General features: G+C 69.8%; 41 protein-coding genes and 1 tRNA gene (2 of these 42 running past the window's edge). 26 read left to right on the forward strand and 16 right to left on the reverse strand.

Annotated elements, in window-relative coordinates; all coding sequences use genetic code 11:
* Positions 1-660: the 3' portion of an Rne/Rng family ribonuclease gene (locus tag AC1DJH_RS04705; protein WP_478184864.1), read on the forward strand. 2,616 nt of this gene lie to the left of the window's left edge; 660 of the gene's 3,276 nt are visible here — the last part of the coding sequence; the start codon falls outside the window, past its left edge; its stop codon occupies positions 658-660.
* A gap of 48 nt (positions 661-708) precedes the next feature.
* Here AC1DJH_RS04705 and AC1DJH_RS04710 read toward each other — a convergent pair whose 3' ends face one another.
* Positions 709-1,575: a LysR family transcriptional regulator gene (locus AC1DJH_RS04710; protein WP_478184865.1), complete on the reverse strand. Its 867-nt coding sequence runs from the start codon at positions 1,573-1,575 to the stop codon at positions 709-711.
* Positions 1,576-1,683: 108 nt separating this feature from the next.
* On the opposite strand from AC1DJH_RS04710, the gene AC1DJH_RS04715 reads away from it, so the two are divergent.
* Positions 1,684-3,264, forward strand: coding sequence for an MFS transporter (locus tag AC1DJH_RS04715; RefSeq protein WP_478184866.1), 1,581 nt, complete (start codon positions 1,684-1,686; stop codon positions 3,262-3,264).
* Between the two features lie 6 nt (positions 3,265-3,270).
* On the opposite strand, the gene AC1DJH_RS04720 is transcribed toward AC1DJH_RS04715, so the two are convergent.
* From AC1DJH_RS04720 to hemC, 4 genes are read right to left on the reverse strand one after another with little or no spacing between them, the layout of a single operon-like run.
* Complete coding sequence (locus tag AC1DJH_RS04720; protein WP_472116536.1) at positions 3,271-4,554, reverse strand: heme biosynthesis HemY N-terminal domain-containing protein; 1,284 nt, start codon at positions 4,552-4,554, stop codon at positions 3,271-3,273.
* 6 nt (positions 4,555-4,560) lie between these two features.
* Positions 4,561-5,658, reverse strand: coding sequence for a uroporphyrinogen-III C-methyltransferase (locus AC1DJH_RS04725; RefSeq protein ID WP_478184867.1), 1,098 nt, complete (start codon positions 5,656-5,658; stop codon positions 4,561-4,563).
* Positions 5,655-6,428, reverse strand: coding sequence for a uroporphyrinogen-III synthase (locus AC1DJH_RS04730; protein ID WP_478184868.1), 774 nt, complete (start codon positions 6,426-6,428; stop codon positions 5,655-5,657). Before AC1DJH_RS04730 ends, AC1DJH_RS04725 begins: the two co-directional genes overlap by 4 nt.
* A gap of 17 nt (positions 6,429-6,445) precedes the next feature.
* Entirely contained in the window at positions 6,446-7,372 is a 927-nt protein-coding gene (gene hemC / locus AC1DJH_RS04735) for a hydroxymethylbilane synthase (protein ID WP_472116527.1), read from the reverse strand.
* An 85-nt stretch (positions 7,373-7,457) separates the two neighbouring features.
* Between hemC and ppc the strand changes: the two genes are divergently transcribed.
* From ppc to AC1DJH_RS04760, 5 genes are all read left to right on the forward strand, one after another.
* Complete coding sequence (gene ppc / locus AC1DJH_RS04740) at positions 7,458-10,301, forward strand: phosphoenolpyruvate carboxylase (RefSeq protein ID WP_478184869.1); 2,844 nt, start codon at positions 7,458-7,460, stop codon at positions 10,299-10,301.
* Positions 10,302-10,467: 166 nt separating this feature from the next.
* On the forward strand, positions 10,468-10,686 hold the full coding sequence (locus tag AC1DJH_RS04745) for a hypothetical protein (RefSeq protein WP_435435236.1): 219 nt from the start codon (positions 10,468-10,470) through the stop codon (positions 10,684-10,686).
* Positions 10,683-18,905 carry a glycoside hydrolase family 94 protein gene (locus AC1DJH_RS04750; protein ID WP_478184870.1) on the forward strand — a complete coding sequence of 2,741 codons (8,223 nt, stop codon included), beginning with the start codon at positions 10,683-10,685 and terminating at the stop codon, positions 18,903-18,905. The genes AC1DJH_RS04745 and AC1DJH_RS04750 overlap by 4 nt, the downstream gene beginning before the upstream one ends.
* 95 nt (positions 18,906-19,000) lie before the next feature.
* Positions 19,001-19,531, forward strand: coding sequence for a hypothetical protein (locus AC1DJH_RS04755; RefSeq protein WP_478184871.1), 531 nt, complete (start codon positions 19,001-19,003; stop codon positions 19,529-19,531).
* Positions 19,532-19,708: 177 nt separating this feature from the next.
* Positions 19,709-20,971 carry an MFS transporter gene (locus AC1DJH_RS04760; RefSeq protein WP_478184872.1) on the forward strand — a complete coding sequence of 421 codons (1,263 nt, stop codon included), beginning with the start codon at positions 19,709-19,711 and terminating at the stop codon, positions 20,969-20,971.
* Positions 20,972-20,986: 15 nt separating this feature from the next.
* Here AC1DJH_RS04760 and AC1DJH_RS04765 read toward each other — a convergent pair whose 3' ends face one another.
* Positions 20,987-21,910 carry a LysR family transcriptional regulator gene (locus AC1DJH_RS04765; RefSeq protein ID WP_478184993.1) on the reverse strand — a complete coding sequence of 308 codons (924 nt, stop codon included), beginning with the start codon at positions 21,908-21,910 and terminating at the stop codon, positions 20,987-20,989.
* 49 nt (positions 21,911-21,959) lie between these two features.
* On the opposite strand from AC1DJH_RS04765, the gene AC1DJH_RS04770 reads away from it, so the two are divergent.
* Positions 21,960-22,496 carry an N-acetyltransferase family protein gene (locus AC1DJH_RS04770; protein WP_478184873.1) on the forward strand — a complete coding sequence of 179 codons (537 nt, stop codon included), beginning with the start codon at positions 21,960-21,962 and terminating at the stop codon, positions 22,494-22,496.
* Here the strand turns inward: AC1DJH_RS04770 and AC1DJH_RS04775 are convergent.
* Both AC1DJH_RS04775 and AC1DJH_RS04780 read right to left on the reverse strand, forming a co-directional pair.
* Positions 22,490-22,882: a tautomerase family protein gene (locus tag AC1DJH_RS04775; RefSeq protein ID WP_478184874.1), complete on the reverse strand. Its 393-nt coding sequence runs from the start codon at positions 22,880-22,882 to the stop codon at positions 22,490-22,492. The two genes, AC1DJH_RS04770 and AC1DJH_RS04775, sit on opposite strands and share 7 nt — an antisense overlap.
* A gap of 26 nt (positions 22,883-22,908) precedes the next feature.
* On the reverse strand, positions 22,909-23,850 hold the full coding sequence (locus AC1DJH_RS04780; RefSeq protein WP_478184875.1) for a nitrilase family protein: 942 nt from the start codon (positions 23,848-23,850) through the stop codon (positions 22,909-22,911).
* A gap of 114 nt (positions 23,851-23,964) precedes the next feature.
* Between AC1DJH_RS04780 and AC1DJH_RS04785 the strand changes: the two genes are divergently transcribed.
* A complete protein-coding gene (locus tag AC1DJH_RS04785) occupies positions 23,965-24,465 on the forward strand; it encodes a winged helix-turn-helix transcriptional regulator (protein ID WP_478184876.1) in 501 nt (166 codons plus the stop codon).
* Here AC1DJH_RS04785 and AC1DJH_RS04790 read toward each other — a convergent pair.
* From AC1DJH_RS04790 to AC1DJH_RS04810, 5 genes are all read right to left on the reverse strand, one after another.
* Positions 24,462-26,819, reverse strand: coding sequence for a hypothetical protein (locus AC1DJH_RS04790; protein WP_478184877.1), 2,358 nt, complete (start codon positions 26,817-26,819; stop codon positions 24,462-24,464). The genes AC1DJH_RS04785 and AC1DJH_RS04790 overlap by 4 nt on opposite strands.
* A gap of 9 nt (positions 26,820-26,828) precedes the next feature.
* Positions 26,829-26,901: transfer RNA gene (locus AC1DJH_RS04795), tRNA-Ser, on the reverse strand.
* A 51-nt stretch (positions 26,902-26,952) separates the two neighbouring features.
* Positions 26,953-28,233, reverse strand: coding sequence for an AI-2E family transporter (locus tag AC1DJH_RS04800; RefSeq protein ID WP_478184878.1), 1,281 nt, complete (start codon positions 28,231-28,233; stop codon positions 26,953-26,955).
* Positions 28,230-28,988 carry a LytR/AlgR family response regulator transcription factor gene (locus AC1DJH_RS04805; protein WP_478184879.1) on the reverse strand — a complete coding sequence of 253 codons (759 nt, stop codon included), beginning with the start codon at positions 28,986-28,988 and terminating at the stop codon, positions 28,230-28,232. The genes AC1DJH_RS04800 and AC1DJH_RS04805 overlap by 4 nt, the downstream gene beginning before the upstream one ends.
* Positions 28,985-30,064: a sensor histidine kinase gene (locus tag AC1DJH_RS04810; RefSeq protein ID WP_478184994.1), complete on the reverse strand. Its 1,080-nt coding sequence runs from the start codon at positions 30,062-30,064 to the stop codon at positions 28,985-28,987. The genes AC1DJH_RS04805 and AC1DJH_RS04810 overlap by 4 nt, the downstream gene beginning before the upstream one ends.
* 56 nt (positions 30,065-30,120) lie before the next feature.
* On the opposite strand from AC1DJH_RS04810, the gene argH reads away from it, so the two are divergent.
* The 5 genes from argH to AC1DJH_RS04835 all read left to right on the forward strand — a co-directional run bounded on the left by argH (position 30,121) and on the right by AC1DJH_RS04835 (position 39,085).
* Positions 30,121-31,518 carry an argininosuccinate lyase gene (argH, locus tag AC1DJH_RS04815; protein WP_472116494.1) on the forward strand — a complete coding sequence of 466 codons (1,398 nt, stop codon included), beginning with the start codon at positions 30,121-30,123 and terminating at the stop codon, positions 31,516-31,518.
* Positions 31,519-31,540: 22 nt separating this feature from the next.
* Positions 31,541-33,010, forward strand: a complete 1,470-nt coding sequence (locus AC1DJH_RS04820; RefSeq protein ID WP_478184880.1) for a rhomboid family intramembrane serine protease — start codon at positions 31,541-31,543, stop codon at positions 33,008-33,010.
* 211 nt (positions 33,011-33,221) lie between these two features.
* Positions 33,222-34,454 carry an efflux RND transporter periplasmic adaptor subunit gene (locus tag AC1DJH_RS04825; protein ID WP_478184881.1) on the forward strand — a complete coding sequence of 411 codons (1,233 nt, stop codon included), beginning with the start codon at positions 33,222-33,224 and terminating at the stop codon, positions 34,452-34,454.
* A gap of 12 nt (positions 34,455-34,466) precedes the next feature.
* The gene (locus AC1DJH_RS04830) at positions 34,467-37,637 is read left to right on the forward strand and encodes an efflux RND transporter permease subunit (protein WP_478184882.1); all 3,171 of its coding nucleotides are present in this window, start codon (positions 34,467-34,469) and stop codon (positions 37,635-37,637) included.
* Entirely contained in the window at positions 37,637-39,085 is a 1,449-nt protein-coding gene (locus tag AC1DJH_RS04835) for an efflux transporter outer membrane subunit (protein WP_478184883.1), read from the forward strand. Before AC1DJH_RS04830 ends, AC1DJH_RS04835 begins: the two co-directional genes overlap by 1 nt.
* Here AC1DJH_RS04835 and AC1DJH_RS04840 read toward each other — a convergent pair.
* Both AC1DJH_RS04840 and AC1DJH_RS04845 read right to left on the reverse strand, forming a co-directional pair.
* On the reverse strand, positions 39,082-40,419 hold the full coding sequence (locus AC1DJH_RS04840) for a hypothetical protein (RefSeq protein WP_478184884.1): 1,338 nt from the start codon (positions 40,417-40,419) through the stop codon (positions 39,082-39,084). The genes AC1DJH_RS04835 and AC1DJH_RS04840 overlap by 4 nt on opposite strands.
* A 35-nt stretch (positions 40,420-40,454) precedes the next feature.
* On the reverse strand, positions 40,455-40,994 hold the full coding sequence (locus AC1DJH_RS04845; protein WP_435483019.1) for a hypothetical protein: 540 nt from the start codon (positions 40,992-40,994) through the stop codon (positions 40,455-40,457).
* A 160-nt stretch (positions 40,995-41,154) separates the two neighbouring features.
* On the opposite strand from AC1DJH_RS04845, the gene AC1DJH_RS04850 reads away from it, so the two are divergent.
* From AC1DJH_RS04850 to AC1DJH_RS04885, 8 genes are all read left to right on the forward strand, one after another.
* Positions 41,155-41,730, forward strand: coding sequence for an RNA polymerase sigma factor (locus AC1DJH_RS04850; RefSeq protein ID WP_435435218.1), 576 nt, complete (start codon positions 41,155-41,157; stop codon positions 41,728-41,730).
* A gap of 25 nt (positions 41,731-41,755) precedes the next feature.
* Positions 41,756-42,517: an anti-sigma factor gene (locus AC1DJH_RS04855; protein WP_478184885.1), complete on the forward strand. Its 762-nt coding sequence runs from the start codon at positions 41,756-41,758 to the stop codon at positions 42,515-42,517.
* A 95-nt stretch (positions 42,518-42,612) separates the two neighbouring features.
* Positions 42,613-43,350, forward strand: a complete 738-nt coding sequence (locus tag AC1DJH_RS04860) for an SGNH/GDSL hydrolase family protein (protein ID WP_472116472.1) — start codon at positions 42,613-42,615, stop codon at positions 43,348-43,350.
* A gap of 305 nt (positions 43,351-43,655) precedes the next feature.
* Positions 43,656-45,914: a type VI secretion system Vgr family protein gene (locus AC1DJH_RS04865; protein WP_478184886.1), complete on the forward strand. Its 2,259-nt coding sequence runs from the start codon at positions 43,656-43,658 to the stop codon at positions 45,912-45,914.
* Positions 45,914-47,035 carry a DUF2169 family type VI secretion system accessory protein gene (locus tag AC1DJH_RS04870; RefSeq protein WP_478184887.1) on the forward strand — a complete coding sequence of 374 codons (1,122 nt, stop codon included), beginning with the start codon at positions 45,914-45,916 and terminating at the stop codon, positions 47,033-47,035. Before AC1DJH_RS04865 ends, AC1DJH_RS04870 begins: the two co-directional genes overlap by 1 nt.
* A 2-nt stretch (positions 47,036-47,037) precedes the next feature.
* A complete protein-coding gene (locus tag AC1DJH_RS04875) occupies positions 47,038-47,379 on the forward strand; it encodes a PAAR-like domain-containing protein (RefSeq protein WP_478184995.1) in 342 nt (113 codons plus the stop codon).
* Complete coding sequence (locus tag AC1DJH_RS04880; RefSeq protein ID WP_478184888.1) at positions 47,379-48,455, forward strand: hypothetical protein; 1,077 nt, start codon at positions 47,379-47,381, stop codon at positions 48,453-48,455. The genes AC1DJH_RS04875 and AC1DJH_RS04880 overlap by 1 nt, the downstream gene beginning before the upstream one ends.
* Positions 48,452-48,712 (forward strand): hypothetical protein, encoded by a 261-nt coding sequence (locus AC1DJH_RS04885; RefSeq protein WP_472116462.1) that lies wholly within the window; start codon positions 48,452-48,454, stop codon positions 48,710-48,712. Before AC1DJH_RS04880 ends, AC1DJH_RS04885 begins: the two co-directional genes overlap by 4 nt.
* Before the next feature lie 9 nt (positions 48,713-48,721).
* Here AC1DJH_RS04885 and opgC read toward each other — a convergent pair whose 3' ends face one another.
* On the reverse strand, positions 48,722-49,864 hold the full coding sequence (gene opgC / locus AC1DJH_RS04890) for an OpgC domain-containing protein (protein WP_478184889.1): 1,143 nt from the start codon (positions 49,862-49,864) through the stop codon (positions 48,722-48,724).
* Between the two features lie 172 nt (positions 49,865-50,036).
* Between opgC and AC1DJH_RS04895 the strand changes: the two genes are divergently transcribed.
* The 4 genes in view from AC1DJH_RS04895 to AC1DJH_RS04910 are tightly spaced (at most 50 nt apart) and all read left to right on the forward strand, a layout consistent with a single transcriptional unit that may run on beyond the window.
* The gene (locus AC1DJH_RS04895) at positions 50,037-56,063 is read left to right on the forward strand and encodes an alpha-2-macroglobulin family protein (protein WP_478184890.1); all 6,027 of its coding nucleotides are present in this window, start codon (positions 50,037-50,039) and stop codon (positions 56,061-56,063) included.
* A 50-nt stretch (positions 56,064-56,113) separates the two neighbouring features.
* Positions 56,114-56,764, forward strand: a complete 651-nt coding sequence (locus tag AC1DJH_RS04900; protein ID WP_478184891.1) for a hypothetical protein — start codon at positions 56,114-56,116, stop codon at positions 56,762-56,764.
* A 12-nt stretch (positions 56,765-56,776) separates the two neighbouring features.
* Positions 56,777-57,175, forward strand: coding sequence for a VOC family protein (locus tag AC1DJH_RS04905; protein ID WP_478184892.1), 399 nt, complete (start codon positions 56,777-56,779; stop codon positions 57,173-57,175).
* Positions 57,172-57,671, forward strand: partial view of a hypothetical protein gene (locus tag AC1DJH_RS04910; RefSeq protein WP_478184893.1) — the 5' portion only. It continues 70 nt past the right edge of the window; 500 of the gene's 570 nt are visible here — the first part of the coding sequence; its start codon is at positions 57,172-57,174; the stop codon falls past the right edge of the window. Before AC1DJH_RS04905 ends, AC1DJH_RS04910 begins: the two co-directional genes overlap by 4 nt.

Consider the following 57,671-nt stretch of genomic DNA (forward strand, 5'->3'; position numbering starts at 1 on the left):
GGCGACGAGCGCCGCGGCCGTTCGCGTGACCGTTACGGCCGTGACCGCCGCGAACGCGGTCCGCGCGACGAGAGCGAAGCCGGCGCGGCCAACGCACCGGTCGCGGAAGGCGTGCTCGGCGTCATCGCGGCGGAAGCCGTCGAAACGCAGCAAGCACCGGCCGCCCGCCAGGAGCCCGTGCCGCAGGTGTCGGAACGTTCCGAAGCGGCTGCCGTCGCAGCGCCGCAAGAGCGCGAACCCGCACCGCAGCAGCCTCGCGCCGAACGCCCTGCACCCGCACCGGTGCAAGCGCCTGTTGCAGCGCCGATCGCGGTCGAAAGCGCCAAGGCACCTGCCGCCGCGCCCGCAGCCGCTCCCTCGGTCGCCAATGGCCGTGCGCTGCCGAAGGTCCAGTCCTTCGAACTGCCGCTGGGCGAACTCGCACAGATCGCGGAGAGCTCGGGCCTGCAATGGGTCAACTCGGACGCCGAGCGCATCGCTCAGGCGCGCGCCGCGATTGCCGCCGAGCCCAAGCCGGTGCATGTGCCGCGCGAACGTCCGCCCGTGGTGACGCTCGACGAAGGCCCGCTGGTGCTGGTGGAAACCCGCCGCGACCTCGGCGCGATGTCGCTGCCGTTCGAGCAACCCGCCGCCGGCGCGGAGCAGCAACGCACGCTCTGAGCAGCACACGCTCGCCACTGAAAAACGGCGCCACTCGGCGCCGTTTTTTTATGCCTTGCCGTGGGCCGGCAGGTCCGGCATTTCCAGGATCAGCTGGCCGAAGCGGCAGGCGCATTCCGTCTTGCCGGCTTCGCTCCAGATCAGCGAGAAATCCACGCTCGGCAAGCTCGGCAGGCCGTGGCGGCCGTCGACGATCTTCATCCAGGGCTCCACCTCCTCGCGCGTGAGCACCGTCACGGCCAGCCCCGCCAGCACGGCGGCGCGAATGCCGTGCTGGCTGGCCGAAGTGAAGACCACATGCCAGTCTGCTGCGGCGGCGTCCAGCGCCGCAGCCGCCACCTCCCGGTGGACGCAGGGCTTCGGAAAAAAGGCCAGCGGCAGCGATGCACCGGCAGGCACCTCGAAAGTCCCGGCCGCTGCCCACACCAGCTGCGTGCGCCGAATTCGCGTGCCTTCCGTGCAACCGGGCGGCGACATCACCACCGCCAGGTCGAGCTCGCCCGTGCGGATCATCGCGCGCAGGTCGAGGTGCATGCTCACGCTCACCTCCATGCGCGTGGCAGGGAATGCGCGGGCGAACTGCGAGAGCAGGGGCGCGAGCCGGTCGCCCATGAAGTTGTCAGGTACGCCGAAGCGCACCACGCCCGAGATCGGCGACGGCTGAAAGCGCAGCGTCATGGCGTCGAGCGTGTCGAGGATCTGCCGCGCATAGCGAAGAAAGTCTTCGCCGTCCTCGGTCACGGTCAGGCGGCGCGTCGTGCGATGCAGCAGCGGCCGGCCCACCTGCGCCTCGAGCTTGCGGATCTGGTGGCTGATGGCGGACTGCGTGAGGTGCAGCTTCTCCGCGGCGCGCGTGAAGCCACCGGTTTCCTTGACGGCCACCAAGGCGCGCAGAAGCGAGGGGTCGAAGTCCATGGCGATAGATAGATGATGTTTCCTAATGAATTCTAGGAAATCAAATCATTTCCATCATGAAGAGGGTTTCCACAGAATCGCCCAAAACAGATTCTGAAAGCCCTTCCCATGTCTTTGTCCCCCGCCGGCAAGAGCCGCATCGCGCTCGCCGCGATCTGCCTCATCGCCCTGATGTTCGGCCTGGAAATCTCCAGCGTGCCGGTCATTCTTCCCACCCTCGAAACCGCATTGCACGCCGACTTCAGCGACATGCAATGGGTCATGAACGCCTACACCGTCGCCTGCACCACGGTGCTGATGGCCGCCGGCACGCTGGCCGACCGCTACGGCCGCAAGCGTGTGCTGGTCGCGTCCGTGGCGCTGTTCGGCCTGACCTCGCTCGCCTGCGGGCTGGCTCAGAGCGCGCAGGTGCTGATCGCCAGCCGCTTCCTCCAGGGCCTGGCGGGCGGCACCATGCTGATCTGCCAGCTCGCCGTGCTTTCGCACCGGTTCCCCGGCGGCACGGCGCGCAGCCGGGCCTTCGCCATATGGGGCGTCGTCTTCGGCATGGGGCTGGGCTTCGGGCCGATCGTCGGCGGCGCGATCGCGGCCCTGACCGATTGGCCCTGGGTGTTCCTGGTTCACCTGCCGCTGGCGGCGGTCGCACTGGCCCTGGTGCTGGGCAGCGTGAAGGAGTCCAGCGACCCCGACGCGCAGAAGCTCGACCTTGCCGGCATGGTCACGCTGTCGCTCGCGGTGCTGGGCCTCACGTACTTCATCACCCAGGGCCCGGCACTCGGCTTTGCCAGCCCGACGTCCATCGGCGTGCTGGCCGCGTCGGCTGCGAGCTTCGCCCTCTTCGTGTGGGTGGAGAAGACCCACCCGCACCCGATGTTCGATTTCTCGGTCTTTCGCATCCGCAACTTCTCGGGCTCGCTCGTCGGCTCCATCGGCATGAACTTCAGCTTCTGGCCGTTCATGATCTACCTGCCGATCTACTTCCAGGGCGCGCTCGGCTACGACGCGGTCACGACGGGCGCCGCGCTGCTGGCCTACACGCTGCCCACGCTCGTGCTGCCGCCGCTGGCGGAGCGGCTGTCGCTGCGCTATCGGCCCGGCGTAGTGATTCCCCTGGGCCTGTTCGTCATCGGGCTCGGCTTCATGGCCATGCGCCACGGCGCCGGCATGGCCAGCGCGAGCTGGATGACGCTGCTGCCCGGCTGCCTGCTGGCCGGCATCGGGCTGGGCCTGACCAACACGCCCGTGACCAACACCACCACCGGCTCGGTGCCGGGTGCGCGCGCGGGCATGGCCTCGGGCATGGACATGAGCGCGCGGCTGATCACGCTGGCCGTCAACATCGCGCTGATGGGCTTCGTCCTGCTCGAAGGCATTCATGCACATCTGCGCGGCGCGTTGTCCACGTCGTTCGATGCACAGCAACTGCAGGCGCTGGCGCAGAAGATTGCGGCGGGCAACTTCGCCGCGCTCGCCGAAGCTCTTCCGGCGCTGTCGCAGGCGGACCCGTCCGGCGCCATCGTGCATGCGGCGCTGGTGCACAGCTTCGGGTGGGTGATGCTCTACGGGGGTGTCGGCGTCTGGGTGCTGGCCGGCCTCAGCTGGTGGATCTTCGGCAGCGGCAAGCCGTCGGTGACGCAGCCATCGCAGCCATCGGGCGAAAAGACCCGAGGGCCCGCCGCGTGCCCCTGAAGCCGCTCAGCTGTGCTCGACCTGCGCCGCGCGCTTCCAGGCCTCGGCGGCCTGCGCGGTGTCGTCGCGGTCTTCAGCCAGCTGGGCCAGTGCCAGCCAGGCGCGGCGGTAGAGCTCGGTGTCCTGCAGGCCCAGGCCGGCTTGCGTCAGCAACTGCTGGGCCTTGCCCCACAGCTGGCGCTTCATGCACGCCATGCCCGCGAGGTACTGCAGGTTGGGGTCGCGCGGATTGTTGCGTTGCGCGCTCTCGATGCGGGCGAGCCAGTCGGCGTCCACCGAATCGAGCCCCGCCTCGAGCGCGCGCGCCAGCTTCACGCGCAGGGCGTCGCCCAGGCCGCGCGGGTTGGCCACCATGCGCTCCCATGCCGGCAGCAGCCAGCCGCGCGCCAGCGCGAGGTCGCCACGCAGCGCGACCATGCGTTGCGCGGCATGGATCGCCACCTCGGGCATCCCGCGCTCGTTGGCGTCGAGCTCGGTCCAGGCACGCTGCAGCTGCGCCGGGTCGTGCGCGCCCGACAGCAGCTCGGTTGCGAGGCCGCGCACGATGCTTTGTGCGGCAGCTTCAGAGAACGCACGGTGCTTGGCCAGCAGGCGCGCGGTTTCGAGGGCTTCGAGCGTGCGCCGGTCCTGGCGCGCCGCCTTGAGCCGCAGCCGCAAGGCCAGCGTGCGGCGCTGCGCGCCCTGCGGCAGTTCCTCGAGCCGTGCCAGCGCCGCGGCGGCGTCGCGGTCTTCGAGCGCCCAGCGGGCGGCGCGCAACTGCACGCCTTCGCGCGTCTCGGGGCTGACGAGCACGGCGCGGTCGGCGCTTTCGTTCAGGGCCTGCTGCAGATGGGCGTCGCGCGCCGGCTTGTCCTGCAGGGCCTGCGCACTCTCGGCCGCCAGCAGGTGCGACAGCACCCGCACCTGCTGCGCCTGCGGCAGGCTGGCGCCGAGCGCGGCCAGGGTCTTTTCCTGCGTGAGCGCGGCTTGCGCCGCCTTGCGTGCGCGCGAGAAGCGGCCCGAAACGAGCTGCACCATCGCATCGAGCAATGCCGCGTGCAGCGTGCGCTCCTTCTGCTGCAGCCGCCATTGGCGGGCCTGCTTGGGCAGCGAGAACAACGCCGCCAGCGCGCGCAGCGCCGTGTGCAGCAGCACGAAGGCCACCAGCAGGATCACCAGCACCAAGTTCAGCGACAGATCGACGCGCCAGGGCGGCCAGAACACGGTGATCGTGCCCTGGTTGTTGCCTGCGAACAGGGCGACTGCCGCGGCGACGGCGAACAGGGCGAGGAGCCAGATTGCTGCGCGCATTCGTGGTCAGCGTCCTGCGGCGGCGGTGGTCAGCGCGGCGAGCGTATCTTCGATGCGCACCGCCTCGGTCGTCTTCACCTGCGCCTGCAGCTGCTGCAGCAGCGTGGCGGCGGCCTGGGTGCGGCGCGATGCGGGGTCGAAATAGCGGTTGAGCGATGCCGTTACCTGAGACAGCTCGCTGCGCGTGGCGTCCATCTGCCGCGACAGCAGCGACAGCCGCGCATTGAGCAGCTTGAGCTTGAGGTTCTCGCGGAGGAAGTACGACTGTTCGGGCGCCAGCAGGATGGCCTCGGGGCTCTGGATGCGGCCCACGCGCACCAGCGAGCGCGCCTCGCCGCGGATGGTCAGCAACACGCGGCGCCACCAGGGCGCATCGGCGGGAATGGGCTCGGCCTGCCAAGCATTGGTGCCGGTGCCACGCACGGCCACCGCGTTGAGCGTGGGCAGGTCGTCCACGCCGCGCATGAGTTCGTCGAGCTTTTGCAGCGCCTCGGCGTTGTCGGTGCTGGCGCTGCTGCGCAGGCGGTCGGCGTCGCGCTGCATGGCGCGCTGCAGCGGTGCCAGCCGGGGCTGGGCGGCGCGCGAGATGCGCACATCGCCGGCTTTCAGCGCGGCCAGCAGCGGCTCGACGCTGCCCGTGACCTGCGCCTGCTGCAGTGCCAGGCGCACGGCCGACTCGATGTCGACCACCAGGTTCTCGTCGCGCGAACGCGAGAGGCTTTGAATGAGTTCCTCGAGCTGCGAGCGCTGCAGCGCGACTTCGGCCACGCGCGTCTCGACCAGCGCCACGCGGGCCGAGGCGTCGCGCACCGTGTCGCTGGCCTGGCGTGCCAGCGTGCGGGCTTCCATCGACTGGGTCAGGGCATCGGCGCTCTGGCGCGCCAGCTGCTCCTTCATGCCGCTGACCCGCTGCCACAGCGCGATGGCCATCAGCAGGGCCACCACGGCCACGAGTGCGATCAGGCCGAGCCCGAGGCGCGACAGCAGCAAGGCGGCGGCGGCCTTGGCGGCCGGGGTCTGGTGCGGTGCCACGGTGGCCGGTACCGGCGCGTTGGCGGCGGTGGCGGAAGAAGAAAGATCGTCTGACGGGGACGCGGCGCTCATGCGAGGGATTCTATCGACGCGACCAGTGCATCCTGCAGCGGTGTGCATACACGCAACGCCCCGAAACCCGCGGCCCGCGCGGCTTCGCCGATGCGTGCGTGGGTGGCGACGGCGCTGGCGGCATGCCAGTCGGTGCCGGGCATCGCGCGCTGCAGATTGCCTATGGCCTCGGAGCTGCTGAACAGCCAGATCGCACGGCCTTCGGCGCCGTCGACGGCGAGCCGGCGTTGCGCGTCGTCCAGCAACGGCGGCAGCCGGCGGTAGGCGACCACGGTGTCGCGCAGGCCGCCCGCGGCCTCGATTTCGTTCGCGAGCCAGTCTCGCCCGGTCGGGCGCCCGGCTTCGTCGCCGCCACGCACGATCAGCACGCGCACGCCCGCCGACACCTGGGCCTGCACGCGCTCCCACAGCGCCTCGGAGTCGAAGCGCGTGGCCTCGGGTGGCGGTGCGTCGATGGATTCGGGCGGCACGCCGGCGCGAAGCAAGGCACGCGTGGTGCCCGGGCCCGTGGCCCAGAAGCGGCAGCCCGCCAATGAAACAGCGGCGTCCCTGTGCTGGAAGAAATGCTCGACGGCGGTGGCGCTCACGAACATCAGCGCCGCATGGTCGGCGAGATGGCGCCATGCACTGCGCAAGGGCTCGGCATCCGCAACCGGCGCGATCGCGATGAGCGGCAAGGCCACCGCATCCACCCCAGCCGCGCGCAGGTCGCTGACCCATTGCTGCGCCTCGCGTGCCGGCCGCGTGACGATGACGGGGCGGGCGGTCATGCGATGACCACGGCGGTTCAGCGCGCCCCGGCGTCGCGCAGCAGCACGGCGGCGCGCTCGCCGAGTGCATCGGCCTGGGCGAAGTCGCCGGCCGGTGACAGCGCGTGCACCCTCACCAGCGGTGCGACGCCTTCGGGGTCGCCCCAGGCCGCATCGATGCGCAGCGCGCCATCTGGCTGCCAGCGTGCGTGCGCCGCGAGCGGCATCGAGCAGCTGCCGCCCATCGCGCGGCTCACCGCGCGCTCGGCCGAGGTGGACAGCCAGTCGCCCTGGTGGGCCAGCGAGCGCAGCAGTTCGATGAGCTCGGTGCGGTCCGCGCGCACCTCGACGCCCAATGCGCCCTGCCCCGCGGCGGGCAGCATGGTGTCGGGGTCGAAGGCCACGCGGATGCGGCTCTCCAGGCCCAGCCGCTTGAGCCCGGCCGCGGCCAGCACGATGGCGTCGTACTGCCCTTCGTCGAGCTTGCGCAGCCGGGTGTCGAGGTTGCCGCGCAGCGGTTCGATGCGCAGGTCGGGCCGCAGCGCGCGCAGCAGCACCACGCGGCGCAGGCTGGAGGTGCCGACCACCGCGCCCTGCGGCAGTTCGTCGATGCCGGCATAGCGGTTGGAGACCAGCGCGTCGCGCGGGTCTTCGCGTTCCAGCACGCAGGCCAGCGCGAAGCCTTCGGGCAGGTCCATCGGCACGTCCTTGAGCGAATGGACCGCGATGTCGGCGCGCCCTTCTTCGAGCGCGAGTTCCAGCTCTTTCACGAACAGCCCCTTGCCGCCCACCTTGCTGAGCGAGCGGTCGAGGATCTGGTCGCCGGTGGTCGTCAGGCCCAGCAGGCTGACCGTGTGGCCTCGTTCTTGCAAAAGCGCCTGCACGTGTTCGGCCTGCCAAAGGGCCAGCCGGCTTTCGCGCGTGGCAATCACGATATTGCTCAAGACCGTTCCCGAAAAGTACATGTTTCCAAACCGTTGGAATGCTAGCATGTTGCGCCGCAGCAACGCAGACGGCGCATCCATTCAAGAAGTCCAGGACAAACATCGAATGAAAGCCAGCAAGACCCCTGCCCCCCCCAAGCGCCGCCAGGCCGAAGACCAGCCACTGATCGACGACATCCGGCTGTTGGGCCGGATCCTCGGCGATGTGATCCGGGAGCAGGAGGGCGACGAGACCTATGCGCTGGTCGAAAAGATCCGCACGCTGTCGGTGGCGTTCCGACGCGATGCAGACCATGCCGCCGACCGTGCGCTGAAGAACCTGCTCAAGGGCCTGAGCGCTGCGGAAACGGTGCGCGTGATCCGCGCCTTCACCTACTTCAGCCACCTGGCCAACCTGGCGGAAGACCGCCACCTGATCCGCCGCCGCACCGAGGCCGAACGCGCCGGTGAAAACGCCGACGGCGACCTGCAGACCGCGCTGGCGCGCATCCGCAAGGCGGGCGTGAAGCCCGACGACATCGTCGCCTCGCTGGCCCGCAGCTACGTGTCGCCCGTGCTCACCGCGCACCCGACCGAAGTGCAGCGCAAGAGCATCCTGGACGCCGAGCGCGTCATCGCGCAACTGCTGACCGTGCGCGACGAGATCCGGCTGCGCCAGGGCGCCTATGCCGGCGGAAAGGACGCACTCACCCCGATCGAGTTCGCCGACAACGAAACGCAGATGCGCACGCGCGTCACGCAGATCTGGCAGACGCGCCTTTTGCGCTTCTCCAAGCTCACCGTGGCCGACGAGATCGAGAACGCGCTGAGCTACTACGAGGCCACCTTCCTGCGCGAGATTCCGCGCGTGTACGCCGACCTCGAGAAGGCCCTTGCGCAAGGCGGCCAAACGCCGTCGGTCGCGCCCTTCCTGCGCATGGGCCAGTGGATCGGCGGCGACCGCGACGGCAACCCCAACGTCACCGCCGAAACGCTCGAATACGCCCTGGGCCGCCAGTGCGAACTGGCGCTGCGCCACTACCTCACCGAAGTGCACTACCTGGGCGGCGAGCTGTCGCTCTCGGCCACGCTGGTCGACGTGTCGGTCGAGATGCAGGCGCTGGCCGAGCGCTCGCCCGACACCAGCGAGCACCGCAAGGACGAGCCCTACCGCCGCGCGCTCACCGGCGTGTATTCGCGCCTCGCCGCCACGCTGCGCGAGCTCACCGGCGGCGAGGCCGCGCGCCATGCCGTCGCGCCCCAGAACCCGTACGCCAGGGCCGAAGACTTCCTGGCCGACCTGCGCACTGTGGCCGAGTCGCTCGAGGAAAAGCACGGCAACGTGCTCGCCGCGCCGCGCCTGCTGCCGCTGATCCGCGCGGTCGAAGTGTTCGGCTTCCACCTGGCCACGGTCGACCTGCGCCAGAGCTCCGACAAGCACGAAGCCGTGATCGCCGAGCTGCTGGCCACCGCGCGCATCGAACCCTCGTACGCATCGCTGGCCGAAGACGCCAAGCAGACGCTGCTGCTGCGGCTGCTCGACGACGCCCGCCCGCTGCGCGTGCCCGACGCCGACTACTCCCCGCTCGCCAAGAGCGAGCTCGCCATCTTCGCCGCCGCGCGCGCCTCGCGTGCGCGCTACGGCGCGGCGGCCATTCGCCACTACATCATCAGCCACACCGAAACGGTGAGCGACCTGCTCGAGGCGCTGCTGCTGCAGAAGGAAGTGGGCCTGCTGCGCGGCGCGATGGACAGCAACGCGACCTGCGACCTCATCGTGGTGCCGCTGTTCGAGACCATCGAAGACCTGCGCAATGCCGCGCCCATCATGCGCGCCTTCTATGCGCTGCCGAACATCCAGGCGCTCATCGAACGCTCGGGCGGCGAGCAGGACGTGATGCTTGGCTACAGCGACAGCAACAAGGACGGCGGCATCTTCACCAGCAACTGGGAGCTGTACCGCGCGGGCATTGCGCTGGTGGCGCTGTTCGACGAGCTCAACAAGAAAAAGGCCAACTCCATTCGCCTGCGCATGTTCCATGGCCGCGGCGGCACCGTGGGACGCGGCGGCGGCCCGAGCTACCAGGCCATCCTGGCGCAGCCGCCCGGCACGGTGCGCGGGCAGATCCGCCTGACCGAGCAGGGCGAGGTCATCGGCTCCAAGTACGCCAACCGCGAGATCGGCCGGCGCAACCTCGAGACGCTGGTGGCCGCCACGCTCGAAGCCACGCTGCTGCCGCAGGGCAAGTCGGCGCCGGCCGCGTTCCTCTCGGCCGCGGGCGAGCTGTCGACCGCGAGCATGGCCGCGTACCGCAAGCTGGTGTACGAGACACCGGGCTTCGGCGACTATTTCTTCGGCTCCACGCCGATCCGCGAGATCGCCGAACTCAACATCGGCTCGCGCCCCGCGTCGCGCAACCCCAGCCACAAGATCGACGACCTGCGCGCCGTGCCCTGGAGCTTCAGCTGGGGCCAGTGCCGACTGACCATTCCGGGCTGGTTCGGCTTCGGCTCGGGCGTGGAGCAGTTCCTGGCCGCCGCAGGCACCGCCGCAGGCAAGAAGGAACGCGTGGCGCTGCTGCAGCGCATGTACGAGCAGTGGCCCTTCTTTCGCACGCTGCTGTCGAACATGGACATGGTGCTGGCCAAGAGCGACCTCGCGCTGGCCTCGCGCTATGCCGAGCTGGTGACCGACCGCAAGCTGCGCCAGAAGGTGTTCTCGATGATCGACGCCGAATGGCACCGCACGTCGGACGCGCTCACGCTCATCACCGGCGCCAAGCAGCGTCTGGAAGGCAATGCCGAGATGCAGCGCTCGGTGCGCCACCGCTTTCCGTACATCGACCCGCTGCACCACCTGCAGGTCGAACTGATGCGCCGCTACCGCGCGGGCGACGGCGGCGAGCGGCTGCAGCGCGGCATTCATATTTCCATCAACGGGGTGGCCGCGGGGCTTCGCAACACGGGTTGACCTGCGTCAACTCCAGCCGCTAAAGGACGCCTTGTGCGTCCTTTCCTACATGTTCTGTCCGCAATGAGGAACCCGTAAGGTCAATTAAAAGGGTACGGTCGGACACGTTCACCACAGTTCTCGCAATCGCGCGGCAGCTCGAAGTTGTTACAAGGAGCCCGTTGCCATGCCAGTCCCGCAGTCACTGACCCATTCGCAGATCGATTTCGTCGGTAACGACGTCGAGGCGCTCGCCTCGCACATGCGCCACTGCGCACGCGCCCACGGGCGATGGTTCTCGCTGCGAAGCCACATGCAACGGGTGCGCGCACTTGCGGCGGGCCGCATCGTCACGATGGCCTGCGTGGCCATGGTGCTGGGCATCGGCCTGTTCGCCATCGCTTGAGCGCCGCAGCCGCCGTCGACCGCCTCCAGGGGCTGAGTTCTTACGCCCGGGCGCTGCTTCTGGGTCCCCATGACCCCGTAGCCCCTCCGGTTCGCGCCGAGTTGTTCGGCATCCAGCGCTTCGAGCAGCACGGGCACAGCCTCGCCCGTGCCCAGGTGGTCGAGAAAGACGACACGCACCACGCACGCGAAGGCGCGCCCTTCTTCCCGCGGGTGGACGAGAACCTCGAGTCGCTGCGCAACGCCTTCGACTACATCGCGCTGATCTCGCTCAGCGGGCGCTATGTGTCGCCCGCGGCCGAGTGGCTGCTCGACAACTTCCACCTGGTGGAGGCACAGCTCCAGCAGATTCACGACGGTGTGCCGCGCAGCTACTACGCGCGCCTGCCCAAGCTGGTGGCACCGCCGCTGGCGGGCCTGCCGCGCGTGTACGGCATTGCCTGGGCCTACGTGGCCCACACCGACAGCGTGCTCAACAAGACGCTGTTCACCGCCTTCCTGAACGCCTACCAGGACGTCGACGAGCTCACGCTGGGCGAACTGTGGGCCCTGCCCACCACCCTGCGCGTGGTGCTGCTGGAAAACCTGCGCCGCGTGGCGGAGAGCATTGCCGAGAACAAGGTGGCGCGCGAAATCGCGCACGCCGCCTGGGACGCCGCGCCGCACCTGTCGTCGCAAGACCTCGACGTGCTCTACCGCGCGCTGCAGAGCCACGGCCTGCAGGGCAGCTATCTCACGCAGCTGTGGCAGCGCCTGCCCGTGGAGCACGGCGACGACATGCCCGCGCTGGTGCGCTGGACCGAGCAGCACTGTCCCAACGGCCCGGCGCTGATCGGCGACGCGCAGAACGCGCAGGCCGCGGCCAACCTCACGGTCGGCAACATCATCACCACGCTGCGCATGATCGGCCAGGTCGAATGGAGCGACCTGATCGAGCCCGTGAGCCGTTCGCTGCGCGTGCTGCGCGAACTGCCCAGCTTCGCCAACGAGAGCGAACTCACACGCCAGCAGATCACGCACGCCATGGAGCAGGTGGCGCGCACCAGCGAACGGCCCGAGCGCGAAGTGGCGCAGGCCGTGGTGCAGCTGGCCTCCGGCGCGCCCGCCGATGAAGCCGGCGCCGAAACCGATCGCCCCGACGGCACCGCCGGCTACTACCTCTTCGGCCAGGGCCGCACCGCGCTCGTCGCGGCGCTGCAGGCCAGGCAGGGCGCGGTCCGTGCGGGCCGCACCGTGCGCGCGACGCCCGTGCGCCAGGTCCGCAGCCACCGCGGCTGGCGCCTGCCGGTCTACATCGGCTCCGTGGCGCTGGGCACCGCGCTGCTGCTGGCCGCCGTGGTGCACGGCCTGCTGCACCGCGGCGACTGGACCACCGTGCTCGCGATGGCCCTGCTCGCATGGCCCGCGTCGGAAGCCCTGCTCTCGCTGGCGCAACGCATCATGGCCGAGTCGGTGCGCGTGCAGGCGCTGCCGCGGCTGGACTTTGCGAACGGCATCCCCGAGCGGCACCGCGCGCTGGTGGTCATGCCCACGCTGCTGGCTTCGGTGGCAAACAACGCGCAGCTGGTGCACCGGCTCGAACTGCACTGGCTCGCCAACCGCGAAGAGCATGCGCAGTTCGCGCTGCTGACCGACTGGGCCGACGCCGCGCAGGCCTCGCTGCCCGCCGACGGGCCGCTGCTCGACGATGCGCTGCTGCGCATCGCCGCGCTCAACGCGAAGTACCCGGTGGCACCGGGTGCCGCGCCGCGCTTCTTGCTGCTGCACCGCCCGCGCAGCTGGAGCGACACCGAGCAGCGCTGGATGGGCTGGGAACGCAAGCGCGGCAAGCTCGAAATGCTGGTGCGCCTGCTCGCGTCCGGCGATGGCAGCGGCTTCTTGCCGCTGGCAGACGGCCTGCGCCTGGCCGCCGGCCGCACGCCCTATGTGTTGACGCTCGACAGCGACACCGGCCTGCCGCCCGGCGTCCTGCGCGACCTGGTGGCCATTGCCGCGCACCCGCTCAACGCACCCGAGATCGACCTGCAAAGCCGGCGCGTGGTCGCCGGCTTCGGCATCCTGCAGCCGCGCATCGTCACGCCGTTTCCGATGCAGAACGAGCGCTCGTTCTTCCATTGGGTGTTCGCCGGGCAGTGCGGGCTCGACCCCTACGGCAGCGGCGCGTCCGACATCTACCAGGACGTGTTCGGCAGCGGATCTTTCACCGGCAAGGGCCTGCTGAACGTGCGTGCGCTGCACGCCACGCTCGACCGGCGCCTGCCCGACGGCGCGGTGCTCAGCCACGACCTGCTCGAAGGCACCGTGGCGCGCTGCGCGATGGTGAGCGACGTGGTGCTGGTCGAAGACCATCCGCACCACGCCGGCGTGTCGGCCTCGCGCGTGCACCGCTGGGTGCGCGGCGACTGGCAGCTGCTGCCGCTGATGTGGCGCGCGCGCCGCTTCGGCCTCGACGCGCTGGGCCTGTGGAAGATGGCCGACAACCTGCGCCGCTCGCTGGTGGCACCGGCTTCCTTCGCGCTGCTGGTGCTGGTGATCTTCACGCAGGCCATGCCGCTGGGCTGGGCGCTGGCGGCCGTGGCCTCGGCCCTCACGCTCGGGCCCATGCTCGGCGCGCTGGCCGGGCTGGTGCCCACGCGGCGCGCCATCGAGCTGCGCCACTTCTTCGACGTGGGCGCGGTCGAGCTGCTGCGCGCCATGGCCGGCGCGGCCTGGCAGTTCGTGCAGCTCGCGGCGCAGTCGCGGCTGCTGCTCGACGCCTGGTTTCGCGCGACGTGGCGGCTGGTCGTTAGCCGACGCCACCTGCTCGAATGGACCACCGCGGCGCAGGCGCAGGCGCAATCGAGCCAGCGCCTGCTGCCCTTCCTGCGCAACGCCGCCGCCAGCAGCGTGCTGTGCCTGGCGCTCGCCGTGGCGGCGCACTGGAGCGCGTACCCGGTCATCGGCGCGCTGCTGTTCGTGCTGTGGGCGCTGGCACCGGTCGCGGCCTGGTGGAGCAGCCGCGTCGAGGCAAAGCTGCCCGAGCCGCTGAGCACCGCGCAGCGCACCTACCTGGAAACCGTTGCGCACGACACCTGGCGCTTCTTCGAGCACGTGGTGGGCCCCGACGACAACCACCTGCCGCCCGACAACCTGCAGCTGGAGCCGCAGCCCACCATTGCGCACCGCACCTCGCCGACCAACATCGGCATGTACCTGCTGGCGACCTGCTGCGCACGCGAGTTCGGCTGGATCGGCACCGACGCATTGCTCGCGCGCATCACGGCCACGCTCGACAGCGTGGACCGCATGCAGAAGCACCAGGGCCACCTGTTCAACTGGTACGACACGCAGACACTGAAGCCGCTGCCGCCCGACTACGTGTCCAGCGTGGACAGCGGCAACTTCGCGGGCCACCTGGTGGCCGTGGCGCAGGCCTGCCGCGCCTTCGCCGCACAGGGGTGCGAGCCGCACGAGGCACCCGCGCTCGAAACCCTGGCGCAACGCTGCGACGCGCTGCACGACGGCATGGACTTCAGCGGCCTGTACGACCCCAAGCGCCACCTGTTCCACATCGGCCTGCGGGTCGAGGAGAACGTGCTCGACGCCAGCTACTACGACCTGCTGGCCTCCGAGTCGCGCCTGCTGAGCTTCCTGGCCATCGCCAAGGGCGACGTGCCGCGCCGCCACTGGATGGCGCTGGGCCGGCCCTTTCTGCTGGTCGGCTTCGAGCCCAGTCTGAAGTCGTGGTCGGGCTCGATGTTCGAGTACGTGATGCCCGCGCTGGTGATGTCCGAGCCCACCAACGGACTGCTGCAGGTGGCCAACACCGCCGCCATCGCCGAGCAGCAGGCCTTCGGCCGCGCGCAGAACCTGCCGTGGGGCGTTTCCGAATCGGCCTACTTCGCGCAGGACCACTCGCTGGCCTACCAGTACTCGCCCTTCGGCGTGCCGCGCCTCGCGCTGCGGCGCACGCCGCCCACCGACCGCGTGGTGGCGCCCTATGCCAGCGCCATGGCCGCGCCGTTCGGCCCCGTGGCGGCGGTGGCCAACCTGGAGCGGCTCGAAGCGCTCGGCGCGCGCGGCGAGTTCGGCTTCCACGACGCGGTGGACTTCACCGCGTCGCGCCAGATCGAGGGCCAGGAATTCACCGTGGTGCGCAACTTCATGGCGCACCACCAGGGCATGTCGCTGGTGGCGCTGTGCAACGTGCTGTGCGCCGACGCGCCGCGCCGCTGGTTCGCCAGTGCCGCGCTGGTGCAGGCGCACGAGACGCTGCTGCACGAGCGCACGCCGCGCCAGATCATCGGCAGCGCCGACCCGCGCACGCCGCCCGAGCCCAGCCAGGCCGAGCTGGCGCCGCTGTTCCAGCCCCGCACGGTCGACCCGATGGCGGCCGGCTTCCAGCCCACGCACCTGCTGTCGAACGGCCGCTACACCGTGGCCCTGCGCGCCAACGGCGCCGGCGTGAGCCGCTGGCATTCGTTCAACGTGACGCGCTGGCGCGACGACCCGCTGCGCGACAGCTACGGCACCTTCTTCTTCGTGCGCGACGTCAAGGCCGAAGGCGAGGCCCAGGCCTTCACCTCGCTCACCGCCCTGCCCGCGCCGGGCGCCGACTGGCGATACCGCACCCGCTTCCTGGCCGACCAGGTGCAGTTCGACGCCACCGGCCCCGGCCTGCAGGTGCGCACCACGGTGCTCATCAGCCCCGAGGACGACACCGAGCTGCGCAACATCACGCTGCACAACTCGGGCGAACAGACGCGCACGCTGGAGCTGGTGTCGTACTTCGAGCCGGTGCTGTCGAACCCCAAGGCCGACGAGGCACACCCGGCCTTCGCCAACCTGTTCGTGGAGTCGCGCTGGGAACCCGCATGGCGCGCGCTGCTGCTGTCGCGCAAGCCGCGCCTGCACGGCGACGCGGTGGTGGCCGCCGCGCACTTCCTGGCCTCCGCGGACGCCACCGTGCTGTCGATCGACTGCATGACCGACCGGCGCGCCTTCATCGGGCGCAACCGCACGCTGGCCGACCCCGCGCTCGACGCCCAGCCGCTCACCGCCCGGGGCAAGCAGGTCAACGGGCTCGACCCCATCGCCTGCCTGCGCGTGCGGCTGTCGATTGCGCCGGGCACCACCGCACGGCTGAGCTTTGCCACGGCGGCCGACGACGACATCGAGGCGCTGATGCCCGGCATCGACCGCTACATGCAGCCGATGCACGTGGAGCGCGCCACCCGCATGGCCGCCACGCTGGCGCAGGTGCGCCTGCGCGACCTGAGCATCGCGCCCGCGCAGAACCTGGCGCTGCAGGACCTGACGACCATCCTCACGTACACCACGCCGCGCGTCATGAGCGACCGCGGGCTCATCGACCTGCGGCAGATCTGGCGCTTCGGCATCTCGGGCGACAAGCCCATCGTGCTGGTGCACATCCACTCGATGAACGGCATGGGGCTGATCAACACGCTGCTGCGCGCCCAGCCCTGGTGGGGCTTCGGCGGCGTGGCATGCGACCTGGTGGTGCTCAACAGCGAGCCCAACTCGTACCTGATGCCGCTGCAGCGCGAAATCGAAGTGCTGCGCGCACGCGTCACGCAGCAGACGCAGAACAGCTTTCCGCGCAACGACACGGCCGGCTTCTACCTGCTGCGCGACCAGGACGTGGTGCCCTCGGAGAAGGCGGCGCTCTCCAGCCTGGCGCGCGCGGTGTTCACGGCCGACGGGCGCCCGCTCGAAGTGCAGGTGGCTGCGCTGCACGAGGCACGCAACGACGCCGCGCCGGCCGCCGACGAGACGGCCGCGCCGAGGGGCGTTCCCTCGCTGCCGCGGGGCGTTCCCCTGCTGCCGCATGCCGCCGCGACGCCGCCGAACAGCGCACCCGAAGGCGACTTCGACGCAGACACCGGCGAGTACCGCTTCGAGGTCGGCATGGACCGGCGCACGCCGCGGCCCTGGATCAACGTCATCGCCAACGCGGCTTTCGGGTTCCAGTTGTCCGAATGGGGCACCGGCTTCACCTGGGCCGGCAACAGCCGCATGCACCAGGTCACGCCGTGGTCCAACGACCCGGTGCAGGACCCGGCCTTCGAGCACTACCTGCTGCAGGACCTGGCGTCGCGCGAGATGCTGCCGCTGACCCCCGCGGGCGGCACCACCGCCGGCGCGCGCCACCGCGTGCGCCACGGCCAGGGCTACACCGTGTTCGACCACCAGGCGGGCGCGCTCGCGCTGGAAACCACCTTCTTCGCGGACCGCGACGAGGCCGTCAAGCTGGTGCATGTGCGCGTGCACAACCAGGGCGCGGGCGCGCGCCGCCTGCGCGCACTGGCCATGGCGGAATGGCAGCTCGGCGACGCGCGCGGCACGCGGCGCACCGTGCGCTGCTGGAAGCCGGAAGACCAGCCGGCCGTGTTCGGCGAACAGCGCGAATCGGGCGCGGGCTTCGGCGGAACCACGGCCTTCCTGCTGCTGACGGGCCTGCAGGGCGCCACCATCGGCGCCACGCAATGGACCTGCGACCGCAATGAATTCTTCGGCGGCCGCGGCGGCGTCGAGGTGCCCGACACGCTCGCGCGCCGCGCCGGCAGCGGGCTGGACGCCTGCGCGGCCATCGGCGGCGAGTTCGTCGTGGCGGCCGGCGACACCGCCAGCTTCACCTTCATGCTGGGCCACGCGGACAGCGCCGAGGCCGCGCTGGACCTCGCGCAGCGCTGGCGCCAGCGCGACGTGCCCGCGGCGCTGGCGCAGGTGCGCGGCTTCTGGGACGAGCTGCTCGGCCGCCTGCAGGTGCGCACGCCCGACCCGCTGTTCGACGCGCTGGTCAACCGCTGGCTCGTGTACCAGACGCTGGCCTGCCGGCTCTGGTCGAAGGCCGGCTTCTACCAGGCCGGCGGCGCCTTCGGCTTTCGCGACCAGTTGCAGGACGCGATGGCTTTCGCCCTCACCGACCCGGCCCGGCTGCGCGATCAGATCCTGGTCAATGCCGCGCGGCAGTTCCCTGAAGGCGACGTGCAGCACTGGTGGCACATGCCCGGCGGCGCCGGCGTGCGCACGCATTTCTCCGACGACCTGCTGTGGCTGCCGTATGCCGTGGCGCACTACGTCGAGGTGACGGGCGACGCCTCGCTGCTCGACGAGATGGCCGGCTTCATCGAAGGCCCGGCCATTCCCGACGGCGCGGAGGACGCCTACTACGCGCCGCAGCGCAGCGGCCAGATGGCCAACGTGTTCGAGCACGGCGCGCGCGCCATCGACCGCAGCCTGAAGACCGGCGTGCACGGCCTGCCGCTGATGGGCACCGGCGACTGGAACGACGGCATGAACCGCGTGGGCAACGAAGGCCGCGGCGAATCGGTGTGGCTCGCCTGGTTCCTGTGCAGCGTGGTCGCGCAGTTCGCGCCGCTGGCGCAGGCGCGCGGCGAACACGAACGCGTGGCGCGCTGGACGGCCGCGCGCGCCGGCTGGATCGCCGCGCTGCACGACGCCGGCTGGGACGGCGAATGGTTCCGCCGCGCCTTCTTCGACAACGGCGCGCCGCTGGGCTCGTCGACCAACGACGAATGCCGCATCGACCTGATCGCGCAGGCGTGGTCGGTGCTGTCCGGCGCCTCGGACGATGCCCACACCGGTCCGGCGATGGCGTCGGTGAAGAAGCTGCTGCACGACGAACCGGCCGGGCTGCTGCGGCTGCTGACGCCGCCGTTCGCCAACTCGACCAACAACCCCGGCTACATCCAGGCCTACCCGCCCGGCGTGCGCGAGAACGGCGGGCAGTACTCGCACGGCGCGGTGTGGGCGCTGATGGCCCAGGCGCTGCAGGGCGACCACGACGCGGCGTGGCAGAGCTTCGAAGGGCTGAGCCCCGCGCACCGGGCCCGGCACCCCGAGCGCGGGCCGGTCTACGAGCTGGAGCCCTACGTGATGGCGGGCGACGTCTACGGCGCCGCGCCCTATGTGGGCCGCGGCGGCTGGAGCTGGTACACCGGCTCGGCCGCGTGGCTGCATCGCGCGGCGGTCGAGACCCTGCTGGGCCTGGCCGTGAAGGGCCGCCAGCTCTCGCTGACGCCCCGCGTGCCCGCGCACTGGCCGGGCTTCGAGATCGCGCTTCGGCTCGGCGCGCGCCAGCTCACGCTGCAGTGGGGCAGCACGGAAGGCGCCGCCGCGCCGACGCACCACCTGGGGGTGGGCGAGTGCATCGACTGGCAGGCGCTGCCGGCCGATGCGGTGCTGCGGGTGGGATGAGCGGTGCGGCCCGCGGTGAGCGGGCTGGCCCTAGACTCGCAACCCCACCCGCCCCAGCAAGCCCGCACCGCAGCGCGGAGCGCGAACCTCCATTCATGAGCACCAAGATCCAGTTCCGCCGCAAGGTCATCGTCATCGTCCTGCTGTGCGTGGCCGTCGGCGGCGGCGTCGTGCGGCACTACGCCACGCCCGGCACCACCACGCGCGACATCGCCACGCTGCTGATGGTGCTGTGGGTGCCGATCATCGGCAACGTCATCGCATGGCTCGTCAGCAAGCGCCCTCGCCGTGCGCCGCGCGCGGCGGCCGTCGCGCCGCCGAGCTTCGACACGGCCGGCGCCTTCACGCCGCACGCGCGCGTGGCGCTCACCTTCCGCAAGCCGGGCCTGCCCTCGCAGGACCTGCCGATCGCCCCGGGCGAATACCGCTGCGCGCTGGTGGTCGACAAGGAGGGCTTCTCGGCGCGCTGGGTGGTGCCGCCGGGCGAGGCGCTGGAGCGCGGCAAGCCCGCCGTGCTCGACGTCGAGTTCCTCTCGCCGGCGGTGGCACAGCCGAAGTTTGCGCAGGGCGCGCAATTTCGCGTGCTGATCGGCGAGGCGTTCATCGCCGACGGCCGGGTGCTCTGACGGCCATCGCCACCAAAACCGACGGAAAAGGGGAACAAAGCCCCGATTGTTCGCAGCAGGGAAACTGACTACTGCTGGCGGACCCCTTTGTCGCCAAGGCGACGGCTCGCACACTCCAATGCCCTTTCACCGGCATCGGCGTGCACATGCATCGCCGGCGCGCTTCAGGACAGTCCCATGATGAATTCACCCAGCAGCAACCCGTGCGCCGACGACCTGGCGGTGGCCTCGCCGGACGCCCCGGCGATGGTCACGCCGTCGTCGGCCACGCGCTCGGCCTGGCTCGCCGTCGGCTCCATCGCCGTCGGCACCTTCGCGATGGTCTCCACCGAGTTCATGCCCATCGGCCTGCTGACCGACATCGCGCGCGGGCTCAACGTGTCCGACGGCACGGCCGGGCTGATGGTCACCATGCCCGGCGTGCTGGCGGCCTTTGCCGGGCCGGCGCTCATCGTGGCGTCGGGGCGGCTCGACCGGCGCACCGTGCTGATCGCGCTCACCACCTTGCTCATCGCGTCGAACGTGCTGGCCGCGTTCGCGCCCAACTTCGCCACCATGCTGGTCGCGCGCCTGCTGCTGGGCCTGTGCGTGGGCGGCTTCTGGACCTTTGCCCCGGCGGCCGCCACGCAACTGGTGCCGCACGCCTCGCAGGCGCGCGCCATGTCGTACGTGCTGGCCGGCGTGTCGGCCGCCACCGTGCTGGGGGTGCCGGCCGGCTCGTTCCTGGGCACGCTGTTCGGCTGGCGCGCGTCGTTCGCCGTGACCGGCGCGCTGGCCGCGGTGGTGCTGCTGGTGCAGCTGTGGCTGCTGCCCGCAATGCCGCCGGCGCGCGCCATCGGCGCACGCGACCTGCTCACGCCGCTCACGCGCCGCATGGCGCAGGTCGGCCTGCTCGCGGTGCTGTTCTTCATTGCCGGCCACTTCGCGGCCTACACCTACCTGAAGCCGCTGCTGCAGCAGGTCTTCGGGCTCGCGCCGAACGCGGTGTCCACGCTGCTGCTGGTCTACGGCGCGGTGGGCTTCGTGGGCACCTTCCTCGGCGGCAGCCTGGTGGCGCGCAGCGTGCGCGGCACCACCCTGCTGGCGGCGCTGATGCTGGCCACGGCGCTGCTGCTGTCCACGCTGATCGGCACCGGCTTCGTGCCGGGTGCGGTGGTGGTGGTGATCTGGGGCGTGGCCTTCGGGCTGATCCCGGTGGCGCTGACCGGCTGGATGATGGAAGCCGTGCCCGATGCCCCCGAAGCCGGCCAGGCCCTGCTGGTGAGCGGCTTCCAGGTGGCGATTGCGTCCGGCGCGCTGATCGGCGGCGTCACGGTCGACAGCTTCGGCATCTCCAGCACGATGGTGCTCAGCGGCGTGCTGGTGCTGATTGCCGCGCTGATCGTCGGCACGTTGGGCCGTGCGCGGGGCGGCGCACCGGTGGGCGTGATTCCGGAATAACGGGCCAGCGGATCGCTAACGGCGGCCGTGCTTGCCGGCCGCCACGATCGCGTCGAGCACCACGCGCAAGGCCTTGTTGACCGGCTTGTCGCGCCGGATCACCACCGCCAGCGTGCGGTGCATGCGCGGGTTCAGGCGGCTGGTCTTCAGCCCGGGGTGGGCGCCGCGGCCCGCCATCGACATGCAGGGCACGATGGCGCAGCCGAGCCCCGCCGCGACCATCTCCTTCATCGCCTCGACGCTGCCCAGTTCCATCACGGGCTGCGGTTGAAGGCCCTCGGCGGCAAACCAGCGGTCGACCAGCTTGCGCGTGTTGGCTGCGGGCTCGAACAGCACCAGCGGCACGCCGGCCAGGTCGCCCGGCGCGACCCTGGCCTTGAGCGGTGCGCGCTCCAGCGAGCTGATGGCCACGAACTCATCGTCCAGCACCGGCATCGCCGTCAACGAACGCCCCGCCGCGGGCAGCGTGACCAGTGCGAGGTCGAGACTGTTCTCTTCCACCTTGCGCGCCTGGTCCTCGGTGTTGCCGGTGCTCACCACCACCCCGAGCCCCGGAAACTGCTCGCGCAACGTGCGCAGCACCGCGGGCAGGAAGTGCAGACAGGCCGTCGCGCCCGTGCCCAGCCGCACCCGGCCTGTGACGCCGCTCGCATGGTCGGCCAGCGCATCGATGGCGTTCTCCACCGCGCTGTCGATGTGCGGCACATGGCGCAGCAACTCCATGCCCGCGGGCGTGGCCTTGGCGCGCTTGCCGACCCGTTCGATCAGCCGCACTGCAAGCCGCCGCTCCAGCTGGCGCACCTGCAGGCTCACGGCCGGCTGCGAGAGCCCGAGCCGGTCGGCCGCGGCCGAGAAGCTGCCCGTTTCGATGACCAGTCCGAAGGAGCGCAACTGGTCGAGGTTGAGTGTCTTTTCCAAAGTATTTCTTATGCGGCGAATAGGTGAACGAAGCTTCACTTATCGAAGGTGGATGGTCAAGATCGAGGCCATGTCATCACCAAGCCTCCAGCCTCTGGCCTCCACCGGCGTCGAGATCGCCGACGCCGAGCCCCGCCACATGGCCGCCGTGCAGGCCATCTACAGCCACTACGTGCTGCACGACCTGTGCTCCTTCGAGGAACAGGTGCCCACGGTCGAGCAGATGCAGGCGCGCCGCGACGAAGTGACGGCGCGCGGCCTGCCCTACCTTGTGGCAACGAGAAACGGCGAGGTGGTCGGCTACGCCTATGCCACCGCGTACCGTGCCCGTTCCGCCTACCGGCACACGGTGGAAGACTCGGTCTATGTCGCGCAGGGCATGCACGGCCACGGCATCGGCCGGGCGCTGCTGCAGGGCGTGATCCGGCGCTGCACCGACAGCGGCTTCACGCAGATGGTGGCGTGCGTGGGCAACAGCGCCAACGCGGGCTCGCAGGGGCTGCACCGCAGCCTGGGGTTCGAACGGGTCGGCGTGCTGCGCGACGTGGGCTTCAAGTTCGGGCAGTGGGTGGACACGGTGCTGATGCAGCGCGCGCTGGCTCAGTGAGCCTCGTTGTCCGTCCACTCGGGGCTGTAGCCCCCGAGCGTCGGGTGGTACATCTCGTCGCCCGAATGCTGCGTGAACTCGACATTGAGCCGGTCTTCGCGCAGGCCGAGGATGTCGATGCAGTCGCGGCACAGCGCCTTGGCCACTTCGAGCCGCAGCTCGGCGGAGCGGCCGCGGCGGATGTCGCACATCAGCACCGACACCGCTTCGGGCTCGCCGTCGACCATGCGCCATACACCGCCCTCGCCCGTTTCGCGGATGGCGATGCTGATGCGGCGGATGTCCACGCTCATCAGCCGTGCGTAGGTTTCGCTGAGCTGCTTCGCGAGGCGTTTCTTGTCGGCCACCGGGTGCGGGCCGTTCACGTCGAGTTGAAGGTAGGGCATGTCGCAAGACTCCTGGTGTGGCTGCGCTATCTGGGAAGGGCCTGGCCGCCACGGTAACCCAGCATCGCGTCGTACAGGTCGGTGCGCCGGTCGCGGTGCAGGTCGTTGAACTGGTTCCAGATCGGCGCGCTGCGCGCGGCGCCGAGGTCGATATCGGCGTAGAGGATGGTGTCTTCGTCGGGCCCGGCGATGCGCCCCACGGGCCAGCCATTGGTGCCGGCAATCAACGAGTTGCCCATGAAGCCCGCGCCGCGTTCCTGCCCCACGCGGTCCGCCGTGGCGATGAACACGTTGTTCTGGTGCGCGGCCGCGATCGTCAGGTAGGCCGGCATGCAGGTGCCGCTGGCGTCGTACAGCGGCGGCGGCGTCCACACCCAGCCGGTCGGTATGCAGATGATGTCGGCGCCCAGCTGCGCGACGATGCGCGACGCCTCGGGAAACCAGATGTCCCAGCACACGAGCAGGCCGATGCGGCCGATCTTCGTTTCGAACACCGGGTAGCCCTCGTTGCCCGGCGTGAACCAGAGCTTCTCGTTGTTCCAGAGGTGTGTCTTGCGGTAGCGGCCGATGTAGCCCTCGGGACCGACGAGCACGGCGGTGTCGAACAGCTGCGGGCCATCCTGCTCGACCAGGCAGCCGACGATGTAGACCTTGTGCTGCGCCGCGAACGACGCCCAGCCTTGCACGGTCGGCCCGCCGGGCACCGGCTGCGAATGCGCATAGGCCTCCTCCCGGGCGCTGAAGCAGTAGCCGCTGGTGGCGAGTTCGGGCAGCACGATGAGCATGGCGCCGCCCTCGACGGCGGCCGCCAGGCGTTGCTGCACGGCCTGCGCATTGCGCTCGAGGTTCTCCACGCCGACCTGCGGGTCGAACTGCACGACGGCCACGCGCACGGGGCTGGCGCGCAGGCCCGGGATGGCGTCGGGGCTGGTGGCGACGGTGGATGGCTGGGACACGGGTGGCTTCATGGAGATCGGGCTTTCAGGTTTCAATTTAAAACCAGATCGATGCTAGCCATTTCAGTTTTACTTTGCAACCAAACTGGTATTCACGGTCTACACTCGCCCATCGAAGGAAAAGCCATGGCCCAGAGAAAAAGCCTGAAGAACGACGCGTGCCCGATGGCCCGCGCGCTCGACATCGTCGGCGACCAGTGGTCGCTGCTCATCGTGCGTGATGCCTTCGACGGCATGAAGCGCTTCGGCGAGTTCCAGCAGAGCCTGGGCATGGCGAAGAACATCCTGGCGGAGCGGCTGAAATGGCTGGTGCAGGAAGGCGTGCTCGACGTGGTGCCCGCGGCGGAAGGCTCGCTGTACCAGGCGTACGTGCTGTCGGCCAAGGGCAAGGCCCTGTTCCCGGTGGTGGTCGGGCTGCGCCAATGGGGCGAGGCGCACCTGTACGCCAAGGGCGAACCGCATTCGGTGCTGGTGGAGCGCGACAGCGGCAAGCCGGTGCCGAAGATCGTGCTGCGCACGCGCGACGGGCAGCCGCTGGATGCGGACCTGACCTTCGTGAAGAAGCTGCCGGCAAAGGCCGCGGCCCGGCCAGCCGCCAAGGCGGCCTCGAAGGCCAGTCCCCGCTAACGCGCCGCCAGGACGTCCGGCATCAGCCAGTGCGTGTCCTGGCTCCAGCCGACGAAGGGCGGTGCCTGCTGGCCGTGTCCCTGCGCGGCCACCGCCAGGCCTGTCAGCGCCGGCGCAAAGACGCGCCGAAAGTCTGGGCCCTGCGCTTCCAGGTGCGCCGCCGCCCAAGCGAGGAACGCACCGACCTCCTGCACACCGCACTGCGAGAGAAAGAAAACCATCTGCCGCCAGGCATAGGCCGAGTTCCTGATCTGGACCCGCCGCGCATGGCGGTGGTCGACGCGAATCTGCAACTGCGCGCACACCTGCGTGAAGCACCGGCGCGCCATGTCGGGCAACTGCGCCGCAAGGCGCTCGCCCAGCCCGAGCTCGGCGAACAGCACGGCGAGGTTGTGGGTGGTGAGAATCTGCGCCTGCTCGATCACCATGCCGTTGCGCGCCGTGCCCCCACCGCCCGGTTGCACGCCCGCGCGCGCCGCACACAAGCGGGCCAGCGCATCGGGCTTGTCACCCGCGTCCTCGCGCGGCACGGGCATGGCGGCGAGCGCAGCGCAGTCGATGCCGTAGTACCTCGCGTACAGCTTGCCCTGCAGGAGGCCCGCCGACACTTTCGCCGCCGCCAGGAACCTGGGTGAGAAACGGCCCATGAAGATGTCGGCCGCCACCTCTTCGACCAGCGGCAGTTTCAAATCGGCTGCTTCGCCCAGGGTGCGCAGCTCCTGCAGCAGCTTGTTCGGAACGATGGCTTGAGGGAACGCGACCAGCGCCAGCTGCGATGCCTCGGTCAATGCCTGCAGCGCGGCACGGCGCGCCGCCTGGTCGTTCGCGCGGAAGCGCGCGATGGCGGCAACCCACGGCAGCTCTTCGAACCGCACCTGTTTCTGCAGGTCGACGAGCAGCAGCGAGCGCCTGCGCCGGAACGCGCGGTCAACGGCGGCTTGGAGCCGGCGCAGCATCGGGTCGGGCACGTCCGCAGCGCGCAACGCGGCGCTCCACAGGGGCAGCACCCTGGCCAGTACCTCGCCCGAAGGGATGGTGCCGCGTTCGATCAATTCGGCCGCCGTTCCCTTGCGGGCGCGGCCGACCTTGCGCTGCAGCGTGGGCGGCAACCGCGTCCCCTCGCGCAAGCCGCTTGCGGCAGCTTCGCTCGCATCGATGGGCCGGATGACGGGCTCGATGTCCTCCAGCCCTTCATGGGACGGGAAGGCTTCGAGCCGCACGGCAACCTGCCGCGCGATCTGCTCGAAGGTGGCGGCGCTGGCATGGCTGCGCTGCTGCTGCCGCCAGGCCGCGCGCCCGGCCGACGCCGGCGGCCCGCGCTTCGCGATGCAGCGCGCAAGGACGAGGCGCATGCGCCCCACCTGCTTGCCCGTCAACGACTCGGGTGCGTCGACGCAAAGCTGCAGGCCCGCGCGCAGCGTGGCGAAGCTGTCGCCGTCGCGCTCGGGCCGCGCGCACCGCGTGTGTGCGGCCCGCGCCTGCCGGCACTGCGCGAGCAGCGCCGACGCGCGCTCGCGCCAGCCCGGCGGATAGTGCGCGCAGGGCCAGCCCCCGGTGACGGTGAATTTGCCGCTCTCGGTGCGCAGCCAGGCGCCGTCGGCCGTGCGAAGCGCAACAGGCGCCTCACCGGTCACGGTGTCGAGCAGCAGCGCGACCATCCGGTCGTAAAGCGGTGCCCAGACGTCGACGGCTTCCTTCTGCGCCAGGACCTGCGCATTGGGCTTCACTGCGCGCAAGCGCTTCGTGGCCGTTGCCACATCGTCCACCCACAGTTGCGCACCGAAGCTGGGTGCCTCCGGCAGTTCGGCCGGATAGAAGCGCAGCTTCGAGAACCAGGGAGAGAGTTGCTCGACCAGCGCCCACGCGGCGTCGGCCTGTCCGGCCTGCACGAGCCAGGCCACCACGAGCAACGCGCCCTCTTCCGGCACCTCGATGTCGAAGCAGCCGGACGCCAGCAACGCATGGAGCTTCTCGAGCCCCGTGTCCGTCAGAAAGAACGTGTTCAGCGCGAGCCGCGCTTGCGCGTCGGACGCGCCGGGCGCCAGTTCGTCCCGCCATGCGCGCTCATGCGGCTTGAGCGGTCCGCCCGCCAGGAGCGCGCCGGTGGCAAAGCCGCCGGTCACCACCTCGAGCGTGGCCCAGGCGGGTGTGTCTTTCACCGGCGTGCGCGAGCCCGTGCGGATCGAGCCGTCGCCGCGACCAAGAATCACAGCGGCCCATTGGCGCAGCCGCTTCGCGGCGCCCGCACGCACCGATGCGTCGGGATGCCCGCTCGCGGCCAGCGCACGGGCCAGCTGGAAGCCCGCGTAGCCACCGGGCGAATCGGTCGAGGTCGAGTCGTCGTCCATGGCCATGCGAATGAGTGGGTCCGGGGGCTGGGGTTGAACCAGCGCCTTCTCGGGTCAGCCGAGTGTTCTGCCACTGAACTACCCCGGAACAGAAAAAGAATTCAGGCGGGGCGCATTTCTATCACGCGCCCGGCACGAGCTACTCGCCCAGCAGCTCCCCGATCGGCTGCAGGTCTTCAACCCGGTCGCAGATCGCCTTGATCACCATGGTGATCGGAATGCCCAGCAGCAGGCCCCAGATGCCCCACAGCCAGCCCCAGAAGATCACGCCCACGAACACCGCCACCGGGTTCATGCGGCTGGTGCGGCTGGTGAGCCAGGGCATCAGCAGGTTGCCGATGAGCGTGTGGATGGCCAGCGACACGCCGCCCACCACCACGCCCATCTGCAGGCTGTTGAACTGCAGGAAGGCCACCAGCCCCGCGGCCACCAGCACGATGACCGAGCCGATGTACGGAATGAGGTTGGTCACGGCCGCAATGATTCCCCACACGGCCGCGTTCTCCACCCCGATGACCCAGAACGCCAGCCCCGTCGCCACGCCCACGACGACGCTCACCAGAATCTGGACCAGCAGGTAGCGCTCGATGTTGCGGGTGATGTCGTCCAGCACGTGCACCGTGACCTTCTTCTTCTGCAGGCTCGACCCGGTGATCTTGATGAGCTTGCGCCGGAAGGTGTCGCCCGAACACAGCGCGAAGTACGTGAGGAAGGCCACCAGCGTGAGCTGACCCATGGCGCTGAGCAGGCCGACGGTGCCGGTGAGCAGGTAGTCGCGCACGTTGAAGCCGGGCCGCTCGATGATGACGCGCGCCACGCCGCGGCGCGAGGCCACGCGGGCGGAGTTTTCCTCGGCCGCCTTCTCTAGCTGCGCAGCCGCCTGCTGCACGCTTTCGAGCGGCGTGGCGCTGGCGCCCTTGTCGCGGCGCATCGCCAGCCCGAGCTTCTGCGCGGCCACGGGCAGCGCATCGAGCAGCTGCAAGGCATTGCCCGACAGCGAATAGCCGGTCCAGCCGAGTCCGCCGAACAGGCCCACCAGGATGACCGCCGCGCCGATCCAGCGCGGCGTGCGCCAGCGATGCAGCAGGTCGACCAGCGGTGACAGCGCATAGGTCAGCAGCAGGCTCAGCATCAGCGGAATGAACACGGCCTGGCCCCACTGCAGCGCGAACACGCTGGCCAGCACGGCGAGCACCACCAGCGAGGCGCTGCGCACATCGACCGGCATGTGCAGCAGCATGCGTTCACGCTCGGGGCTGGGCGGCTCAGGCGCCAGCACCTCGGGTTCGGGCACAGGCAGGGGCACGGGGGCGGGTTCTTCCGCGGCGGCCTGGTGCGGTTCGCCAGCCGGCGGCTCGCCTCCCTCGGCGTGGAGCTGCGGCACGTCGGCGGAGCTGCCGTCTTTCTTGTCGTCGGTCATCGCGCGTCCTTCAGCACTTCGCGCACGGCGGCGAGCTGCCGGCGCGACACGGCCACAGGTTCGGGAATGGCGTCGAGCCGCAGGGCCCAGCCCTCCGCATCTTCGCCGTCGTCGTACTTCTCCAGCGCACGGATGGCCGAACGCGCGACCAGCGCGTTGCGGTGCACGCGCAGGAAGCGGTGCGGGTAGCGCTCCTCGAACTCGTTGAGCGAGCCGTCCAGGATGTGGCTGCGCGTGGCGGTGCGCACGGTGAGGTATTTGTATTCGGACTTGAGGTAGAGCACCTCGGACAGCGGCACACGCTCGGCGCGGCCGCGGTCCTGGATGAGCACGGTTTCCGGCGCGGCAGGCACGGCCGGCGGTACCTGCAGCGCGCGGCGCTCCTTCAGGAAGCGCTCGGCCTTCTGCAGCGCCTGCTGCAGCCGCTCGGCGCGCACGGGCTTGGTGAGGTAGTCGACCGCATCGAGCTCGAAGGCCGTCACCGCGTGCGCGGCATGCGCGGTGACGAACACCACCGCCGGTGCGTCGGCGCGGTGGCGCAGCGCGCGCGCCACCTCGATGCCGTCGACACCGGGCATGTGCACGTCGAGCAGCACCAGGTCGAGCGCCATGCTGGCCAGGTGCTGCTGGGCCTCGGCGCCCTGCGAGGCCTCGGCCACCACCTCGGCGGCGGGCGAGGTGCAGTCGCGCAACAGGGTGCGCAGGCGGGAACGCGCCAGGGCTTCGTCGTCAACGATCAGTGTCTTGAGGATCATGGTTCAGCGGGGATGGCGATGCGCACCCGGTAGTTTTTCTGGTCCATGCCGGCGCTGAACTGCATCTGCATGTCGTGCAACAGGCGCAGCCGGTCGCGCACATTGGCCAGCGCGATGCCGTGGCCGCGCGGCAGCGGCTCGTCGGCCCAGCGCAGCGGCGGCAGGCTGTTGACCACCTCGATCACCACCATGCTGCCGCGCCGCTCGGTGCGAATGCGCAGCTTGGCGCCCTCGGGGCTGGGTTCCACGCCGTGCTTGATGGCGTTCTCCACCAGCGGCTGCAGCAGCAGCGGCGGCAGGCGCGCGCTGCTCGCGGCGGCGTCCAGGTCCCAGCGAATGCGCAGGCGGCTGCCGAAGCGCACCTGCTCGATGGCCAGGTAGCGCTCGGCCAGCGCGATCTCGTCGGCCAGCGTGCCCGACTCGCCCGGGTCGGCCAGCGCCTGGCGGAACAGCTCGGCCAGGTCTTCGAGCATGGTCTCGGCCTTGGCCGGCTCCTCGCGAACCAGCGCAATGGCGCTGTTGAGCGTGTTGAACAGGAAGTGCGGGCGGATGCGCGACTGCAGTTCCTCGAGCCGGGCCGTGGTCGCCGCAGGCGTCTGGCCGCGGGCACGCAGGACCATCGCGGCCATCACCAGCCCCGCGAACAGGGCGCCGGCCAGCGCGCTGGCCAGCCATGGCGCGCTGGCGAGCACGCCCGTGAGGCGCAGCAGGCCGCAGCCGTACAGCGCCGCCAACGCGCCCAGCACGGCACCGGCGGTGTATTGCCATTGCTTGGGCAGGTGCCGCAAGGGCTTCTTGAGCCCGCAGGCCGCCACCAGCCACAGCAGCGTCGCGGGCAAGGCCCCGCCGGTGACGGTGGCCGTCTGCACCAGCCAATCGCCGGGACCGGACACGCCGAAAAGCGTGGCAATCGCAACCACCGCCTCGACGAACACGACGGTGCGCAGCACCACCCCGATCTGGCAGGCGTCGAAGATGGAAGGCTCGGCGCGCAAGGACGCACGCGTCTTTTCCGAAGACGGCGAGGACGGGGGGGTGGGCATGGCGTTGGCCGATAAAATCGCCGGGTTGCGCATCGCAGACATCTGATCCATCGGGTGACCAACCCATTATTGCCTCCTGGACGGCTCCCATGACCCAAAACCAACTCGACAAGAAATCCGAAGCCTGGTCGGCCCTGTTCTCCGAACCCATGAGCGACCTCGTGAAGCGCTACACCTCCAGCGTCTTCTTCGACAAGCGCCTGTGGCAGGCCGACATCGAGGGCTCGCTGGCGCATGCCGGCATGCTCGCCGCGCAGGGGATCATCGGCGTGCAGGACCACGCCTCGATCGAACGCGGGATGGCGCAGATTCGCGCCGAAATCGAATCCGGCGCCTTCGAATGGAAGCTCGACCTCGAAGACGTGCACCTGAACATCGAGGCCCGCCTGACCCAGCTGGTCGGCGACGCCGGCAAGCGCCTGCACACCGGGCGCAGCCGCAACGACCAGGTCGCCACCGACGTGCGGCTGTGGCTGCGCGGAGAAATCGACCTCATCGGCGACCTGCTGGTCGAGCTGCAGAAGGCCCTGGTGGACATCGCCGAGAAGAACGTCGAGGTGATCCTGCCCGGCTTCACCCACCTGCAGGTAGCGCAGCCCGTGAGCTTCGGCCACCACATGCTGGCCTATGTGGAAATGTTCAGCCGCGACGCCGAGCGCATGGGCGAAGTGCGCCGCCGCGTGAACCGCCTGCCGCTGGGCGCCGCCGCGCTGGCAGGCACCAGCTACCCGCTGGACCGCGAGCTGGTGGCAAGGACGCTGAACATGGACGGCGTGTGCCAGAACAGCCTGGACGCCGTGAGCGACCGCGACTTCGCCATCGAATTCACCGCCGCGGCAAGCCTGTGCATGGTGCACATCAGCCGCATGAGCGAAGAACTCATTCTGTGGATGAGCCAGAACTTCGGCTTCATCCAGATCGCCGACCGCTTCACGACCGGCTCGTCGATCATGCCGCAGAAGAAGAACCCCGACGTGCCCGAGCTGGCGCGCGGCAAGACCGGCCGCGTGGTCGGCCACCTGATGGCGCTGATCACGCTCATGAAGGGCCAGCCGCTGGCCTACAACAAGGACAACCAGGAAGACAAGGAGCCGCTGTTCGACACCGTCGACACGCTCAAGGACACCCTGCGCATCTTTGCCGAGATGATCGGCGGCATCACCGTGAAGCCCGAGGCCATGGAGGCCGCCGCGCTGCGCGGCTACGCCACCGCCACCGACCTGGCCGACTACCTCGTGAAGAAGGGCCTGCCCTTCCGCGACGCGCACGAAACCGTGGCGCACGCCGTGAAGGCCGCCACCTCGCACAAGGTCGACCTGGCGGAGCTGCCGCTGGCCGTGCTGCAGCAGTTCAACCCGAGCATCGAGAAGGACGTGTACGACGTGCTGAGCCTGCGCGGCTCGCTGAATGCACGCAACATCCTGGGCGGCACCGCCCCGGCCCAGGTGAAGGCGCAAGTGGCCCGCCACCGCGCGCGCCTGGGCTGAACGCCTCGACGGCAGCCGCACCGTGTTCTATGCCATCCCGCTCGAAAACAGACCGAGCTGGCGCAACCCGCCGTGGATGACGGTGCTGCTGATCCTCCTGAACATGATCGTGTTCTGGGGGCCGCAGCGCAGCGAAGACAACGGGCGCGAGCGTGCCGCCCATTACTACGTGAACAGCGTGCTGCCCCAGCTGGAGCTGCCGCCGTTCGTGGAATGGCTCGAAAAGACCGACCCGAAGCGCGGCAAGGCGGCCCGTCGCATGCTGCCGCACGAGGAGGCCTACCCCAGGCTGCTCGAAGGCCTCCAGAACGACGGCAAGTTCCTGCGCAAGCTGCAGGCCGACGAAGTCGTCACGCCCGCGAACCCGCAGTACACCGAATGGAAGCGCGACCGCCGCCAGTACGAGGCCATGCTGCCCGCGCCCTTCACCGAGCGCTGGTCGCAGAGCTACGCCGCCGATGCCGAGTTCAAGCCCTGGACCTGGATCACCGCCGCCTTCCTGCACGGCAGCACCGGCCACCTGCTGGGCAACATGCTGTTCCTCTTCCTGTTCGGCTTTTCGGTCGAACTGGCGCTGGGACGCGGCACCTACCTGGCGTTCTACCTGCTGGGCGCCGTCGGCGCCTCGCTGCTGGCCGGCTGGGCCTATGCCGGCAAGGGCACCTACGGCCTGGGCGCCTCGGGCGCCATCTCGGCGCTGATGGGCATGTACGCGGTGATGTACCGCCTGAAGCGCATCCGCTTCTTCTACCAGCTGTTCTTCTATTTCAACTACGTCACCGCACCGGCCCTGCTGCTGCTGCCGGCATGGATCGTCAACGAGCTGATGCAGCACTGGCTGGGCGGCCAGGGCATCGCCTACATGGCCCACCTGGGCGGCCTGCTGACCGGCGCGGCGCTGATGGCCGGCGCCCTGATGCTGCGCCGCGTGCAAGCCCCCGAGACCGCCGCCGCCCCCGAGCCCGACCGCTTCGACGCGCACGTGGCCGCGGCCCAGAAGTACGGCGCGGCGATGAATTTCGACAAGGCCTGCGCCGAGTGGCGCGCCGCCGCCGCGCTGCGCCCCGGCGACACCGGCACGCTGCGCGCCTGGTTCCACACGGCCCGCCTGCAACCCGCGAGCGACGACTTCCACCACGCCGCGCGCCGCATCTTCCGCCTGCCGGCGACCGAGCCGGACACGCTCGCGCTGCAGCACGCCAGCTACAAGACCTACCTCGACCAGGCCAAGCCCGGCGCGCGCCTGAAGCCCGACGACATGGCCCGCCTGGCGCGCCGCTTTTCGCGCATCCGCCAGTTCGACGACGCCGACCGGCTGTGCGCCATCCTGCTGAAGACCGCGCCCGAGCATCCCGAGCTGGCCGACACGCTCTCGGTGTGCGCCAACGGCCTGCTGCATGCGGGCCAGCGCGACAAGGCCGTCGGGCTGCTGCCGCACCTGCTGCGGCTCGCGCCCAACGACATGGTCACGCGCGCGCTTCAACGCGCCTGAAGGCCATACGCCAACGAGCAGACACGCAGACGGGCAGACGGCTGCGGCCGTCATGTCACGGGGCTGTCACGCGATCTCCACGCCATGGCACTGCAATTGCAGTAAACAGCGTGTAAAGCCGCCCCCCGCCCCCCGCGCCTCGTTGAACTTGAGGGCGCCCACTCGCTCCATCCGGGGCAATCCCCGCTTCCCTACCTCCAGAACCTGTCTGATGCCTGACCAAACCCACTCCCGCTTCGCCCTGCTGTTCACGGCCATGGCCATCGCCGCGCTCGCAGCTTGCTCGCGCACCAGCGTGGAGACGCCAGGGACGGCCAAAGCCGCCGCCGCACCAAAAAAGGAGGTCGGCACCGTCACCCTGAAGCACGAATCGCTGGCCCTGAGCACCGAACTGCCCGGGCGCACCATGGCCCCGGTGATCGCCGAGATCCGGCCCCAGGTCGGCGGCATCCTGAAGGAGCGGCTCTTTACAGAAGGCTCGCAGGTCAAGGCCGGCCAGGTGCTCTACCAGCTCGACCCGGCGCCGCTGCAGGCGGCCTACGCCAGCGCGCAGGCCAGCGTGCGCAAGGCCGATTCGGCCCTGGCCACCTCGCGCACCGTGGCCCGCCGCAACGCCGAGCTGGTGAAGATCGACGCCATCAGCCGCCAGGTGTTCGACGAGTCGCAGGCCGCCGAGCAGCAGGCCGAAGCCGACCTCGCCGTGGCGCGCGCCGCCGAGCAGACCGCGCGCATCCAACTGGGCTACACGCGCATCACCTCGCCGATCACGGGCTGGGCCGAGCTGTCGAGCGTCACGCCCGGCGCACTGGTCACGGCCAACCAGGCCGCGGTGATGACCACCGTGCAGCAGCTCGACCCCATCCACGTGCACGTCACGCAGTCGAGCAGCGAGCTGCTGCGCCTGAAGCGCGAACTCGCCAGCGGCCGCCTGCAGCGCGCGAGCGACGCGGAAGCCCGCATCCAGCTGGTGCTGGAAGACGGCAGCAAGTACCCGCACCCCGGCCGCCTGACGTTCAGCGGCGTCACCGTCGATGCCGGCACCGGCAGCGTCACGCTGCGCGCGGTGGTGCCCAACCCCGACAGGCTGCTGATGCCCGGCATGTACGTGCGCGCCGTGCTGCAGGAAGGCGTGAACGCCACCGCCCTGCTGGTGCCGCAACAGGCCGTGACGCGCGCGCCCGACGGCAGCGCCTCCACGCTGGTGATCGACGGGGAGAGCAAGGTCGCCAAGCGCGCCATCCACGTCGGGCGCGCGGTCGGCACGCGCTGGCAGGTGCTCGACGGCCTGGCCGCGGGCGACCGCGTGATGACCGAAGGCTCGCAGCGCGTGAAGGTGGGCGACAAGGTGAAGGTGGTCGACCTGGGCGGCAAGGCCGCGCCCGGCCCCGTGGCCAGCGCGCAACCCGACGCGGCCGACGCCGCCACCTCCCCCGTGACGCGCTGAGGACCGACCCACATGGCGCAGTTCTTCATCGACCGTCCCATCTTCGCGTGGGTGCTTTCCATCGTCGTCATGCTCGCGGGGCTGATGGCCATCCGCACGCTGCCGCTGGAGCAGTACCCCGACATCGCGCCGCCGCGCGTGTCCATCAACGCCACCTACACGGGCGCTTCCGCCAAGACGGTGGAAGACTCGGTGACGCAGGTCATCGAGCAGCAGCTCAAGGGGCTGGACAACCTGCTGTACATGCAGTCGACCAGCAACTCGTCGGGCGTGGCGCGGCTGTCGCTCACCTTCAATGCGGGCACCAGCATCGACGTGGCCCAGATGCAGGTGCAGAACAAGCTGCAGCAGGCCATGTCGCGCCTGCCGCAGCAGGTGCAGAGCCGCGGCGTCACCGTGACCAAGGGCGGCAACGACTTCCTGATGATCGTGTCGATGTACTCCGGCGACGGCAGCGCCTCGGCGGTGGACGTGGGCGACTACATCTCCAGCAACCTGGTGGACATCATCAGCCGCATCGACGGCGTGGGCGAGGTGCAGACGCTGGGCACCGGCTACGCCATGCGCCTGTGGCTGGACCCCGACAAGCTGCGCAAGTACGCGCTGATGCCCTCGGACGTGAACAGCGCCATCACCGCGCAGAACGCGCAGGTCTCGGCCGGCCAGCTGGGCGCGCTGCCGGCCAATGCGCAGCAGCAGCTCACCGCCACCATCACCGCGCGCAGCAAGCTGAAGACGGCGGAGCAGTTCGAGAACGTGGTGCTGCGCGTCGCCCCCGACGGCGCCGTGGTGCGCCTGAAGGACGTGGCCCGCGTGGAGCTGGGCGCGGAAAACCTCACGGTGCGCTCGCTGCTCGACGGCCGGCCCGGCGCGGGCCTGGGCGTTGTGCTGGCCGACGGTGCCAACGCGGTGCAGGTGGCCGAGGCCGTGAAGGCCAAGGTCGAGGAGCTCAAGCCCCTGTTCCCGAACCAGCTGCAGACCTTCGTGAGCTACGACACCACGCCTTTCGTGAGCGCATCCATCGACGAGGTGGTCAAGGCGCTGCTGGAGGCCATGCTGCTGGTGGTGCTCGTGATGTACGTGTTCCTGCAGAACATGCGCGCCACGCTGATCCCGGCGATTGCGGTGCCGGTGGTGCTGCTGGGCACCTTCGGCGTGCTGTCCATCGCGGGCTACTCGATCAACACGCTCACCATGTTCGGCATGGTGCTGGCCATCGGCCTGCTGGTGGACGACGCCATCGTGGTGGTGGAGAACGTCGAGCGCGTGATGCACGAAGAGGGCCTGTCGCCCAAGGAGGCCACGCGCAAGTCGATGGCCGAGATCACGCCGGCGCTGGTCGGCATTGCGCTGGTGCTGTCGGCGGTGTTCATCCCGATGGCCTTCTTCGGCGGCTCCACGGGCGTGATCTACCGCCAGTTCTCGATCACCATCGTCTCGGCGATGGCGCTGTCGGTGTTCGTGGCGCTCACGCTCACGCCGGCGCTGTGCGCCACGCTGCTCAAGCCGGTGAAGAAGGGTGAGCATGCGGTGCCGCGCCGCGGCCTGCTGGGCCGGGTCGACCGCTTCTTCGCGGCCTTCAACCGCGGCTTCGACCGGAGCGCCGACCGCTACGAAGGCATCGTGGGCGGCATCGTGCGGCGCGGCAAGCGCAGCATGGTGGTGTACCTGCTGATCGCGGGCGTGATGGCGCTGCTGTTCCTGCGGCTGCCCACCTCCTTCCTGCCCGACGAAGACCAGGCCTTCCTGCAGGTGCAGGTGAGCTTGCCGCCGGGCGCGTCGAATGCACGGCTGCAGCCGGTGGTCGAGCAGGTGCAGCAATATTTCAGCAAGCAGGCCGAGGTGCTGAGCGTGAACGTCATCACCGGGCAGAACGGCGACCAGAGCTCGGCGCGCGCCTTCGTCAAGCTCAAGGACTGGGGCGAGCGCACGGGCACCGGCCAGTCGGCGGCCGAACTGACGCGGCGCGCCAACAAGGAGCTGTCGACCATCCGCGATGCGCGCGTGTTCGTGCTGCTGCCGCCAGCGGTGCGCGGGCTGGGCGCCAATGCGGGCTTCAACTTTCACCTGAAGGACATCAACGGCCTGGGCCACGACGCGCTGGTGAAGGCGCGCGACCAGGCCGTCGAACTGCTGGGCAAGCGCCCCGAGGTGGTCAACGTGCGCAGCAACAACCTGGACGACACACCCGAGTTCGCGGTGGACATCGACGACGCGCGCGCCGGCGCACTGAGCCTGGCCACGTCGGACATCGACAGCACGCTGTCGAGCGCCATGGGCGGCACCTACATCAACGACTTTCTCGACAAGGGCCGCGTGAAGCGCGTGTACATGCAGGGCGACACCGACTTCCGCATGCTGCCCGCCGACATCGACCGCTGGAGCGTGCGCAACAGCCTGGGCCAGATGGTGCCGTTCCCCGCGTTCTCCAGCTCGCGCTGGAGCTACGGCTCGCCGCAGCTGCAGCGCTACAACGGCAGCCCGAGCTACGAGTTCGTGGGCGACGCGGCCGCCGGCGTGAGTTCCGGCGACGCCATGGCCGCGGTGGACGAGGTGATGAAGCAGATGCCGCCGGGCATCGGCTACGAATGGACCGGCGCTTCGTTCCAGGAACGCCTGTCGGGCGCGCAGGCGCCCATGCTCTACGCCATTTCGATCCTGTTCGTGTTCCTGTGCCTGGCCGCGCTGTACGAGAGCTGGTCGGTGCCGTTCTCGGTGATCTTGGTGGTGCCGCTGGGCATCGTGGGGGCGCTGCTGTTCACGAGCTTGCGCGGACTGAGCAACGACGTGTACTTCCAGGTCGGCCTGCTGACCACGGTGGGGCTGTCGTCGAAGAACGCGATTCTGATCGTGGAGTTCGCCAAGCAGCTGCAGGAGCAGGGCAAGGGCGTGGTCGAGGCCACGCTGCAGGCGGTGCGCCTGCGGCTGCGCCCCATCCTGATGACCTCGCTGGCCTTCGGCTTCGGCGTGCTGCCGCTGGCGCTGGGCACCGGCGCGGGCGCGGGCGGGCGCCAGTCGATCGGCACCGCGGTGCTGGGCGGCATGGTGGTGGGCACGGCGCTGGGCATCTTCTTCGTGCCGCTGTTCTTTGCGCTGATCCGGGGCTGGTTGGAGGGGCGGCGCAAGCCGCAGCCGAAGCCCGAGTCCCCTGCAGGCACCACAGCCGAACAGGGAGGCCACTGATGAAGCGCGCCTTCCCCCCTCGCTCGGTCGCGCTCGCGGCCTTGGCATGCGCCGTGCTCGCGGGCTGCGTGAACCTCGCACCTGAATATGCGGCGCCGGCCTTGCCCGTACCGCAGGCCCTGCCCTCCTCTGGCGTGGACGGCGTAGACGGCGCAGTAGCCCCGACGCCGATCGACGTCGGCTGGCGCAGCTTCTTCGTCGAGCCGAAGCTGCGGGGCACGATCGAACTCGCGCTGGCCAACAACCGCGACCTGCGCGTGGCCGCGCTCAACATCGAGCGCGCGCGGGCCCAGTACGGCATTGCGCGCGCCGGCCTGTTCCCCACGGTGGACGCCGGCGCGGGCGGCAGCCGCTCGCGCACGCCGGGCAGCCTGTCGAACAGCGGCGAGCCGCGCATCGCCTCGCAGTACAGCGCCGACCTGGGCCTGACGAACTACGAGATCGACCTGTTCGGGCGCGTGCGCAACCTGAGCGAGGCGGCGCTGCAGAGCTACTTCCAGACCGAAGCCACGCAACGCAGCACGCAGATCAGCCTGGTCGCTTCGGTGGCCACCGCGTGGCTGCAACTGGCCGCCGACGAACAGCGCCTGCAGCTGGCGCGCAACACGCTGGACAGCCAGCGCAAGTCCTTCGACCTGATCGAGCGCAGCCACCGGCTGGGCGCGCAGTCGGGCCTGGCGCTCGCGCAGGCGCAGAGCACGGTCGACGCGGCGCGCGCCGACGCGGCGGCCTTCGACAGCCAGGTCGAGCAGGCGCGCAATGCGCTCACGCTGCTGGTCGGCGCCACACCGCCGGCCGAGTTGCTGCCGGTGCCGCCCGCGTCCGACACGGCGGAACCCGCCGCGGCTGCGCAACTGCTGGTGCCGCCGCCCGGCCTGCCTTCGAGCGTGCTGCAGCAGCGCCCCGACGTGCTGGCCGCCGAGCACGCCCTGCGCGCGAGCAACGCCGACATCGGTGCCGCGCGCGCCGCGTTCTTTCCGCGCATCGCGCTCACCGCGTCGGCGGGCACGGCGAGCAGCACGCTGTCGGGCCTGTTCTCGGGCGGCAGCAAGGCCTGGAGCTTCGCGCCTTCGGTCAGCGTGCCGATCTTCGACGGCGGTGCCAACCGCGCGAACCTGCGCGTGGCGCAGGCGCAGCAGAAGATCGAGATCGCCACCTACGAAAAGGCGGTGCAGACGGCCTTCCGCGAAGTGGCCGATGCACTGGCCGAGCGGCGCACGCTGGCCGAACGGCTGGCCGCGCAGCGCTCGCTGCTGGGCGCCACCTCGCGCAGCTTCGCGCTGTCGCAGTCGCTGTTTCGCAGTGGCGCGAGCAACTACCTCGACGTGCTCGACGCGCAGCGCGCGTACTACGCCGCGCAGCAGACGCTCATCAGCCTGCAGCTCACCGAGCAGACCAACCGGCTGTCGATCTACAAGGCGCTGGGCGGGGGCTGGAAGGAAAGCTAGGCGGAGGGCGCCGTGGTTGCAGCGTCGGCGGCCGGTGCCGGGCGCAGCAGCCAGCGCACTTCCTGCGTCTGCTCGCTGGTCGGGTAGCGCGCCTCCATCGTGGCCAGGATGGGCTGCGCCATGTCGGCGCGGCCCAGGCCCTGCACCAGCGCGCGGGCGGCCAGCTCGTAGGCCTGCGGAATGGTCTCGTGGCCGCGAAAGCGCTTGTCGAAGCCCGAGATCAGCGCCAGCGTGGCGTGCGCATCGCCGCCGCGCCACTCGGCGCGCGCCATGGCAATCACCAGGGCCGCATCGTCGAGCGCGAAGGCCTTGTCCTTTTCCTTGCAGGCCTTGAAGACCTTGAGCGCTTCGGACGACAGGTCGCGCCGCATCAGCAGCGCAATGAAGCGCCGCGCGTGGTCGAGCATGGTGGCGCTCTTGTCGGGCATGAGCGCCAGCACGCGGTGGTAGCGGCGCTGCGCCGCCAGGTCGTCCGACGCGGCCGTGCGCTGCGCCTCGTAGGCGGTGCCCAGCGCGGCGGGCAGGTCGCCCTCGGTGACGAGTTGCGCCACCTCGGCGTCGATGCGCTGCGCGGCGATCTGCTCGGGCGTGCGGCGGTCCACGGGGCCGCCGCCGTCGAGCTCGCTGCCCGCCACGGCGTCGAAGCCGAAGGCCTCGTGGTGCTGGAACATCACGTAGCCCAGCAGGCTGGCCATCACCCAGCCGAAGTAGATGAAGGCGAAGTTGACGATCGGCAGCACGATGCGCCCGTCGAACATCGGCAGCACCAGCTGCAGCGCCACCTGCGCGCCCGTGCTCAGCAGGAACAGGAAGAAGCACAGCAGCGCGTACGGCCAGCCGATGGTGCGCATCGCGTCCATCACGTGGCCCGGGTTCATGGCCTGGAAGAAGCTGCCCGACTGCACCAGCACGATCACCGCCGCCGGGAAGGTGAACGACATGACAAAGAGGCCGACCGAGCCCAGGATGGGCGCGTAGTACGCGAGCCAGCCGATCAGCAGCGCCTGCACCAGCGAGATGGCGAACAGCTTCCACGGCAGGTAGGTCCATTCGTCGCTGGACTCGCGGCCGAAGTCGGCCGAGTCGCGGATGCCGCGCGCGCCCAGCGCAATGACCTTGAAGCCGTAGCGGCTGGCCGCCAGCATGATGCCGATCTCGATCAGCGCCAGCGCCAGCATGTCGGGCAGGAAGAACACGCCCTCGAACAGCAGGCTGCAGAACGACAGCACCAGCCCGTAGGCCAGCGGCCGCATCTGGAACGGAAAGGCGAAGAAGCTGTTCAGGCGGTGCCAGAACGGCGGAGGCGGCGGGAGCGAGTCCCGGGTGGCGAGCATGGCGGCGCCTGCTTTCTGTGTGGGTTCTTGAAGAGCTACTTGCGGAAGAAGTCGCTCTGGCTCATGGCGCCGCGCCCGCCCAGGCGCACCACGGTGCTGTCCTCGGCGTGCACCAGGCGCATCTGGCCGAGTTCGCGCTCCAGGCGCTGGTTGAAGCTGGTCTTGAGCTGGAGGGCCGATTCGCCCATCTTCAGCACGCTGGTGCCCTTGACCAGGGCGCTCTTGCGGTCGGGAGCGACTTCGACGGAGTCGATGTGATAGTCGTAGTCCACCGACAGGATGTTGCCGGTGCGCTCGCCGACCAGCGCCAGGTTTTCGAAGGTCTTGTGCACCCCGCGGCAGGCGCTGTCGCGGTCGTGGGTGTTTTCCTCGGTGCGCCCCATCACTGTGGTCCTGGTCTCTATCACGACCTTGCGGCTGAGCTGCTTGCACAGCCGGTCGGCGTCACGCTCGACCACGGCGCGCGCCTCGCTCCGGTAGTAGTCGCGCACCATCGGCTCGTCGAGCTTGCGGCCGCCGACAAAGAAATACCAGGCGCCCACGCAGAGCGCCAAGACGATCGCAATTTGCTTCATTCCTTCTCCGCCCGCGCTGTGCGCCCCACTCGTTTTGCGGCGGAGTATACGTTTACAACTTGTGTTCACAAATGTTTGGACGGGTCGTCGGACGCCCTGAATCCGACCAGCGGCAACGCCCGTATATCTGGCATGCGCACCGATGCCCGACAATCCGCGGATGACTGCACCCAGCCCCGACGCCGAACTGATGGCGCTGATCGACAGGATCGGCCATCGCGACGAAGCCGCCCTGCGACAGCTCTACGACCGCACCTCGCCCAAGCTCATGGGGCTGGCGATGCGTGTCGTGCGGCAACGCGAATGGGCCGAGGACGTGATCCAGGAGGCTTTTCTGACGGTCTGGCGAGTCGCCGGCGACTATCGCTCGTCGCTCAGCCCGCCGCTGGCCTGGCTGGGGCTGATCGTGCGCAGCCGGGCCCTCGACCTGTTGCGCCGGCGCACCGCCGACCGGGCGCAGCTGACCCAGGAATTCGACGAGCTCATGGCCGACCAGATGGAGTCGGATGCGCCCAACCCGGTCGACACGGCCGACGCGAGCGAGCAGGCCTGGGCGCTGCATCAGTGCCTGGCCCAGCTCGAGGGCAAGCAGCGAGAAGTGGTGAGCCTGGCCTACCTGCGCGAAATGAGCCACGGCGAACTGGCCGAGCAGCTCAAGCTGCCGCTGGGCACGGTCAAGACATGGATCCGGCGCGGGCTGGAAAAACTTCGCGTCTGCATGGGGCGCTTCGCTTGAGCGCGACGAAGAAGACAGGCCTGCCATGAAACTCACCGCCCACCCCGAACTGCTCGAACTCCTCGCCGCCAGCCACGCGCTCGGCACCCTGCGCGGCGGCGCCCGCCGCCGCTTCGAAGCCCTGGCCCGCGAACAGGCGCCGGTGCGCGCCGCCGCGCTGGTCTGGCAAGGACGGCTCGCCAGCATGACCGAGCTGCAACCCTCGGTCGTGCCCGACCCCGCCGTGTGGACCCGCATCCGCAACATGATCGACGCCGAGCAGGCCAAGGCCGCCATCGAGCGCCAGCGCGACGCGGCCCATGCCCGCGACGCCGCCAGGCCGCAGCCCGGCGGCTGGCTGCGCAGCCTGGCGCTGTGGCGCGGCGCCACCGCGGCCGGCGCGCTGGCCACCTTGCTGGCCGTGGTGGTAGGGCTCAACCTGCGCGACCAGCTGCAGAACGCGCCGGTGGTGCAGTACGTGGCCGTGCTGTCCGACGACCAGTCCGCCGCCTCGATGCTCGTGACCTTCGACCCCAAGAAGAAGCAGCTGTCGCTGCAGCGCGTGGGCAGCTACAGCGAAGGCGACGACAAGTCGCTTCAGCTGTGGGCCCTGGCGCCCGGCGCCGCCCCGCGCTCGCTCGGCGTGATGGACAAGGCCCCGGCGTTGCGCCTGGCGGCCTCGGAATCCGACGTGCAAGCCGTGCCGACCCTGGCCGTGACCCTCGAGGCCAAGGGCGGCGTGCCTGCGGGCAGCGGCCCTAAAGGCCCGGTGGTGTTCAAGGGCGCCCTCATCGAGAAGACAATCTAGGGTTGCAAGCCGCCTCGTGCCGACACCGGCCGCACGGCCCCATGCCAGAAACCTGATTTTCCTCCGCCGTGTCCTCTGTCTTCCCGATGACTTCGATGAAAACCGCGTTGGCCGCAGCCGTGCTGCTCGTGGCGGCGCTTGGCGCGCACGCGCAGTCCGCCTCCTTCTTTCCCCAGGAATCCGAGACGGCCGCCGCCGAGGCTGCGTCCGCCCGCGACTACCTGGCCGCCAAGGAGCGCTGGCACAACGAGCTGGCCGCGTTCGCGCGCGCCGACCAGGAGCGCTTTCCGCCCCCCGGCGGCGTGGTGTTCGTCGGCAGCTCCACGGTGCGCATGTGGACGCGCCTTCAGCAGGACTTTGCGCGCGTGCCCGGCGGCGTGGTCAACCGCGGCTTCGGCGGCTCCACGCTGAACGACTGCAGCCTGTTCGCGCGCGACCTCGTGGTGCGCTACAAGCCGCGCCAGGTGGTGGTGTATGCAGGCGACAACGACCTGGCCGAAGGCCGCACGCCGCTGCAGGTGCTCGACAGCTTTGCCCGCTTTGCCAACGCGGTGCGCGCCGAGTTGCCCGACACCCGCATCAGCTTCGTGTCGGTCAAGCCCAGCCCGTCGCGCGAGCAGCTCATGCCGCAGATCCGCGAGACCAACCACGTGGTGTCGGCCTACCTGAACCTGCTGCCCAACAGCGAGTACATCGACATCTACACGCCGATGCTGGGTGCCGACGGGCGCCCGCGCCCGGAGCTGTTTCGCGGCGACAGGCTGCACATGACGGACGAGGGCTACCGGTTGTGGCACTCGGTGATCGCCTCGCACCTTCCCACGGCGCCCTGACGTGTTCGCGCGCCTTCCGAGGCATCCAGAGGCGCGCCGAACCCTCGACAAAGCGCCACGCCATGCGCTTGCGCACCGAAACGCACGCTTTCGGCTTAGCGCCTCCCCACTGCAGGCTTTTTTTTCGGACGCGTCCTACGCCCGGGCTTTGCACCGCGCCGCTTTAATCGCATCACAGCGGTGCAGAACAACCGCGACTCAGAAAAAGCACCGGCAATGTCCGGCTGCCCAAACGATTCGGGGAGAGTTCTCACATGCAAGGTCCCGTGCGGCCCGTCCGCGTCCTCCGCGCTTCCTCGCCTGCCATGCCCATGATGGGCGACAGGCCCGCCCTCGAACCGGTGGGCGTGGACGGTGACGAAGGGCTCAGTCGTCTCTTCGCCTACACCGTCACCTTCGCCACGCCCGAGCAGCCGGGCTTCAACGACCGGCAGGCGGCCAACGTGCCCGTCAAGCAGCTCGTGGGCGAACCGCTCACCCTGCACATCGTGCTCGACGGACGGCCCGGCGCGAGCGGCGGCGAGCGCCATATCTCCGGCCTGGTGACGCGCGTGCGCTTCTTGCGGCTGGAGAACCGCCGCGCGCTCTACGAGGTGGTGATGGAGCCCTGGCTCACGCTGGCCACGCGCAGCAGCGACCACCGCATCTTCCAGAACAAGACCGTGCTGGACATCGTGCGCGAGGTGCTGGGCGACTACGAATTTCCGCTCGAGGTGCGTGCGACGGGCACCTATCCAGCGCGCGACTTCCAGGTGCAGTACGGCGAGACCGACCACGACTTCGTGCTGCGCCTGATGCACGAGTGGGGCCTGTACTTTTTCTTCGCGCACACCGAGGACAACCACACGCTGGTGGTGGTCGACGAGATGGCGGCGCATGCGCCCTTCGAGAACGCCGGCTACCGCACCGTGCCGTTCCACGCCGCCGAGGACACGGTGCGCGAGGAGCACTGCGACCGCTTCAATGCCTGCGAGTCGCTGCAGAGCGGGCGCTGGGTGACCGACGACTTCGACTTCGAGCGCCCGCGCGCCCGGCTGCAGCAGGTGAGCGCCATGCCGCGCAAGACCGCGCAGAACGAGCTCGAGCGCTACCGCTGGCCCGGCGACTACGCCGTCGAGTCGGAAGGCGAACAACTGGTGCGCCGGCGCATGGAAGAGGACGGCAGCCGCGGCGAGCGTGCGAGCGGCTCGGGCAACCTGCGCGCCGTGGTGCCGGGCTGCCTGCTGACGCTGGAGCGCCACCCGCAGAGCGAGGCCAACCGCGAGTACCTGGTCACCGACGCCAGGCTGCACCTGCAGGAGCCCGGCGAGGCCTCGGGCCAGGAAAGCTTCGAATGCCGCGTCGACTTCGAGGCCATCGCCTCGGGCAAGGTGTTCCGCGCCGCGCCGCCTGCGGTGCCGCGCCCGCGCACCACGGGGCCGCAGACCGCCATCGTCACCGGGCCCGCCGGCCGCGAGATCTGGACCGACAAGTACGGCCGCGTGAAACTGAGCTTTCACTGGAACCGCTACTGCAGCAAGGACGAGAACAGCTCGTGCTGGGTACGGGTGTCCTCGCCCTGGGCCGGTAGCAATTTCGGCGGCATGCACGTGCCGCGCGTCGGCCAGGAGGTGATCGTCGACTTCGAGAACGGCGACCCCGACCGCCCGATCGTGACGGGCCGTGTCTACAACGCGGACAACATGCCGCCCTGGAAGCTGCCGGACAACGCCACGCAGAGCGGCTTTCTCACGCGCAGCTCGGAGGACGGCAGCGAGGCCAACGCCAACGCCCTGCGCTTCGAGGACATGAAGGGCGCCGAGCAGGTGTGGCTGCACGCCGAGCGCAACCAGGACATCGAGGTGGAGCACGACGAGACCCACTCGGTGGGCCGCGACCGCAGCAAGAAGGTCGGGCGCAACCAGCTGGGCACCGTCGGCATGGCCTACATGCACAACGTGGGCCTGGCGAAGATGGTGAACATCGGCCTGGCCTATTCGTTCAACGTCGGCATGCTGCGCAATTCGGTGGTCGGCATGGTCGACAACACCCTGGTCGGCAAGACCCAGACCACCAAGGTCGGCGAGAAGTACCTGCTTTCGGTGGGCGGCAGCGGCGACAAGGGCGGCAGCCACATCGAGATGGACGGCGAGACGATCTCGCTGCGCGTGGGCGCATCGGTCGTGCAGCTCAAGGCCGACGGCTCCATCGCGGTGACCGGCAAGAAGATCAACATCACCGCCCAGGGCGGTGACGTGACGGTCAACGGCGAGAACATCTGGCTCAACCCGGTGGGCGGGCAGGCCGCGCTGCAGCCCTCGGCGGTGCCCACCGGGCCGCCGCCGGAGCCGCCCGGCAGCCCGATGGCCAGCCTGGGCGCTCTGATGGGCGGCAACCCGGGCGAGTTGCTCGGCAAGGTGACGCAGTTGGCGTCCATCGCCAAGCAGGTCGCCGCGGGCGGCGGCGGCGCGGAGGCCGGCGGCGCGGCGGGCCAGGCGGCGCAATTGCTGGGCGTCGCCTCGGCGGCGGTGGCGGCGGGCGTGGCGGGCAAGGTGGCCGGCAGCAGCGACGCAAAGGCGCTCTGATGGCCGCGCCGTCGATCCCGCCGCCCCGGCTGCAGCGCGTGCGCAACCAGACGCCGTTGCCGCACTTCCAGTTCGACAAGATGGGCAAGGGCCAGCGCTTTCACGACGTGGTGATCGCCTGCGGCAGCTTCGTGCTCGCGCCCGGCGTGCTGCAACTCGCCGCCGTGCAGCGCGGGCCGGTGTTCGCCGATGTGCCGTGGGCGCCGGAGCGCGCGGCGCTGTCGAGCTTGCGCGAGGCCACTGACGTGCTGCTCGCCAAGCCCGGCGCCGATGTCTATGTGACCGGCGCGGCGCGCGCGCTCGACTGGACGCCCCGGCCCGCCTGGGAGGCGAGCCTGCGGGTGGACCGGCAGGGCGAGGCGCTCGTCGACAAGACGCTGCGCCTGACCGGGCCGCGCCACTGGCTCTGGCACGACGACCCGGCCGGGCGGCGCCTGGGCGACCCCGCACCCGCCGCCGAGGTACCGCTGCGCTACGAGCTCGCGCACGGCGGCTGGTGGTTCGACGAAGGCGATGCCGACAATGCCGCGCCGCGCGTGCATGCGCCCAACCCGTCGGGCACCGGCCGCTTCGGCTCGGCCTGCCGCAACACCCACCCGCAGGCGCGCTACGACAGTGGCCGGCCCGCGCCCGGTCCGCAGATCGAATACCCCGCCACCCCCATCGCCCAGGGCAACCAGGACGGCGTCGAGGTCGCGGGCTTCGGCCCGATCGCGCGGCACTGGCAGCCGCGCGCCGCGCTGGCCGGCACCTACGACGACGCCTGGCGGCAGCGCTTCGCGCAGGCGCCCTTCATGGACTACGCAGAAGATTTCGACGAGCGCTTCTTTCACTACGCGCCCGCCGACCAGGTCGTCGCGCAGGGCCTGGCGGGCGACGAGGGGGTGCGCATGGCCGGCTTCTTCGCCTCGGCGCCGGCGGTGGACATGCAGTTGCCCGGTGTGCGCATCGATGCCGTCTGCCGCACCGCGCAGGGTGTGGAAACCACCGAGGCGATGCGGCTGGACACGGTCCACGTCGACCTCGACCGCATGCTGGTGCACCTGACCTGGCGGCTCACGCTGGACCAGGCGCGCGACATCACCGGCGCCGACCTGTTCACCCAGGGAGCATTCGCTTGAGCATGGAAAAACACATCGCCGATGCCGAGGCGCGGTTCATGGTGGTCAACGTGACGCCCGACTTCTGCATCGTCGGCGACCAGGTCATTCCGTTCGACATCGTCGCCATCCTGCCGCCCGAGAAGGCCGCCTATGCCGACAGCGTGTTCGCCCGCGGCGAGAAGGTGCTCATGATCGACAGCATCGTGCAGGGCGTGACCGGCAACGCGGGCAGCGGCGTGCGCTCGGGCGTGTCGCTGGGCGCGGGCAACGTCCAGGTGGTGAGCGGCGCGCAGACCGTCTTCGTGGAAAGCCGCGCGGTGGCGCGCCACGGCGACCTGTGCGAGATGAACGGGGCCGCCTGATGGACGACCCGCCCTTCAACGGCAACGGCACCGTCGGGCGGCTGGTCACCTTCCAGGTGCCCAAGGGCCCGATGGTGCGACGCCCGCCCGACGCCTGCACCGCGCCCTACGAGCGCGCCAAGGCCGAGTTCGAAGCCAGGCCCTGGTACGTGCGCATGACCAGCGGCACCGACCGGCCGGCCGGTGCGGAGCCGACCGACGCGATGGGCCGCGCCAAGCAGTTCCGCGAGGAATGCCAGAAGTGGCCCGACGAGATTCCCAAGTCGATGATCGACGACAAGCGCCAGCAGCTGACCGACCACCTGACCGGCAAGTCGCCGCTGCCGCCGGAGCAATCGCTGAAACTGCGGCGCGACCTGGACTTCGTGGAGGATGTGTACACCCCCGGCCCGCGCTGGCAGTCGACGCTCTCGCCGCAGGAGCAGGGCTGGCTGGACGAGCGCAACCTGCGCTGGGGCAACACGATGGGCATCGCCTTCCTGGGGCCGATCTACGGCGGACCGGGCGCGCTCACCCGCATGCTGGGCGGCTCCGAGCAGGCGGTGGCCGGCGTGAACGAGCTGGCGGGCAGCCTGGTGGGCGTCGCCCGCACCCGCACTTTCGGCCGGCTGGCGGCCGAGCGCCGGGCGGCGTCGGGCGAAGCCATCACCAACTCGCGCGAAACGAACCGCGGAGCGCCGCTGGAGCCGCGAAGCCCCGCGCCAGTGGCGCGCGGCGGCACGGTGATACAGCGCAAATACGCACCGCTCGACTGGGACGCGGTGGTGCCCAAGAGGGGGCCGTACAAGGGCGAGAAGCGCGAGGACCATGTGCGCCGGCACAATCAGGACGTGCCCGGCAAGGAGGATCACGGCGTCTTCTACAAGGACGGCGTGGCCACCACCAACCGCGCCTGGGAGCGGGCGCAGGACCTCGGAATTTCGCCCGACGCCAACGGTACGCTCAGGGTGCCGATGAACGAGATCGTGGGACGCGCAGGCGGCAGCGCCGCGGCCACCGGCGAACTGTTCTACGGGGTCGAGATGAGACTCGTGCCCGGCACCAACCAGATCATCACTTCCTACCCCGTCAAATGAGAAAACTCTATTGGTCCAGCACCTGCGCGAACTGCCGCCAGGGCCGCCTCGTGTTCCAGAACGACACCACCAACGAGCGCGTGTACGTGCATTGCGAGGAATGCGAATGGGGCTGGCTGCACCCCGAAGGCCTGGGCGACGTGGCCCAGGGCTTCCTCACGCTGTTGAGCGACTTCGAGACCACCGATGCGACGCTGGAAGACATCCAGCGCAGCGAGTGGCGCGACCACATCGCGGGGTCGTTCGAGGAAGCGTAGAACCCCGGATCACGCGGCCGCCGGCTGCGACGGCATGTCGTCCGCCGGCGGCGGAAGGTCGGCGCCGCGCGTGAAGCGCGCCACGCCGTACATCCCCGCGAACACCGCCGCCAGCAGCAGGCCGTCGCCCCACCAGGGCCGCGCGGTCTGGCTGTCGCCGTAGAAGGCCAGCACCAGCAGCACCGCCACCAGGTGCGCGCAGAACACCGGCAGCGAGGCCGAGCCCATTGCCTCCAGCCAGTGCATGCGCGGCAGGCGGCGCATCAGCCAGGGCCCGAAGCGCACCGCCAGGATGCCCAGCGCCAGCAGGTTCACCAGCCGCAGCGGGCCCAGCTGCCACTTGTCGAACAGCAGGTTCAGTTCGACGTCGCCGCCGAACGGCGCCTGCCCGTTGATGCCGTGATGCCGCCAGTACAGCCCGTACAACGCAACGCCGGCGGCCAGCGCCAGCAGCCACCACGGAAAGCGCAGCGGCTTCGCCTCGGGGCCGTTGCGGGTGGCGCCGATGCAAAGCCCCGCGAACCACAGGAACTGCCAGGCGTAGGTGTTGAACGCGCCCATCTCGTGGAACGGCACCGGCACGCCCAGGTAGTGCACGGCCAGCCCGTAGACCCATTCGCTCAGGCCGAACTGCGCCGCCGCCCACACGGTGGCGCTCACCACCATCACCCAGTTCCAGCCATGGCGCATGGCGAAGGCCAGCACCCAGGGGCTCAGGAGCATGAAAAAGATGTACATCGGCAGGATGTCGAGCAGGGCCGGCTCGTAGATCAGCAGCAGCCCGTACAGGAAGCCGTCGCGCGGCTCGGCCAGGTAGTAGGACACCAGGTTCTTCACCGCCGGCTGGTCGATGTGCAGGCCCACCGCGGCAATCACCGTGAACAGGAACAGCAGGATCGCCGCCTGGCAGAGATAGACCTTCACCACGCGCCGCCAGAAGGCCTTGCGCATCGAGTCCACCCCGCGCGCAAATCCGATGCGGCTGTAGACCAGCCCGGCCACGAAGGCCGACAGCAGCACGAAGCCCTCGGCGGCCGACACGAAGCCGAAGGGCTGGCCCAGCGGGTCGGTCAGCCGCGTGGGCAGGTGGGTGACGGTCATCAGCACGAGCATCAGCCCGCGCAAGGCGTCTATTTCCCAGTAGCGTTTCATCGGTCGGCGGCGAGGTCCTGGTGGCGGTCCGCGCGGCGCACGCAAGACAGCGCCCGATTGTAAGAAGAGTGGCGTATGCCCAGCCCGCGATCGGTCGACATATGACCCTTGGCACTGCCGAACTGACGTGCAAATCGGCTACGCTGCGCGCTGCCCCAAGGAGGAGTTCCCCGTGACCCGTTTCGTTCCCACATGGCTCTTTGCCGCCGGCGTGCTGCTGGCCGGCCCGAGCTTTGCCCTTCAGATCACCAGCCTGAGCCCGCAGGGCGAGGTGGCGCGCGTGCGGCAGATCGTCGCCAAGTTCGACCAGGCAGCCGTCAATTTCGGCGACCCCAAGGCGCCCGCGCCGCTCTCGGTGAGCTGCTCCGACGCGCAGGCCGGCAAGGGCACCGGCCGCTGGACCGACGCCAAGGCCTGGGTCTACGACTTCGAGAACGACCTGCCCCCGGGCGTGCGCTGCACGGTCACGCGCATTCCCACCTTCAAGCCCAGCGCCGGCGGCGAGCTGACCGGCCCGGAGCGCTACCAGTTCAACACCGGCGGCCCGTTCGTGCGCAGCTACATGCCGGGCAGCTACAGCCGCATCGACGAACAGCAGATGTTCATGCTCGAGCTCAACGGTGCGGCCACGCTGGACAGCGTGCGCCAGAACATCTGGTGCGCCGCCGACGGCGTGGGCGAGCGCATTCCGGTCAAGCTGCTCGACGGCGACCAGCGCGCCGGCCTGCTCAAGGCCTTCGGCCGCGACAAGGCCGCCGAGAAAGACCCGCTGCGCTTCGTCACCCTGCAGTGCAACCGCACGCTCACGCCGGGCGCCAAGGTGCAGGTGGTGTACGGCAAGGGCGTCGCCACGCCTTCGGGGGTGGCCAACAACGTGGAACGCCGCCTCGAGTTCCAGGTGCGCGAGCCCTTCGCGGTGTCGTTCACCTGCGAGCGCGAGAACGCGCAGGCCGCCTGTTTGCCGCTGCGTCCGATGCAGCTGACGTTCAACGCGCCGGTCACGCGCAAGCTGGCTTCGCAAATCGAGCTCAAGGGCGGCGACAAGACCGTCAAGGCCCAGCTCGCCAACGAAGGCGGCACGCAGAGCGACGACGACGTGGTCAACGGCGTGTACTTCGGCCCGCCGCTGGCCGAGAGCACCCAGTTCAGCATCGAGCTGCCCTCCAAGTTCGAGGACGCCTCGGGCCGCCCGCTGGCCTCGCCCGGCAGCTTTCCGCTGAAGGTGGCGACCGGCATGATGCCGCCGCTGGCCAAGTTCGCCGCCTCGCCCTTCGGCGTGGTCGAGCGCCTGGCCGAGCCCGACACCCCGGCCATGATGCCGGTGACGGTGCGCCGCGTGGAGCCACAGCTGATGGTGCAGGCGCTCACGCCCGGCAAGGTGAGCGACATGAACCCGAAGACCGACGCGGAAATCATCGCGTGGTTCCGCAAGGTGCGCCGCTACGACAGCTACAGCATCTCGCGCGAACAGGCGCGCAAGGACGTGAAGGGCCCGCTGCCCCCGGTCATCGACAAGGACGACCGCACCTCGCTGCAGACCCGCATGCTGTCGCTGCTGGCCGGCCAGCCGGGCGTGAAGGCGCTGGACATGCCCAAGTCGGACGGCGGCGACCCGCGTCCCTTCGAAGTCATCGGCATTCCGCTGACCCCCGGCTTCCACGTGCTGGAAATCGCCTCGCAGAAGCTCGGTGAAGCCCTGCTCGACGAGCGCTACAACGCCGGTCGCACGATGTACGTGCGCACCACCGCGCTGGCCACCAACCTGGCCGTGCACTTCAAGCTGGGCCGCGAGAACTCGATGGCCTGGGTCACCACGCTGGACAAGGGCAAGGTCGTGGCCGGCGCCGAAGTGCGCGTGTCCAGCTGCGACGGCAAGGCCGTGGCCACCGGCACCACCGACGCGAACGGCATCGTGATGCTGAACGGCGTTTCGCCGCAGGCGCCGTCATGCAACGGCCCGAACGAGTACGAGCAAGGCGCCTGGTTCGTCAGCGCCCGCGCCAAGGACGACAAGGGCGTGGAAGACCTCGCCTTCACCTGGAGCGACTGGCAGCGCGGCATCGAGCCCTGGCGCTTCAACGTGCCGACCAACCTGCAGCCCGAGCCCGACCGCATCGCGCACACCGTCTTCGACCGCACGCTGCTGCGCGCCGGCGAAACGGTGTCGATGAAGAGCCTGATCCGCACGCAGACCAGCAAGGGCTTCGGCCTGCCGGACCAGCGCCCCGACACGCTCGTCATCACCCACACGGGCAGCGGCCAGCGCTTCACCCAGCCGCTCGCCTGGCGCAAGACCGCCACCGGCGGCCTGAGCGCGGAGAACAGCTTTGCCATTCCGCCGGCCGCCAAGCTCGGCGTGTACGAGGTGATGCTGCGCACCGGCGCCGGCAAGGACGCCGACGGTGACGGGGACAGCGACGGCGAAGACGGCGGCTACAGCCGCAGCTTCAGCACCGGCATGTTCCGCGTCGAGGAATTCCGCCTCCCCGTGCTCGAAGGCCGCATCTCGCCCACCGAGAAGAAGCCGCTGGTCGCCGCGACCAGCGTGCCCACCGACGTGCAGATCAACTATGTGGCCGGCGGCGGTGCGGCCAACCTGCCGGTGCGCGTGTCGGCCATGGTGCGCGGCAAGGCCCTGAGCTTCTCCGACTACGACGCCTTCAGCTTCAACCCGCCGCGCGCCACGCAAGGCGACGGCAGCGAGGCCGCGGCGCCCGCGTCGGACTCGAACACCGGCGAGGAAGACCTCAACAGCGTGAACGACACCCGCGTGATCGCCGACAAGCTGCCCGTCACCCTGAACAAGGACGGCGCCGGCAAGGTCACCGTGGACAAGGTGCCCAAGGTGAAGTCGGCGCGCGAGCTGCTGCTCGAAGCCACCTACGCCGACCCGAACGGCGAGGTGCAGACCATCCGCAGCACGCAGACGCTGTGGCCCGCATCGGTCATTGCCGGCATCAAGACCGAAGGCTGGGTCTCCACCAGCCAGAAGCTGAAGTTCCAGGCGCTCGCGCTCGACCTCACGGGCAAGCCCCAGGCCGGCGTGACGCTCAACGTGCGCGCCGTGGCGCGCATCACCACCACCAGCCGCAAGCGCATGGTGGGCGGCTTCTACACCTACGACAACAAGACCGAGACCAAGGACATCGGCACCGTGTGCAGCGGCAAGAGCGATGCGCGCGGCCTGCTGCTGTGCGAGTCGGAGCTGAAGGAAGCCGGCGAAGTGGAGCTCATCGCCAGCGCCACCGACGGCGAAGGCCGCGAGGCCAAGGCCGTGAGCTCGGTCTACGTGACCAAGCAGGGCGAGCTGTGGTTCGGCGGCGAGGACAACGACCGCATCGACGTGCTGCCCGAGAAGAAGAGCTACCAGCCCGGCGAAGTCGCCAAGTTCCAGGTGCGCAGCCCCTTCCGCTTCGCCACCGCGCTGGTGGCGGTGGAACGCGAAGGCATCATCGAGACGCACGTGGTGCAGCTCGACGGCAAGGACCCGACCGTCACCCTGCAGGTCAAGCCCGAGTGGGGTCCGAACGCCTACATCAGCGTGCTCGCGCTGCGCGGGCGCCTGCGCGAAGTGCCGTGGTACAGCTTCTTCACCTGGGGCTTCAAGTCGCCGCGCGACTGGTGGACGGCCTTCTGGTACGAAGGCAAGGAATACGTGGCGCCCACCGCCATGGTCGACCTGAGCAAGCCGGCCTACCGGCTCGGCATGGCTGAAATTCGCGTCGGCACGCGCGCCCACCAGCTCGACGTGACCGTCACCAGCGACAAGCCCAGCTACCCGATCCGCAGCAAGGCGCAGGTCACCATCACGGCCAAGCTGCCCGACGGCAAGCCGGCCGCCGGCGCCGAAGTGGCACTGGCCGCGGTCGACCAGGCCCTGCTGGAGCTGATGCCCAACGACAGCTGGAACCTGCTCAACGCCATGCTGCAGCGCCGCAGCTGGGGCGTGAGCACCTCCACCGCGCAGATGGAAATCGTCGGCCGGCGCCACTACGGGCGCAAGGCCGTGCCCGCGGGCGGCGGCGGCGGCAAGGGCCAGACGCGCGAACTGCTCGACACCCTGCTGGTGTGGAACCCGAAGGTGGTGCTCGACGCCAACGGCCAGGCCGTGGTGACGGTGCCGCTGAACGACGCGCTCACCACCTTCAAGATCGTGGCCGTGGCCGACTCGGGCACCAGCCTGTTCGGCACCGGGCAGACCAGCATCCAGGCCACGCAAGACCTGCAGATCATCAGCGGCCTGCCCCCGCTGGTGCGCGAGGACGACCAGTTCCGCGCCCAGATCACGCTGCGCAACACCACGCAAAAGCCGATGAAGGTCGAGGCCACGCCGCGCGCCACCCTGCTCACGCTGGAGCCGCAGACCGTGGACATCCCGGCCGGCGAGGCGCGTGAAGTGGCATGGACCGTGACCGCGCCCGCGCAGCTCGCGCAGACGCGCGCCGAAGCCATCCTGTGGGAGATCGAGGCGAAAGACACCCTGGGCGGCGCACGCGATGCGCTCAAGGTGCGCCAGCGCATCGTGCCCTCGGTGCCGCTCACGGTGCAGCAGGCGACGCTGGTGCAGGTCGATGGCCCCTTCACGCTCGACGTGGCCCCGCCCGCCGACGCCCTCCCCGGCCGCGGCGGCCTGAAGCTGTCGCTGCAACCCAAGCTGGCCGAAGGCCTGCCGGGCGTGCGCGACTGGTTCGCCAACTACCCCTTCATCTGCCTCGAACAGAAGACCAGCAAGTCGGTCGGCCTGCGCGACGCGAAGATGTGGCAGGGCGTGCTGGCGACGCTGCCCACCTACCTGGACAGCGACGGCCTGGCCAACTACTTCCCGCCGCGCGACGGCGAGGCCAACCGCGGCAGCGACATCCTGACCTCGTACCTGCTCGCGGCCACTAGCGAAGCCAGCGCGCTCGACCCGGCCTTCGCGCTCGCCGATGACGTGCGCGCGCCGATGGAGTCGGGCCTGATCGCCTTCGTCGAAGGCCGCATCACGCGCGAGTTCTGGAGCCCGCGCAAGGACCTGGACGTGCGCAAGCTCGCAGCGCTCGAAGCGCTCTCGCGCTACGGCAAGGCCAAGGGAAGCATGCTCGGCAGCATCACCATCGCGCCGAACCAGTGGCCCACCAGCGCGGTGATCGACTGGCTCAACATCCTCAAGCGCGTGAACGACGTGCCGCAGCGCCAGCAGCGCCTGGACGAGGCCAACAACGTGCTGAAGGCGCGCCTGTCGTACCAGGGCACCAAGCTGATCTTCAGCACCGAGCAGGACGACTACTGGTGGTGGCTGATGACCAACGGCGACGTCAACACCGCGCGCCTGCTGCTCAGCGTGATGGACGACCCGGCCTGGAAGGACGACATCGGCAAGCTGGCCAACGGCTTCATCGGCCGCCAGCAGAACGGCGCCTGGCACACCACCACCGCCAACCTGTGGGGCGGGCTGGCGCTGGAGAAGTTCAGCAAGGTGTTCGAGAGCACGCCGGTGGCTGGCATCACGGCCGCCACGCTCGGCGCGGTGAAGGCGCAGGTCGACTGGAGCCGCGTCGAACGCGTGAAGACCAGCGACGCGGCCGGCGCACCCAACCAGACCACCTTCTTCGGCGCGCCCGCCTCGCCGGGCAACCTGAAGAACAACTCCATGTTCCTGCCGTGGGCGGCGTCCCCTTCGGGCGCCCCGGTGCGCGACACGCTGCTGGTGACGCAGCAAGGCACCGGCAAGCCGTGGCTCACGCTGCAGTCCATTGCCGCCGTGCAACTGAAGGCGCCGTTCGCGGCCGGCTACGCGCTCAAGAAGACCATCACCCCGGTCGAGCAGGCCACCGCGGGCAAGTACACCCGAGGCGACGTTCTGCGCGTGAGCATCGAGGTGAACGCCAGCGCCGACATGACCTGGGTCGTCATCAGCGACCCGATTCCGGGCGGCGCCACCATCCTGGGCGGCGGCCTGGGCCGCGACTCGCAGATCGCCACGCAGGGCGAGAAGAAGTCGGGCGCGGGCATGCCGGCTTTCGAGGAGCGCAGCTTCGAGGCCTTCCGCAGCTACTACGAGTACCTGCCCAAGGGCGTGGTGAAGATGGAATACACCGTGCGCCTGAACAACGTCGGCGACTTCGCGCTGCCGCCGAGCCGCGTCGAGGCGATGTACGCGCCGGAGATGTTCGGCGAGACGCCCAATGCGCGGGTGAAGGTGGAGGCGGCGAAGTAAGCCGCACGCCACTTACGACACGACACCCCACGAAAAAAGAAAGAACCCATATGGGACTGGCCATCAGCGTCGGCACGCTTGCCGATTTTCTGCAAAACGACCCCGAAGGCGCCGAGTGGTTCGAGGGCGACTTCGAGATCGTGAACGCCGTGCTGGCGGCGGCAGGCCTGCCGCCGCACGTCGAGCCGCGCGAGCTGCCGCCGCTGGACTCGCGGGCCTCGCTGGACGGGTTTCCGTATTCGTTCATCCACTACCTGCGCCGCGCCTATGCGCATTGCGTGGTGTCGCCCGGCTGGACGGCGACGCCGGTGGAAGAAGATGCCGACCCGTCGGAAGACCCGGCCGTGCAGGAAGCGCTCGACATCGCGGAAAGCCACCTGATCTGCCACTCGGACGCGGAAGGCTTCTACGTGCCGGTCGACTTCGAGGAAGTGTTGTTCTCCGAATCCGAGTCGGAAGACGAGGCGCTGACCGGCGGCATGCTCGGCTCGTCGTACCGGTTGCGCGACGAGCTCGTGCAGGTCGCGCCCGCGCTCGGCATCGCGCTGACCGACGGGCAACTGTCGGACGCGGAAGCGGCGCGCATCGCCGCGCTGGGCGAAGGCGACGAAGGGTTGTTCCGCGAGTACGCGGCGTGGCTGCTGCTCTACGAATCGGCTCGGCTGAGCATTGCGCACAAGACGGCCATCGTCTTTTCCTGAGCGCCCCGCCCCATGACGACCCGCCGGCTGGCCACCGTCACCCTGCTCGTGCGCGACTACGACGAAGCCATCCGCTTCTTCACCGAGGCGCTGCGCTTCGAGCTTGTCGAAGACACGCCACGCGGACCGGGCAAGCGCTGGGTGGTGGTCGCACCCACGCACGGCGCAGGCGCCGCGCTGCTGCTGGCCAAGGCCGTGACCGACGAGCAGGCGGCCGGTATCGGCAAGCAGGCCGGTGGCCGGGTCTTCCTGTTTCTCCACACCTCGGACTTCACCGGCGACCATGCCCACATGACGTCGCATGGCGTGCGCTTTCTCGAAGCGCCGCGCCATGAGCCGCACGGCACGGTGGCCGTCTTCCAGGACCTCTGCGGCAACAAGTGGGACCTGATCCAGCCGAGCGACGCATGACCCGCAACCGCATCTTCTTCCCGGGCAACCCCTGGCCCGAAGGCCACGCGGTCGACGAGTTCCAGTGGAAGGCCAGCGTGCGCGACGGCCAGGTGTGGTTCGACCTGCATCTGCAAACCGCGGCCTGCGACGCGGAGCGCGAGATCGAAGAGGCCGGCGGGGAAGAAGACGAAGAAGACGACGACGAAGATTTCGCTTCGGACTGGGAGGCCCCCGGCGTGTGGACCAACTACCACCGCTGCACGATCTCCTCGACGAAGTGGCCCGGGTACCGCGGCTTCGCGGTCGGGCCCGTGGCCGGCTACAGCCTCGAAAGCCTCGACGGTTTCGAAGCCACCGTGGACGACCCGCCGCCCGCGGACCAGAGCGCCAACGCCTTGAACATCTACCTCTTCAGCCATGGCGCGGTGGCACGCCACCGCATCCGGTTCGAACGCATCGCGGGCACCGCATGCTTCGACATCACCTGGACCGGGCGCATCGCGCTGAGCTTCGG

It is taken from the genome of Variovorax sp. 10N412 (assembly GCF_056394985.1).

Excerpts from the sequence above, each read along its gene's own strand:
- AC1DJH_RS04710 (WP_478184865.1), bottom strand. The coding sequence starts at position 1,575 with ATGGACTTCGACCCCTCGCTTCTGCGCGCCTTGGTGGCCGTCAAGGAA.
- AC1DJH_RS04715 (WP_478184866.1), top strand. The coding sequence starts at position 1,684 with ATGTCTTTGTCCCCCGCCGGCAAGAGCCGCATCGCGCTCGCCGCGATC.
- AC1DJH_RS04720 (WP_472116536.1), bottom strand. The coding sequence starts at position 4,554 with ATGCGCGCAGCAATCTGGCTCCTCGCCCTGTTCGCCGTCGCCGCGGCA.
- AC1DJH_RS04725 (WP_478184867.1), bottom strand. The coding sequence starts at position 5,658 with ATGAGCGCCGCGTCCCCGTCAGACGATCTTTCTTCTTCCGCCACCGCC.
- AC1DJH_RS04730 (WP_478184868.1), bottom strand. The coding sequence starts at position 6,428 with ATGACCGCCCGCCCCGTCATCGTCACGCGGCCGGCACGCGAGGCGCAG.
- hemC (WP_472116527.1), bottom strand. The coding sequence starts at position 7,372 with ATGTACTTTTCGGGAACGGTCTTGAGCAATATCGTGATTGCCACGCGC.
- ppc (WP_478184869.1), top strand. The coding sequence starts at position 7,458 with ATGAAAGCCAGCAAGACCCCTGCCCCCCCCAAGCGCCGCCAGGCCGAA.
- AC1DJH_RS04745 (WP_435435236.1), top strand. The coding sequence starts at position 10,468 with ATGCCAGTCCCGCAGTCACTGACCCATTCGCAGATCGATTTCGTCGGT.
- AC1DJH_RS04755 (WP_478184871.1), top strand. The coding sequence starts at position 19,001 with ATGAGCACCAAGATCCAGTTCCGCCGCAAGGTCATCGTCATCGTCCTG.
- AC1DJH_RS04760 (WP_478184872.1), top strand. The coding sequence starts at position 19,709 with ATGATGAATTCACCCAGCAGCAACCCGTGCGCCGACGACCTGGCGGTG.
- AC1DJH_RS04770 (WP_478184873.1), top strand. The coding sequence starts at position 21,960 with ATGTCATCACCAAGCCTCCAGCCTCTGGCCTCCACCGGCGTCGAGATC.
- AC1DJH_RS04775 (WP_478184874.1), bottom strand. The coding sequence starts at position 22,882 with ATGCCCTACCTTCAACTCGACGTGAACGGCCCGCACCCGGTGGCCGAC.
- AC1DJH_RS04780 (WP_478184875.1), bottom strand. The coding sequence starts at position 23,850 with ATGAAGCCACCCGTGTCCCAGCCATCCACCGTCGCCACCAGCCCCGAC.
- AC1DJH_RS04785 (WP_478184876.1), top strand. The coding sequence starts at position 23,965 with ATGGCCCAGAGAAAAAGCCTGAAGAACGACGCGTGCCCGATGGCCCGC.
- AC1DJH_RS04790 (WP_478184877.1), bottom strand. The coding sequence starts at position 26,819 with ATGGCCATGGACGACGACTCGACCTCGACCGATTCGCCCGGTGGCTAC.
- AC1DJH_RS04800 (WP_478184878.1), bottom strand. The coding sequence starts at position 28,233 with ATGACCGACGACAAGAAAGACGGCAGCTCCGCCGACGTGCCGCAGCTC.
- AC1DJH_RS04805 (WP_478184879.1), bottom strand. The coding sequence starts at position 28,988 with ATGATCCTCAAGACACTGATCGTTGACGACGAAGCCCTGGCGCGTTCC.
- AC1DJH_RS04810 (WP_478184994.1), bottom strand. The coding sequence starts at position 30,064 with ATGCGCAACCCGGCGATTTTATCGGCCAACGCCATGCCCACCCCCCCG.
- argH (WP_472116494.1), top strand. The coding sequence starts at position 30,121 with ATGACCCAAAACCAACTCGACAAGAAATCCGAAGCCTGGTCGGCCCTG.
- AC1DJH_RS04825 (WP_478184881.1), top strand. The coding sequence starts at position 33,222 with ATGCCTGACCAAACCCACTCCCGCTTCGCCCTGCTGTTCACGGCCATG.
- AC1DJH_RS04830 (WP_478184882.1), top strand. The coding sequence starts at position 34,467 with ATGGCGCAGTTCTTCATCGACCGTCCCATCTTCGCGTGGGTGCTTTCC.
- AC1DJH_RS04835 (WP_478184883.1), top strand. The coding sequence starts at position 37,637 with ATGAAGCGCGCCTTCCCCCCTCGCTCGGTCGCGCTCGCGGCCTTGGCA.
- AC1DJH_RS04840 (WP_478184884.1), bottom strand. The coding sequence starts at position 40,419 with ATGCTCGCCACCCGGGACTCGCTCCCGCCGCCTCCGCCGTTCTGGCAC.
- AC1DJH_RS04845 (WP_435483019.1), bottom strand. The coding sequence starts at position 40,994 with ATGAAGCAAATTGCGATCGTCTTGGCGCTCTGCGTGGGCGCCTGGTAT.
- AC1DJH_RS04850 (WP_435435218.1), top strand. The coding sequence starts at position 41,155 with ATGACTGCACCCAGCCCCGACGCCGAACTGATGGCGCTGATCGACAGG.
- AC1DJH_RS04855 (WP_478184885.1), top strand. The coding sequence starts at position 41,756 with ATGAAACTCACCGCCCACCCCGAACTGCTCGAACTCCTCGCCGCCAGC.
- AC1DJH_RS04860 (WP_472116472.1), top strand. The coding sequence starts at position 42,613 with ATGAAAACCGCGTTGGCCGCAGCCGTGCTGCTCGTGGCGGCGCTTGGC.
- AC1DJH_RS04865 (WP_478184886.1), top strand. The coding sequence starts at position 43,656 with ATGCCCATGATGGGCGACAGGCCCGCCCTCGAACCGGTGGGCGTGGAC.
- AC1DJH_RS04870 (WP_478184887.1), top strand. The coding sequence starts at position 45,914 with ATGGCCGCGCCGTCGATCCCGCCGCCCCGGCTGCAGCGCGTGCGCAAC.
- AC1DJH_RS04875 (WP_478184995.1), top strand. The coding sequence starts at position 47,038 with ATGGAAAAACACATCGCCGATGCCGAGGCGCGGTTCATGGTGGTCAAC.
- AC1DJH_RS04880 (WP_478184888.1), top strand. The coding sequence starts at position 47,379 with ATGGACGACCCGCCCTTCAACGGCAACGGCACCGTCGGGCGGCTGGTC.
- AC1DJH_RS04885 (WP_472116462.1), top strand. The coding sequence starts at position 48,452 with ATGAGAAAACTCTATTGGTCCAGCACCTGCGCGAACTGCCGCCAGGGC.
- opgC (WP_478184889.1), bottom strand. The coding sequence starts at position 49,864 with ATGAAACGCTACTGGGAAATAGACGCCTTGCGCGGGCTGATGCTCGTG.
- AC1DJH_RS04900 (WP_478184891.1), top strand. The coding sequence starts at position 56,114 with ATGGGACTGGCCATCAGCGTCGGCACGCTTGCCGATTTTCTGCAAAAC.
- AC1DJH_RS04905 (WP_478184892.1), top strand. The coding sequence starts at position 56,777 with ATGACGACCCGCCGGCTGGCCACCGTCACCCTGCTCGTGCGCGACTAC.